The organism is Faecalicatena contorta (assembly GCF_021531895.1).
Classification (GTDB): domain Bacteria; phylum Bacillota; class Clostridia; order Lachnospirales; family Lachnospiraceae; genus JAFBIX01.
In genome coordinates this window covers 1-47,873 of record NZ_JAFBIX010000024.1, presented here as the reverse complement: position 1 = coordinate 47,873, position 47,873 = coordinate 1, and the positions used below count along the sequence as shown (strand labels likewise).

Below are 47,873 nucleotides of genomic sequence, written 5' to 3'. Positions count from 1 at the left end.
GATGAGTTCGTTCAGTAATTGGGAATGTCAGGCGCAAGGGAGTTGGATAGGCTGGTCTGTATCCGTCTAGTCAAGCGTTAGAATCCGTTACAGAAAAAAGAGTTGCAATTCCGTGTGAGAATTTGGCTTCCAGCCAAATTCGAAAGGACTGCTGAATCGAGAAATTATCCAAATTTCTCGGTGAATCAGTCCGGTCACGAAATTGCAACTCTTTTTTCTGTTATGGATTCTTGGCGAAGGATACCGGATACAGACCAGCCTATTCAACTCCCTTGCGCCGTACACCTCCCAATTACCAACTAACTAATCTAAATTCCCATCTACTTCTGATTTCTGAACTGCATTGGTGTCATGTTATAAGCTTTCTTAAACATTCGATTAAAATGCTCAACATTCTGGTAACCAACCGACAAGGCAATATTCTCTACCGTCATATTGCTGCTCTTCAAAAGTGCTTTTGCCTTTTTCATTCGAATCTTCTTAACCAGCTCACCAAATGTCATTCCTGACTTCTCTTTGATATATTTAGAAATATATGGTTTGGACAGATAGAATTTTTCTGCCAGATCATCCAAAGTAATGTCAATATAATTGGCCTGAATATAATTCATGATTTCAATCATTCTGGCATCTTTACATGGATCAGCAGATCCCAGTTCTTCTATCTTATTAACAGCTACAATTAATGCCTCAATGGAAGCACGGATAATATCTGCATCAATGCCAACGCCCCAGAAAGTCTTGCCTTTACAGATGATTCCAACATATGCTACTGCCTTAGAAGAAGATCCTTTAGTGAGTGAATGCTCCTCATAAAATGTAAGTTCATAACTAATGTTAAAATACTGCTTAATCGCGTTGCTGACAGCATCCAGACGTCCATTACCATTGGCAGTAATCACTCTACTCTCACCGGCATGATTAATCGTTACTTCTGCAGTGATTCCGTCAACTTGCTTGAAATGGCACTCATCCACATGGAAGATACTCTTCGTATTAATATAATTGTCTGCAAATATCTGATATACCCACTCTGGTGTAAGTTCTTTGTGTGCCTTGTCAGATACATCTTTTACGAGATATCCAACTTCTTCTCTCATCTTCTGTGGCAGATTAATACCATGACTTTGCTTCAGGATATAATTGACACCGCCCTTGCCAGACTGACTATTGATACGAATAACATCAGAATCATACTTTCTTCCAACATCCTGCGGATCAATCGGCAGATATGGAACTGTCCATGTATCACACTGTTTCTCTTCTCTCCAAGTCATACCTTTAGCAATTGCATCTTGATGAGATCCTGAAAATGCTGTAAATACCAAATCTCCAGCATATGGCTGACGCTCATATACATGCATTCTTGTCAAACGCTCATAAGTCTCTCTAATCTTCTGCATATTTGAAAAATCAAGTCCCGGATCCACACCATGAGAATACATATTCATTCCCATTGTAACAATATCTACATTACCGGTACGCTCTCCATTTCCAAATAAAGTACCTTCAATACGGTCAGCTCCTGCCAGAACTCCAAGTTCTGCCGTTGCCACACCACATCCCCTGTCATTGTGAGGGTGTAAACATAAGATAACGTTATCTCTATATTTCAGGTGCTTATTAACATATTCCAGCTGGCAGGCAAATACATGTGGCATTGCATTTTCTACGGTTGTTGGGATATTAATAATTGCTTTATTATCTGCTGTTGGTTTCCATACATCCAGGACTGCATTACACACCTCAACCGCATAATCCACTTCTGTTCCTGGGAAACTTTCCGGACTATACTGAAATGTAAAATTTCCATCCGTCTCAGACGCCAACTTCAGAAGCAATTCTGCTCCATCAATCGCAATCTTCTTGATCTCCTCTTTACTCTTTCTAAATACCTGCTCTCTCTGTGCAACAGATGTAGAATTATATAAATGGATCACTGCATGTGGTGCGCCTTTCACTGCCTCAAATGTCTTCTTAATAATATGTTCTCTTGCCTGAGTCAGTACCTGTACTGTAACATCATCCGGAATCATATTCTTTTCAATCAAGGTTCTCATGAATTGGTATTCCGTCTCAGATGCTGCCGGAAAACCAACTTCAATTTCTTTAAATCCTATTTCCACCAGCATCTGGAAAAATTCCAGCTTCTCATCCAAACTCATTGGTTCAATTAATGCCTGATTTCCATCTCTCAGATCCACACTACACCAAATCGGCGGTTTCTCAATATATTCTTTTTTCACCCAATCATAAGTAACCTCCGGTGGCATAAAATATGTTCTTTCATATTTCTTACAATTTTTCATACAAATACCTCTCCTTCTATGACAATTCGAATAAAATTCATCAATTTAATTGTTTTATTTTAATCATAACCTATCCTAACATATGTCAACAAAAAAGGAAAGTGATGATTTTAATCACTTTCCTTGATGTATTTTAATATTATGTCATTTCATTTTTCTTCATCTGGAATCAGACGAGAATCACTTCTAATTTACCTCCAAAGAACGCTTTTTTGTAATGGTTACTTTCTCTTCATAACATTCAAATATGTCATCCACTTGCTTTTTGTTCATCTTTGGTGTGATCAGACTAACAATCGGTACAATAACCAAACCAACAATCATTGCAATTGCACCTGCATTGATTGGGGATGCAATATAATGCAAGAACATATTGGAAACTGTGATTCCAACACCTGATGCAAAGCTTGCCCATACCGCAGCTTTTGTAACGCCTTTCCAATATAATCCATACATAAATGGTGCCAGAAATGCTCCGGCAAGTGCTCCCCAGGAGATACCCATAAGCTGAGCAATAAAGGTCGGTGGATCCAATGCGATTACTACAGATAATACAATAAAGAATACAACCAATACCTGCATTGTACGTACTTGTTTCTTTTCGTCCATATCTTTCATCACATTACCTTTCAGAAAATCAAGCGTCAATGTAGAACTAGACGTCAGCACCAATGATGCCAGAGTCGACATGGATGCAGATAACACCAATACTACAACAATACCAATCAAAATATCCGGTAGCGTTGACAGCATATATGGAATAATTCCATCGTAGATCATACTTCCGTCTTCTGCATAAATGGTTGGATTATCGAATAATCTTCCAAATCCGCCGAGGAAATAACATCCACCAGAGATGACAACAGCAAATAAAGTGGAAATAACTGTACCTGTGTTGATAGATTTCTCATCTTTGATTGCGTAGAATTTGCCGACCATCTGTGGAAGTCCCCATGTACCAAGCGATGTCAGAATAACAACTCCCAGAAGATTCAGCGGATCTGGTCCAAAGAAAGAAGTAAATGCACCTGGCTGTCCCATCGTAACCGGCACATCACTTGGGATCTCTGCCATCTGACGGATTGCTGCAATAAATCCGCCCTTTCCGCTTAAAACAGCTGCAATAACAGCAATGATACCGCCAAGCATAATAATTCCCTGGATAAAATCATTGATAGCTGTTGCCATATAACCACCAAGAATAACATAAATTCCAGTAAATACAGCCATTACAAGCACACAATATGTATAAGGAATATTAAACGCCATCCCGAATAATCTAGATAATCCATTATATACAGATGCAGTATATGGAACCAGAAAGATAAATACGATTGCTGATGCTGTGATCTTAAGCGCCTTACTGTCAAATCTCACTCCAAAGAAATCCGGCATTGTCTTGGAATTCAAATGTTGCGTCATAACTTTGGTACGTCTTCCTAAGACAACCCATGCCAAAAGACTTCCAATGATTGCATTTCCCAAACCGATCCAAGTGGAAGCAAGACCATATTTCCATCCAAACTGTCCGGCATATCCAACGAATACAACCGCTGAAAAATAAGAAGTTCCATATGCAAATGCCGTAAGCCACGGCCCTACAGAACGTCCTCCTAATACATAACCATCCACACTCGTTGCATGCTTTCTTGAATAAATTCCTACCGAAACCATAACGGCAAAGAAAACAATAAGCAATAACACTTTAATAACCATATGCTTCTCCTCAACTTTCATTCCCTTTTTGTTGCTTTAAACCGCAACACTTTAACGTATTAAAGTTTAACCTGAAAGTAGTTTATCATATAGTCTATTATATGTCAATGAAAGAATGCTCTGTTTATTTCAATTTCTCCACACGTTCCTGAACAGTCTTATTAAAATTCTCTACTTTTCTGCTGTATACACCATTCATATATTTAGAACTCAACATAAAATCTGCCGTTGCCAGATTATTCGCAACCGGAATATCATATACAACCGCAATACGCAGTAATGCTTTTACATCTGGGTCATGTGGCTGAGCTTCCAGTGGATCCCACAAAAAGATCATAAAATCAATCTGCCCTTCTACAATCTTTGCACCAATCTGCTGATCACCTCCAAGGGGACCACTATTATATCCTTTTACTGGAAGTCCTGTCTTCTCAGATATTAATCTTGCAGTCGTTCCTGTTCCACATAAGAAATGTCCTTTTAAGATCTCCTTATTCTTATCACACCACTCTACCAGTTCTTTTTTCTTACCATCATGTGCGACCAATGCAATATGTTTTGCTTTTCCAGTCTCAAATGTTACATAGTTATCATCTAACATATACTACTCTCCTTTCTATGAGTCCTTCCTATCGTACTACATTTTTTCACCATATACAAGAAATTATCATTCTTCTCCCGCTTCTGCATAGTATTTCATAAGAGCCTGCGTTCCAAGATTGCCGTAGCCGGCAGCCTCTAATTCTTCATAGTTTGCAAGCACGAGACTCAACACTTCCAAACTCAGTTCGCTCATATTAGCCTCTGTAAGCGCAAGTTTCATATCCTTTACAAAATGTTTCAGAAAAAAACCTGGTTCATAATCTCCTGCCAGAATCTTTGGCCCGAATATATCTAACTGCTTACTTCCTGCAGCTCCTGTAGATACCGAATCCAGGAATACTTGTGGATCTAATCCTTTTGCTTTTGCATAAGTCAGAGCCTCACAGACACCAGACAAAGTTCCTGCAATCATAATCTGATTAGCAAGTTTGGCATGCTGTCCACATCCTGCATTTCCTTGATAATTTATATTTGTTCCCATTGCCTGGAATAATGGCATACATTTTTCAAAATCCTCTTTCAGACCGCCAACCAATATAGAAAGAGTTCCTGCCTTTGCCCCGGTATCTCCACCAGTAACAGGTGCATCAAGTACGTGATACCCCTTTTCTGTCCCCTCTTTATATATCTTCTCAGCAAGCATCGGACTTGTTGTCGTCATATCAATCAGATATGCTCCTGACTCTGCACTATCCAGAATATTTCCTTCCTCAAAGTATACTTCCTCAACATCCTTTGGAAAGCCTACAATTGTAATTACTGCTTCACAATCTTTTACACAATCCTGAATCGACTCATGGAAATTTGCCCCTTCACTGATTACATCCTTTACCTTTTCTTTATTTCTGGCATAAATATGAAGTTCAAATCCCGCCTTCATGAGATTACGCACCATAGATTTTCCCATAATGCCAACGCCAATAAAACCTATTTTATTCATAATACATTCTCCTTTCTCTATCTCTTTTCTACTATCTCTCCTTGTCTTTTATAGATACTATTTGCCGGCACATAGCCTCTGACACTTGAAAGCGGATAGATATTGGAATGGCTTCCTACCACACTTCCAGGATTCAAAACAGTTCCACATCCAACCTCCACCTCATCGCCAAGCATTGCACCAAATTTCTTGATTCCTGTCTCAATATTCTCTTCTGGTGTTTTAACCACGACCAGTTTTTTATCTGACTTAACATTAGATGTGATAGATCCTGCTCCCATATGAGCTTTATATCCCAAAATGGAATCACCAACATAATTGTAATGAGGGACCTGTACTTTATTGAATAAAATCACATTTTTTAACTCCGTGGAATTACCAACAACAGCACCTTCCCCTACGATAGCATTCCCACGAATAAATGCACAATGTCTTACCTCAGCATTTTTGCCAATAATCGCAGGTCCATGTATGTAAGCTGATTCAAACACTTTGGCAGACTTAGCAATCCACACATCATCACCTATTTTATCATAGTCCTCCTCCGGCAATGTCTCTCCCAACTTTAGAATAAATGCACTGATTTTTGGAAGAACTTCCCAAGGATAGGTCACTCCCTCAAAAATATCTTTTGCAATAGTCTCATCCAACGTATACAATTCCTCTACTGTCAATTCTTTCATATGATTCTAACTCCTTTATTTATTTTACTTTTTATTTGAATATTTTCGCCCTTGATTAGATTTTTTATAAAATTGTGCTGTTTTATCATAACAGGCACGTAACTGATTCTGATTATAAAGCTCTTTAACTCCTTGCGTCCTACTTACAATAAAATGATCCAGTTTACGCATATATTCATCTGGCGTAATCTCGCCTTCTGCAACATAATTCAATCCCTTTTCCCAGCTCGCAGTCAATTCTGGATTTAAAAGAGATTTGATAGAATGATCCACCACATCATAGATCATTTCTCCAAGCATCGTCGGCGTCACAATCTGCGTCTTCTTATTCAAAGCCAGATATTTATTATGGAACAGCTTCTTAAGTATCTCTCCTCGTGTTGCACTGGTTCCAATACCACTTCCCTTAATCTGAGCCCGCAATTCTTCATCTTCAATCAGTTGTCCTGCATTCTCCATGGCCAGGATCAAAGAACCAGAATTATAACGTTTCGGAGGTGAAGTCTTTCCTTCCTTAATATCCAGCGATTGCACTTCTAAAATCATTCCTTTTCGCAAAGATTGTATTTTTTGAAAAAAGGAAGCATCTGTATCTTTTTCCTCATCCTGCCCGTCATCCGATGTAATAGTTTTCTTCTGTCCCGGAATTCCTGCAACCTTTAAGTAACCTTCTTCTGCAAGCACTTTAAAATTTGAAAAAAAGGATTCCTCTTTCATCTTGGTCACAATTGCCACTTTCTGATAAATCGCCGGAGGATAGAATATACTCAGGAATCTCCTTACAATCAAATCATAGACCTGACATGACAGATGAGACAATGTACCTAACACATTCAATCCCTGTCCCGTCGGAATAATCGCATAATGATCTGTAATCTGCTTATCATTCACATAACGAGTTTTTTCTAACCCCTTATGACTTCCCAATGCAACAATATCTTGAAGATATGGCACCACAGGCTGATACTTCATCAGACCATTCAGATTCTTATGAATTTCCTTTGCCACGGCTGTAGACAGCACTCGCGCATCCGTTCTGGGATAAGTCACGAGTTTCTTTTCATATAATTCCTGTACGATTCGAAGTGTCTCATCCGGACTAATCTTAAAACGCTTAGAGCATTCATTCTGTAGCTCTGCCAGATTAAAAAGCAAAGGCGGATTCTTCTTCTCTTTTTTCTTTTCAATGGATACAATCTGACACTGCATAGGTTTCTCATCACTCAAATATGTAATCAGATCCTCTGCTTTTTCCCGTTCTTTAAATCCATTCTCTTTATACAAGTCGAAAGACTCAAACCAACGAGACCCTTTGACCGCTCTCCATTCACCTTCAAAACTTTGTTCCTGATCACCGATAGTACTGAGCACACGATAGAAAGGCGTTTCTACGAATTCCCGAATCTCTCTCTCCCGTCGTACAACCATTCCCAACACACAAGTCATCACTCTTCCCACAGAAATCACAGAATACTTTGTGTTCAAATAATTAGAAATACTGTTGCCATACTTTAATGTCAAAAGGCGGGAAAAATTAATTCCCATCAAATAATCTTCTTTCGCTCTCAAATAAGCTGATGCAGACAGATTGTCATATTCCTTCAGATCTTTTGCTTCCCGAATACCTCTTAAAATCTCTTCTTCTGTCTGAGAATCAATCCAGACACGGCGCCGTTCCTTTCCATGCACTCCTGCCTGCTGCTCCACCAGACGATAGATATATTCTCCCTCTCGTCCGGAGTCAGTACATACATAGATCACGTCAACATCTTCTCGGTTAAGAAGTCCTGCAACAATCTTATATTGCCTGGACACTGCCGGAATGACTTCATATTTAAACTCCTTTGGTATAAAAGGCAGAGTTTCCAAACTCCACCTTTTCAAATTCGGATCATACTCTTCTGGGTAGCTCATTGTTACCAGATGTCCTACACACCAGGTAACAATTGCCTCGTCTGACTCCAGGTATCCGTCTTGTCTTCTAGTCTTTATCTTCAGTGCCTTGGCAAATTCCTGTGCCACACTCGGTTTCTCTGCAATATACAGTGATTTCCCCATAAATCTTATCAAAACTCCTTATCTTTTCAAGAGCCCTTTCAACCATCTGCCCAGTCCATTTTCCTGCTCTGGCGTCTCCTTCTTGGCATGGATTGCCTCTTCCATAAAGACAGCCTGTGAATCAATCATTGGCTCTGATGCTTTCTTCTTTACAAAAGCTCCGTTGCTCTGTAAGATTCTGGCCTTGATATTATCACCAAGCATCACTTTCAGATAATGGTTGATCTGGCTTTTTATATTATCATCCAATACAGGGCAGGCGACTTCTACTCGCTTCTCCGTATTTCTCGTCATCATATCTGCCGAACCAATATATATCTTTTGATTTGCCCCCGTACCAAAACTAAAAATACGCGGATGTTCCAAAAATCTTCCCACCACGCTCATTACTCTCAGATTATCTGTATAGCCTGGTACTCCTGGAAGTATACAGCATATTCCTCTGACAATCAAGTCGACTTTCACACCAGCCTTTGACGCTTCAGAAACCTTACGGATAAAATCTACATCCGTAAGAGAATTCATCTTCATAATAATTCGTCCATTGTTTCCTTTTTTAATCTGCTCATCTATCAAATATAATATTTTCTGCTTCAGACTTGTAGGTGACACGATCAGATAATCATAGTTTCCATTTAGATTACCTATGGACATATTCTTGAAAAATTCAGCAGCATCTCTTCCTATTGCCTGATTTGCAGTCATCAAAGACAGATCTGTATACATAGTCGCAGTTTTCTCGTTATAATTACCAGTTCCAATCTGTGTAATATACTGTATCTCATTACGGTTCCGGTAAGTAATCAGACAGATCTTAGAATGTACCTTATATCCCTCAAATCCATAGATGACCCGACATCCTGCTTCTTCCAGACGCTCCGACCAATCAATATTATTCTGCTCATCAAATCTCGCCCGCAATTCAATCAATACAGTGACTTCTTTTCCATTTTCTGCCGCTGCACACAGATATTCTACCAGACGAGCTTTCTTGGCCAGACGATAAATTGTAATCTTAATCGTCAAAACATTTGGATCCACGGAAGCTTCTTTAATCAATTTCAAGAAAGGATTCATGCTCTCATAAGGATAAAACAAAAGGATATCCCTTTTCTTTACCTGCTTCATCACACTTCCATCCTGCACATGAGCTGAATTCTGCGGAGAAAATGGCGTGTATGTCAAAGACCGTTTCATAGACTCTGGAAGATTTCCTGCAATCGAAAAAATATAATCCAATTTCATTGGCATCTTGGTACGAAAGATCTGTGCCGGTGTAATGTTAAATTTTTCGCAGAAATACTTCTCCATATCCCCAGTCAGTTTCTCGGCGATTTCTAATCGTACAACCGCCATTTTGCGGCGTTTATGAAGAGTCTCTTTCATCAGCAGCCTGAAATCATCATTAACCTCCAGCGCCTCATCATCCGGTGATACATCTGCATTTCTTGTAACACAAATATAATTGGCATCCGACACCTCATACTGTTCAAAGACAAGATTCAAATATTCCATGATTACCTTTTCCATGCGAATATAACGGATATCATGCCCAGGCAAAACCAAAATATCTGATACGAACTGTGGAACCGGAACGATTCCAAGAGTCGTCTTCCCTTTTTCTGATTCCTTATGCTTTAAATTTGCCGTAACATAGATGGCTTTATTTAACAAATGTGGGAACGGATGATTCGCATCCACAATCTGCGGAGACAAAATCGGCAGAACCTGCTCTTTAAAATACTTTTTCACATATTTCTTCTCAGACTGTTCTAATTCTTTAAAATCCAGACCACAAATTCCATACGGCGACAATTGCTTCTTAATCTCCGCATATGTCTTATCCCGTTCTTTATAAAGAGGTGCAACTGCCCCATAAATCTTTTCCAATTGTTCTTTAGGCGTCATACCAGTACGGCTGTCCTTATTATTCGCATCTGTCTGTGCCATATCAAATAAACTTCCGACACGAATCATAAAAAATTCATCCAAATTACTGGTAAATATTGCAACAAATTTCATTCTTTCCAAAAGCGGAACCGTTGGATCCTGTGCTTCCTCCAGGACTCTCTGATCAAACCGAAGCCAGGATAATTCTCTGTTTTGCGTATAATTGTATATCTCTTTGTCCATATCTGCATACCTCGCATTTTTCACTATAACATCTTTTTTTATTTTAACACTTCACCATCACAAAAGGAAGAATGAAATGGGAATTTAGATGAGTGAGTTGGTAATTGAGAGTGTACGGCGCAAGGAAGCTTGGTAGGCTGGTTGCTATCCGTCTATCCAAGCTTCCTTGCGCCTGACATTCTCAAATACTGAACGAACTCATCTGGAGGAATTCCTGGCGCGAAGCGCAATGGGGAGCGATGTTTTATACTATTTATCATTATTTCAATGGAAGAATCAGTTAGTTATTCTGCCAGTTTTTTGACATATCTTTGCTATGATCTTTCCCTCTGCATAACGCGCAGGAATTCTCCCGGATGAGGAAGTTGCGGATTTGGGGGATGTCAGGCGAGAAGATGGATGGGATGGCTGCCATTCGTTGGACAAGCGATAGAATCCGTTATGGGAAAAGAAGCAGATATTTTGTGCGATGATTTGGCCTCAAGCCAAATCTGAAAAGGCTGCTGAGCCTCGAAATCATCAGGATTTCGGGGTGAATCAGCCTGGTCACAAAATATCTGCTTCTTTTCCTGTTATGGATTCTTAGCGAAGGACTCCGCAATGGCAACCATCCCATCCGTCCTCTCGCCGTACACACCCAATTACCAACTAACTAATCTAAATTCCTACTTCGCCTGAATGTATCCTTTGGCTGTCAGGGATTCTGCGCACAGCACTGCTCCGCCTGCTGCACCACGTACGGTGTTGTGAGACAGTCCAATAAACTTATAATCATAGATGCTGTCTTCTCTCAGACGTCCGATAGACACACCCATACCATTCTCATAATCTACATCCATCTTTACCTGTGGGCGATTGTCCTCTTCCAGATACTGGATGAACTGCTTTGGAGCACTTGGGAGCTCTGCTTCCTGTGGAAATCCTTTGAAACTCTCTAATTTTTCGATTAACTGCTCTTTGGTAGGTTTCTTTTCAAAGTTAATGAATACAGCTGCTGTATGTCCATTTAATACCGGGACACGCAGACACTGACAAGTAATCTTTGGTTCTTTTGCCAATGTAATCTGACCGTCTTCTAATGTTCCAAGTACACGGAGTGGTTCCTGCTCACTCTTTTCTTCCTCTCCACCGATATATGGAATAATATTCTCTACCATTTCCGGCCAATCCTTAAACGTCTTGCCTGCACCAGAAATTGCCTGATAAGTGGTTGCAACAACTTCTTTTGGTCCAAATTCCTTCCATGCTGCCAGACAAGGAGTATAGCTTTGGATAGAACAATTTGGTTTTACTGCAATGAATCCGCGTGTTGTTCCAAGGCGTTTTTTCTGTGTCTCGATCAGACCAAAGTGCTCAATATTGATTTCCGGAATTACCATTGGTACATCCGGTGTCCAGCGATGTGCACTGTTATTTGATACGACAGGGGTCTCAGTCTTTGCATATGCTTCTTCAATTGCACGAATTTCATCTTTTGTCATATCTACTGCACTGAACACAAAGTCTACTGTTTCAGCAACCTTCTCTACTTCATTCACATTTAATACAATCAGATTTTTAACAGCCTCCGGCATCGGAGTATCCATTTTCCAGCGTCCTCCTACAGCCTCTTCATAAGTCTTTCCTGCAGAACGTGGACTGGCTGCCACTGTTACAACTTCAAACCAAGGATGATCTTCAAGCAATGAGATAAAACGCTGTCCAACCATTCCTGTTGCTCCTAAAATACCTACTCTTAGTTTCTTTTCCATCTTCACTCTCTCCTTCTCTTAGTATTCATCCATATATTTCTTATATACATCAACCACTTCATCCATTGCACTCTTACCTGGTGCACCAATGGTAATTCGTTTATTTACACAAGTTTCCAGACTAATTGCATCATAGATATCTTCCTCAAATACAGGAGATATCTTTTTATATTCTTCCAGCGGAAGCTCATCCAACGCAATCTTTTTCTCCAGGCACAATAATACCAGCTGCCCAACGATTCCGTGTGCATCTCTAAACGCAACTCCATGGTTTACCAGATAATCAGCAGCGTCCGTTGCATTGGTAAATCCATGTCTTGCGCTGTCTTTCATCCGTTCCTTATTAAACTGCATCGTCCGAAGCATTCCTGTAAACAAAGTCAGGCAGCCCTTAGCAGTATCAATTGCGTCAAAAGCCCATTCCTTATCCTCTTGCATATCCTTATTGTATGCAAGCGGAATCCCCTTCATCGTTGTAAGCAATGCATTCAATGCTCCGTATACTCTGCCCGTCTTACCACGGACAAGCTCTGCAATATCCGGATTCTTTTTCTGTGGCATGATACTACTTCCAGTGCTGTAAGCATCATCAATCTCAACAAATTTATATTCATTGGAATTCCAGATAATCACTTCTTCCGAGAACCTACTTAAATGCATCATAATAATAGATAATGCGGATAATAGTTCTAACAAATAATCCCTGTCAGAAACACCATCCATACTATTGAGCGTCGGTCCATCAAAGCCTAACAAGCTTGCAGTATATTCCCGATCCAGAGGATATGTCGTTCCAGCCAATGCCCCCGACCCCAACGGACACGTATTCATACGCTTATAGATATCTCTCAGCCGTTCATGGTCTCTTTTGAACATTTCAAAATAAGCACCCATATGATGCGCCAGTGTAATCGGCTGTGCTTTCTGAAGATGTGTAAATCCCGGCATATATGTATCTGTATTTTCTTCCATAATTGCAAGAATTGCATGTAACAATTCTTTCACCAGACTGTCCAGGAGATGAACCTCATCTCTTGTATAAAGTTTCATATCTAAAGCCACCTGATCATTCCGGCTTCTTCCGGTATGCAGCTTCTTACCCGGTTCCCCGATCCGATCGATCAATGTTGCTTCAACAAAACTATGAATATCCTCATATTTCTCCGAGATATCAAGCTTTCCATTCTCTACATCACTTAAGATTCCTTCCAGGCCTGCGATGATCTGCTCTTTCTCATTATCTGTTAGAATCCCCTGCTTTGCAAGCATCATGACGTGCGCAATACTGCCCTTGATATCCTGCGCATAGAATCTCTTATCAAATGAAATCGAAGCATTAAAATTATATACTAACTGATCCGTTTCTTTTGTAAAACGTCCACCCCATAACTGTGCCATATGGATTTCTCTTCCTTTCGTAAAAATATACTGTAAACGATTTTATCATATTTTTGCATAAAATCAAATGATTTCGTACTTTTTTGTATTTTCATAAATGAATTGCCACTATTATACTCAACGGTTTTCTTCCCGAATAGAAAACTCACATCCACAATAATTCTGTCTATAAAGACCATATACTTTTGATAATTCAATTGAACGTTTATATCCATTCCTCTTTTTAAAATCAGACTGCAGATAAGAAACGCCGTATTCTTCTGCAAGTCTCATTCCAATCTCATTTAACCGTTCTGCGTTCTTCATCGGACTAATACTCAAAGTCGTTGTAAAATAATCAAAAGCTCCTTGACTGGCAATCTCAGCTGTCTCTCTCAATCTCAATTCATAGCATTTCATGCAGCGTACTCCGCCTTCTTTCATATGTTCCATTCCCTCAGCCATCTGATAAAAACGCTCTTTATCGTATTGCCCCGCTATGAAAGAAACCGGATATCTGGTCCTCATCTTCTCAATCAGCGTCTGCTGCTCCAGAATCCGTTTTGTATATTCACTCTCTGGGAAAATATTAGGATTGTAATAAAATACTGTAATTTCGAAAAAATCACTCAAATATTCCAACACATAACTGCTGCATGGAGCACAACAGCTATGCAATAACAAGCGCGGTACCTTCTCTTCTCTCTCCAGACGCTGAATTGTTTTTTCCAGTTCTTTCTGATAATTCATAGGAATCCTTTCTCCTTATAGTAGACCGTGGTATTATACTTTTGCATTATAGCTTTTTCCATCGGTTCTGACAAGGTCAATCCGTCACGAATTTCCAATATTTACATAAAATAATATATAGTCATCCAAGGAGGTTCCTATGGAACAAGTATTAGAATTAAAACATATCCACTATGCTTACCACACCCTTGAAGGAGAGACTCCCACTCTTACGGATATATCCTTTTCACTAAACAAAGGAGAATTCGTATCCATAGTAGGACCTTCCGGCTGTGGCAAATCTACACTTCTCTCCCTGATTGCCGGTCTGCTGACACCAGAAAAAGGTCTGATAAAAATTAATGGAAAATATCTGCGGGAAAGTACTACAAATGTTGGCTATATGTTACAGCATGATGAACTTTTTGAATGGAGGACCATCTATAACAATGTAATTCTTGGTCTGGAGGTACAGCATATGCTGACAGCCCGAACAAAAGAAAAGGCTCATGAATTACTCAATATGTATGGTCTGAAACAATTTGAGAATTCCCGTCCTTCGGAGTTATCCGGTGGAATGCGTCAAAGAGCTGCATTAATACGTACCTTGGTGCTAGAACCTGATATCTTACTTCTGGATGAACCTTTTTCTGCTCTGGATTACCAGACACGCCTTAATGTTGGTGATGACATTGGTCAGATTATCCGCCACGAAAGAAAATCTGCACTTCTTGTCACCCATGATTTGTCAGAAGCAATCTCATTGGCAGATCGTGTCATCATCCTATCCGGACGACCAGCAACAATAAAACAGACCATACCGTTAATTTTTACTCTGGATACCGACACTCCGTTAAACAGACGTAATGCCCCAGAATTTAAAACATATTTCAATCTAATCTGGAAGGAGTTGAATACAGATGAGTGATCTATCTCAAGGTCAACAGCAATACCTTTTAAATCACCGAAAACATCAGCGTATTGTACGAATTTCCAGAATCTTGATTCTTCTAAGTTTCCTCTTTATCTGGGAATTCACGGCAAATATAGGAATCATTGATTCATTTATTTTCAGCAGCCCGTCCAAAATTGCTCTGTGTTTCTGGAATATGGTGCTTGATAAAAGTATTTTTCTTCACATAGGAATCACACTGTATGAAACCATCATAAGCTTCCTCTTAGTTACTGCCATCGGAGTCTTGGTGGCAGTTGCTCTATGGTTCAGTTGTAAGCTTTCTGAAATTTTAGATCCTTATCTGGTGGTACTGAACAGTCTCCCAAAATCAGCTCTGGCTCCTTTACTCATTGTATGGCTGGGTGCGACAAAAACGACAATTATTGTTGCCGGTATGTCAGTGGCGATCTTTGGAAGTATCTTAAGTCTATATACCAGTTTTACAACCGTAGATCCAGGAAAGATCAAATTAATCTACACCTTACAAGGCAGCCGCTTTCAGGCATTGACAAAAGTTGTCATTCCAAGTTCAATACCTGCGATCATCAGCAATATGAAAGTAAATATCGGGCTTTGCCTGGTAGGTGTTATTATTGGAGAATTTCTGGCAGCAAGAAATGGTCTTGGATATCTGATTATCTACTCTAGTCAAGTATTTAAAATGGATTGGCTTCTGATGAGCATCGTTCTTCTATGTATTATGGCAATGCTTCTCTATTCGCTGATCAGCATTCTGGAGACATGGTGCACAAAACATTATTAGCAGAGTTCTTCGATAATGCAACACAGGAGATGCAACACATCGCACCTCCTGATACATATTTCTTATATCTTATCTATTTTATTGCGCAGCTTCATCATCTTCTTATCCAATGCAGCGATCTCTTCGGAATACCCTTTTAATTCCTTCGCCACTTCCTCTGCTCCAGACACATTCTTCTTATAAATCAACTGATAATCCAATACAGACCAGAAGTCCATAGCCGACGTACGGATCTGAATCTCCGCTCTTTTTATCTCAGAATGTTCCCCGAGATAAATCGGAATCTCAACAATCATATGAAGACTCATATAGCCATTCTTCTTCGGCTTTTCGATGTAGTCCTTAATCTTAATGACTTCTACATCACTCTGTTTTTGAAGCATTTCTGCAACCTTATACACATCATCAAGAAATAAACACACGATACGAATCCCAATCAGATCATTCAGCTTTTTCTTTGCTGCCGCAAAATTCCTTTCATAATCTTTTCGGAGCAATTTTGCGTGAATACTGTCTGGTTTTTTCAGTCTGCTGCTGACCTCCCGAATAATTTCTCTGCCATACTCACGTGACAATTGTTCATTTATTATATTGATTTTTGCTTTTAATATTCCCACTACATATTGATAGCGCAGTTCATACTTTTCTTTTTCCATATCTGCAGCAATCTGCTCTATCTCTTGTTTTACTTCCTTTTTAATCTTACATTCCTCCAGTCTATATCCTGTTTCCTAATACTATTATAATGCAAATCCTATGTTACAACTATCAAATTTATGTTAAAAAAAGAAAAACTACAACTCTAATCTAAGAGCTGTAGTTTTATTTTAAGCTGGAAATCGGACTTGAACCGACGACCCCTTCATTACGAGTGAAGTGCTCTACCGACTGAGCTATTCCAGCGTTCTGCTGCTACGATCAGCAGTCACAAATATTATTATAGCGAATTTCAAAATATTTGCAAGAACTTTTTTCTATATTGTTATATATTTTACTCATGTAATCTTCGAATCATCTTATACACAATCTCACTTTCAGTGACCAGAGGTTTTTTGTGCGCGAAGAAAATGATACCGTCAGTCGGTGCTAACACTTTACATATTTCTTCCCCTTCATATGGATCTAAGATCTCTCCTAATACATCTCCCATATGAACCTCTTCTCCCGGCGATTTCAGACGACGGTAGATTCCAGATGCATTGGTTTTAACAATCGTTAGTTCCTCTTCTTTAATGATGCTGGCAATATAGCCATTATGACTGTTATATCTTAGAATTCCCATCCTTGTCAAAAAACGCAGAACTGCTGATACAGCCTGACGTGCAGATTCCTCATCTACGACATCAGTCTCACTGGTATAGACTGAAAAAGCACTGGTCTCCCATACTTGCCAGTTATAGTTCAATGTCGTTGTATCAATAGGTTTTGGTTTTCTTACCACTACATACGGAAGCCCAAACAAAGTTGCCAAACTCGTATTCTGATATCCGGTCTCCATCATGCGAACATGAGGTACAAAATCTCCCGGAAGATAAAAACTGGCGAACTGGATTCCATAGCTGTATTCTTTTACGCATTCAAACACACCCGCTGCAATTCGCTGTGTTGTCTCACCCTTATCATATCCTGGGAACATACGGTTAATATCTGTATTATCCACTGCCCAGAATCGTTTCCCAATATTCATGGCATGATGATTCACAGAAGGAATTACCATGATCTCATTATCCGATACAATCGCACCATGCATTTCCAGCTCTTTCAATTTTTTCACCAATTGAGAACACACATATAATTGCTGTACCTCATTTCCTCGAATCGCTCCAACAATACAGACAGATTTTCTTCCGCTGCCAAAACGATATCCCGTAACTTCCAGTTTCTCCCTATATGGAGAGTCCAATGTATAGATGACTTCTGTTTTCATTCTTCCGCACCTCCAAGGATCCGATTCAAAAGAGAACCACTGTATACAATCGGATATTCTCTCCGGGTAAATACTTTTCCTGTAATTGGTGCTTTAACCTCCTCCAGCACACTTCCTGTCAGTGGATCTACAATTTTTCCCAACACATCTCCTCTCATTACTTCATCAAAGATTCTGGCATCAGGAAGATAGATACCTGGATGATCTGCATTTACAAATCCGATTGCCCGGTCTGAAGATATCAGCGGCTCTCTGACAGATTCAACCGAACCACTCCAGATTCCCATTTCTTTCATAAGATTTAAAATTCCATCCACCAATTGATATCCATAATCTTTTGTTATTCGCATGCCAACACCCATCTCAACAACCAGAGTCGGTACGCCGATCATATTCAAACTATATGCCAAAGTAGACTCCAATACCGTTGCTGCCGCATGTATCCACACAAAATCTACATTTAGCAGCCTCGCATATGGTACAAGTTGATCTGCTGTTTCTTCATTAATTCTTACCTGCGGCATTTCTTCCAGATAAATATTGCTGGCATGAATATCGATGCACATATCTGCCCCCTTTAGATCAGACATCAGACGACTTACCATTGTTTCCATCATTGGTCCTTCTTCGCTTCCAGGAAATATCCTGTTCATATCCAGGTCAAACATGGGAATTCCCCGGGTAATCGAATCAATTCCCAAGGGATTAAATGCCGGATATATATCTACAATTCCATGCAGGTATTCTGGGTGTTTCTGAATCCTTTGATTTAACTCATAACACACGAATTGACCTTCCAATTCATCTCCATGCGTTCCTGTTACGATCCCAATTCTTTTCATATTATCGGATGTCTCTTCCGGCATCAGACGATTCTTTTTTATTTCCAGACGTTCATCTACCGGAAGTCCCATAGACACTACTGTCTCGACCATCTATATTTCCTCCACATTTACATAGATTTTCTGTGACTGGCAGGCCTGTCCGCGAAACAATCCCTTATCCAGTACACAATCCCCATAATCTCTTCCATGGGCCAATTTTATATAATAATCATCTACATGCAGATGATTCGTCGGATCCAGTCCATACCATCCTTCTCCTGTATAGATTTCCACCCAGGCATGGGTATAGCCTTCTCCGATCATAAGTCCATTTACATATCTGGCAGGAATCCCCTTCATACGGCACAACGCAATCATAATATGTGCATAGTCCTGACAGACTCCTTTTCGCCCTTTCCATGCTTCACCCGCTGTCGTATGAATATTGGTACTTCCAGTAACATAAGAAAAATCCTGATAGATTGCATCCATAATCTGCACAGCGGCTTTCAGATGATCTTTCGATGTGATTTTCAAAGAATTCCCATATTTTTTTAATTCCTCAGAAGGCTCTGTAAACCTGGAAGGGAATCTATACATTGGATGAAGCGGACAACGTTGCACCTGCATTCCAGACACAATAGCCATCCCCTCCACTTCATATGCAAACCGCATATGGTTATTCGCATAATGACCCACATATTTATGATTGCCAAATCCATCAATGACTTCATCCAGGCTATCTGTTGGGCTTACATATCTACTTGTAATCTGTATCTTCTGTACATCATTTGACGTCGGCACACAACGCAAAGCAAAGTAATGATCACATACAGGCTGATCGAATCTTAACTCCATCCTGTATGTGAACTGTAATGACTTCATGTTATCTCACCTCAATAATATTTCCCAGACAATCGAGAAGTTCCTGATCTCTTCCTGCCATTTTTTCTGGACAAGATAATTTATCATGAATCATACCTGCTATTTTTTCTAATGTTGACGCATCATAATACATCGGTGTTTTATGCAGACGATTCGTAAGTTTACTGAATTCTTTCTCGATATCTTTTGTGTGATACTCCAAACGAATATATAAATCTAACCTTTCTACATATTTTCCGCATTTCATAATATTGCGGCACTCTTCATCTTCCACATAATCGTCTACGCATCCCCAGAATGCCAGAAGATCATCAAGCACTGACTGTAATTCCAGAAGCGGCGCCATCTCACGCTGCTCTTTTTCAAATACGTCCAGTGCCATCTGCATATAACTGAGCACATTACTGCTCAGTTCATCCCGAAGAACAATTGCATTGTCAAAAGCCCTGTTCATATTCGAATACAAAGAATCCGGATTATCTTTTCCATAAAGATAAGATTCAGCAAACTGCTGATTTGATGTATAGATATCAGGAATATTCAATCTTTCACAGTAATATGTATAGCTTCCTTCCGGTGCCTCTATCATATCATCAAAAACCCGAAAAAATTTTCTCAGTGTCGTATATACACGTTCTGTGTACCTTCCTAACCAATACAAATGATCCAGTTTTTCTATTGAGATAATACCCATGTGTCTTTAAATCCTCCTCCCTGTGATGAATTTACTACGAACGAATCCGGATTCCTGGAAAATCTGGTTAGCCCACTCGGCCAAACTTGTGTTTTCTCGCCAGATAATACAAAAGCTCTTAGATCTGCTTTCCTTGGAACCCGTTCGTCTCCCTCTATAATGTGAAGATCCTGAAAATCAATCACTTCTTGTGCTATAAACCTTCGGGCTTCTTTCTGAACTAACGCTTTCATATCTTCCAGCTTTTCTTTTGTCAGTTCATTTCCAAAGATAACTCCGTAGCCTCCAGCTTCGGCTACATCTTTGATAACCAGCTTGTCCAGATTCTCCAGGACATATTTACGGTCCTCTTCATAAAACGGAAGATATGTCGGCGCATTCTTAAGAATCGGTTTTTGATCCAGATAATACCGGATCATCTTCGGTACAAAATAATAGATACCTTTATCATCCGCAATTCCATTACCAGGTGCATTTACAATCGCTACATTTCCCGAGCGATATACATCCATGATATTTGGAACACCAATCAATGATTCCGGATTGAACGTCATTGGATCAAGATATTCATCTGAAATCCGTCGATAAATGACGCCTACTTTCTGTTTTCCACCACGGAAATCCCTGTAATATAATTGATTTTTTTCTACGAACAAATCACTGCACATTGCCAGCACACTTCCTGTTCGTTCTGCAAGATAAGAATGTTCAAAATATGCGGCATTGTATCTTCCGGGTGTCATTATGACCCTGATGCCGCCTGTATTAACATATTCCATCGTATCCGTCAGCATCTTTGCATAATTACGATTGTCAATGATCGGATTCGTCCGGAAAGTCTCCGGTGCTACTCTTCGTTCCAATTCACGCGCAATCAGAGGATATGACGCACCTGAAGGTATTCTGAGATTATCTTCTAATATATACCAGCTTCCATCCTTTCCCTGTACCAGATCAATTCCTGAAATATGGCTGTATATATTCTTCGGAGGGCAGGCACCTTCACATTCCGGAAGGTATCCGGAAGATGAAAACACGAATTCTTCTGGAATCACTCCATCCTTAATTATCTTCTTTTCTCCATACACATCTTTCAAAAACAGATTCAGTGCATCTACTCTCTGAATAAGTCCTTTTTCCAACAATGCGAAATCATTTTTCGTAATAATTCTCGGTATCGCATCGAAAGGAAAAAGCTGTTCATGAAATGTCTGATTTTTGTAAATTCCAAACTTGACCCCATAACGTGCCAGTAATTTGTTAATTCCTTCGACATGATTCACTAGATATTCCATATTTCTCACCTTCCTAAATGAAAAAATGTTCTCCTTACAGAGGATTAACCGTAAGAAGAACATCCTTGTCCGTAATAATAACAAAAGGCACCTGATTTTTCAGGCACCTTTGCTTACTATTATATTACTCGTCCGTTTAAAATTTGTCAATTATTTTTCGCCATATGCACAGACAGCTTTGGATATGGTATCTCGATACCCTGAGCATCCATCGTCAACTTAATATTCTCTAGCACACGCCATCTGGTCTCCCAGTACACTTCACTCTTCACCCATGCTCTGGCACCGAGAACTACCGCACTTTCTGCCAATTCATCCACAAATACAAGTATTTCTTCATCCTTCTCGACACTTTCATCGTTTCGCAGAATTTCTTCAATCAATGATTTTGCCTGCTTCAGATCTGCTTCATAAGAAATGGATACTTTAAGATCAAGTCTTCTTTCGTCCTTTGCCGTTGCATTGGTAAGACTACTATTCGTCAACATACCATTTGGAATGACAATGGTTTTATTATCTATCGTACTAAGCTTTGTATAGAAGATCTGAATCTCTTTCACTGTTCCTTCATTTTTATTGGTGTCTTCAATAATATAATCACCAACTTGGAATGGTTTCAAAATCAGTATAAGAACACCGCCAGCAAAATTAGACAAACTGCCCTGCAATGCAAGACCAATTGCCACACCACCAGAAGCGACCACCGCTGCCACTGAAGTCGTATCAACTCCCAATTCCGATACCAGACTAAATATCAGCAAGAAATAAAGACCAAATTTTAAAACAGAATCTACAAACTGTTCGACACCTTTATCGGCATTGGATCTTTCCAAAGATCTGCGTACAATCTTTCGAATCCATTTGATAATCATTCTGCCAATGAAAAAAGCTACCAACGCCATCAAAACTCTGATTCCGAAGCCAATCATCGAAGGAACACTGTCCTGTATATACTGGACAAACTGATTCATCTCTTCTACCGTATCTTGTGTAACTTCTGCCACCTCATTCGTTGTCTCTGTTGCCATCTTTTCCTCCTGTTATGCTTTCAAAGCCAGCAGTGCACTTAAGTTTCCTCTTTTTTCCCCAGTTGTTCTATGAGAAAAAAAGATATCTGGATTACAATGTGTACAGACATTCGTCACTGCTATATGTTCTTTCTTAATTCCTGCCTCCATCAATACAACCTGGTTTGCTTTCCAAAGATTCAACTGGTATTTTCCATTTTCTTTTTGATAGAATAATTCTGAACACAAACTTTTCTCAAAATTATTCCGAAACTGCTCAATAACTTCTTCGCTCACTTCGTAACAATCCTGACAAATTGATGGACCAATTGCTGCAATTACATCTTCCGGCCTCGTTCCATAAGCATCTCTCATCGTCTCTACCGTAACTTTTCCCATCTTATGAACAGTACCTCTCCATCCGGAATGACTCAATCCAATCGCTTTCTTCACAGGATCCACAAAATACAATGGAACACAATCTGCGTAAAACGTTACCAGACAGATTCCCGGTACGTTCGTCACCAATCCGTCCGTTTCCAAAAAACGTCTGCCTCTGTCTTTTGGTTCCACTACTGCAACATTCGTCGTATGTGTCTGATTCGTATAAGTAAAACTATCTGCATCAACTCCAATTGCCGTTGCAAGTCTCCTCTTATTCTCTTCAATCGCCTTCGGATCATCACCTCTGGTTGTGCTGATATTCATCGTTGAGCAATATCCAGTACTGACACCTCCAAGCCTGGTTGAAAAACCATGCGTTACAACACCAGTATGCTCAAGCAGTGGATAAGTAAGGAATGGCACACCATTGACCTCTTTTTCATCAAAAATGTGTTCATGATTTTTATATTTTAATCCCAGACTCATTTCTTGATTCTCCTATTCTCCAATATAATCAAAAGCATTTTTATACAGTGTAATTACATTACCTTCAATGCTCACCACATCAAAGCGGCAGCTTATATCCTGCAGTCCATGCAGCATAATATAGTACAATGCACATTTAGAAATCACTCGTTGTTTTCTGTAGTCAACAGCTTCCGCCGGGTGCCCACTTCCAGAGTCTGAGCGATATTTCACCTCACAGAACACCAGATATTCTCCATCTCTGGCAATGATATCAATCTCTCCCATGCGGCAGCGATAATTATACTCCAGAACTTCATATCCCTGCCCTTCTAAATATGCTCCTGCTTTTTTCTCATATTCTGTACCGATTTCCCGTCTGTTCTTTTTCATATACCTCCGATTTATTATACGAAGTTCTTAATAAATGTTGTTCTATGAATTGGGGAAGGTCCCAACTCCTTCAGACCAGCAATATGCGCTTTTGTTCCATAACCTTTATTACTGGCAAAATCATACCCTGGTATCACTTTATCATATTCTACCATCATGCGATCTCTTGTTACTTTTGCGATAATACTGGCCGCAGCAATAGATATACTTTTTGCATCCCCTTTGATAATCGGAACTTGCAAAATATCTACCTCTGGTATCGTAACAGCATCATTCAGCAAAATATCCGGATGTACCTTCAGATTGGAAACAGCGATTCGCATAGCCTCATATGTCGCCTGAAGAATATTAATCTCATCAATTCGTGCCGGACTAACAATTCCAATTCCTGTTGCGACCGCTTTTTCCATAATCTCATCATACAAAGCTTCTCTCTTTTTCTCCGACAACTTTTTCGAATCGTTTAAATATAAAATAGTCTCATTTTTCGGCAAAATTACAGCTCCTGCCACAACCGGGCCTGCAAGAGGGCCTCTTCCTACCTCATCAATTCCGCAGATATACTGGCACTGACTATACTCTCTTTCGTATACACTCATACTCTCTATGCGCGCCAGTTCCTTCTCTAATTTTTCCTGCTGCTTGCGGAGTCTATCCTCTTCTCGTTTATTCATGCTTAATAACTCCCATTTCATCAAACGGATAGATCCGAACCCATGCTCTTCCTATCAGATTCTTACGTTTCAACACCCCAACGCTAGGATCTCTGCTGTCAGAGCTGTGATTACGGTTATCTCCCAATACAAAATACTCATCGTCTCCCAGTGTAATTGGTTCTGCTGCAATTCCGGGTGAATTCATCGCCTCTGCGCCATAGATATCACTGTCCAGAAGGTTTCCATCAATATAAACGTATCCATCAATTACCTGGACCGTCTCCCCTGGAAGCCCGATAATACGTTTGATATAATATGTATTTTCCTCATATTGGTATGGAAATACGATAATATCATAGCGTTTTGGTTCTCTAAAACGATACGTCAGTTTATCCACGATCAGATTATCACCGTCACTTAAGGTCGTCTCCATGGACGAGCCACTTACTCTGGTCCTCTGCCCCACAAACGTAATGATCACGTATGTAAGTCCAATAATAATCAATATGTACAGAAGCCATCCTAGCAATTCTCGGATAATGCCTCTTTCTTTCTCTTCATTTCTTTTATCCCTTGCCATATTATAATCCCCTTTCTGGTTCACTAGTAGATTCTATCACACTTCCTGCGGATATTCTAGTGTCAGTCTCCCCAGCCTCCCATTTCGGAAATCATCCAGCAGCAAAACTGCCGCCTTTTCAGTATCTAACTCATTTCCTCTTATCAGACAATGTCTGCTCTCTGCAATCTGTCCAAGCATAATATATACATCTGCAGCCGAATCGACATGATACTTTTCTTCCAGTATCCCCGGATAATATTCATTCAAGAATCCAATCAACTCTGCCGCCAGTTCCTCTGTATTCAAGATTTCATCCTTAATGGATCCGATAAATGCCAGTTTTAAACCAACACTTTGGTCTTCAAACTTTGGCCACAGAATTCCCGGTGTATCTAAAAGTTCTACCTGTTTATTCAGTCGTATCCACTGTTTCCCTTTTGTAACGCCTGGTTTATTTCCAGTCTTAGCACATGCTTTTCCTGCCAGAGAATTGATAAAGGTCGATTTCCCTACATTTGGAATTCCAACCACCATTGCACGAACAGGTCGGTTTAGAATCCCTCTCTTTCGATCTCTTTCAATCTTCTCCTTACACGCTTCCTGAATCACGCCATGGATAGACTTCATTCCACCGCCTTTTTTGGAGTTGACTTTCACTACAGAAAACCCCTTTTTTCGAAAATATTCTGCCCATGCATCATTCCATTTTTCTTCCGCAAGATCAGCTTTATTTAAAAGAATCAATCTCGCTTTATTCTTTCCCAGTTCATCAATATCTGGATTTCGACTACTGACTGGTAATCTCGCATCCACTAGTTCAATGACCAGATCAATTAATTTTATATTCTCCTGCATCATACGTTTTGCTTTCGTCATATGACCAGGATACCACTGAAAATGCATACTTTTTCTCCTCTATCTGATAAATCCAAAATCTTTCTTAGGTGACAGGACAAACCATGCCTTCCCGTATATATACTCCCGTTTTACATTACCGATATCTGCATTCCGGCTGTCTTCACTGCTCTTGCGATTATCTCCCAGCACAAAATACTCATCTCCGTCAAGCTGTATCTTCTCATTGACAATTCCTACATCATCAATATCGGTAGTTTCATAATCTTCTTCCAGTTTTTCACCATCAATATAAATATGGTTCTCCATGATTTCAACTGTTTCGCCCGGAAGACCAATAATTCTTTTAATATAGTAGTGGGCATTTTCATTTCCTTTTGGTTTAAATACAATGATATCTCCTCGTTTTGGAGTTGTAGCATTATATACTATCCGATTGACCAATACAACATCTCCATTACTCAACACTGGATTCATAGAATCTCCAACTGTACTTACCTGCTGTCCAAAATACCACACCGCTACAAAGGCCAGAAGACATACTACTGCAATTTTAAAAATCCATTTCCCAACAATAGACAACTGATGCAGATTCATACGGAACTTCTTTTTTCTTGATTTTCTGACCGGCTTTGTTCTCTTCCTTACCCGTCCAAATCCAAGTTTTTTTCGTCTACGCTTCATAGTTTCCCCTTATAACACAAAAAGGACAATATACAATATGTACTTGTCCTTTTCTCACTGTTTCTTATTTTACTAATTCTCTTACTTTTGCTTTCTTACCAACGCGATCTCTTAAGTAGTAAAGTTTAGCTCTTCTTACTTTACCTCTTCTTACTACTTCAACTTTTTCAACATTTGGTGAATGCAGTGGCCATGTCTTCTCAACACCGATTCCGTTAGAATTCTTTCTAACTGTGAATGTTGCTCTTGCTCCGCCACCCTGTTTCTTCAGGACAGTTCCTTCGAAAACCTGAATTCTTTCACGGTTTCCTTCTTTGATTTTTCCATATACTTTTACAGTATCTCCAACGTGGAATTCAGAAACAGAATCTTTTAACTGCTCTGCTTCAATGTTCTTAATAATATCGTTCATTATGTGTGACCTCCTTATTTACTTGGATGTTCTTAATACTTCATTGTACCAGAGGACCATCTTTTTTCTTCACAACACGCTATATAATATCATATTTATACCTATTTCGCAAGGGTTTTTTGCTTTTATTTACTCTAATCTGATTCTTTCCATTTCAATCATCAGAGAATCCGCCAATCTGCGTTCTGCTTCCGTCAATTCAGCTTTTTCCAACAGATCCGGTCTATTCTTCGCAGTTCGAATAACGGATTGCTCCCTTCTCCATTTTTCAATGTTCGCATGATGTCCGGACATCAAGACTTCCGGTACTCTTTTATCATGCCACACTTCTGGGCGGGAATATTGGGGATATTCTAACAGATTGTCCTGAAAACTTTCAAACTCTGCGGATACATCATTATGAAGCACTCCTGGCACAAGTCTGGAAATTGCATCTACCATGATCATAGCCGGAAGTTCTCCTCCTGTCAGCACATAATCACCAATGGACACGTAATCCGTCACAATTTCCTCTAACACACGCTCGTCGATTCCTTCATAATGTCCACAGAGAAAGACCAGCTCTTCTTCATTTGCAAATTCCTCTGCCATATTCTGGTTAAAGGTCTTCCCTTGTGGTGAGAGATAGATGACTCTTGGCTTTTTCCCAATCTTCTCTTCTACAGCCTGATAACACTGGTATACCGGCTCCGCCTGCATCAACATCCCGGCTCCACCACCATAAGGATAATCATCGACACTATTATGTTTATTGAAAGCATAATCTCGGATATTAACAGCTTCTATCGAAAGCAATCCTTTATTCATTGCCCGACCAATGATGCTGGTATCCAGTCCTTGCATTACCATTTCTGGAAATAATGTCATAATATAAAACTGCATCCATTTTCTCCTTCTAAATCAAACCATTCATCACATGAATCTTCATCTGTCTATTTTCTATGTCCACATCAAGAATGCACTCCTTGATTGCCGGGACCAGGACTTCTCCTTCTGAAGGATGTTCAATCACATACACATCATTAGCTCCTGTTTCCATAACATCCTTAAGGATTCCAAAATTCTCCCCTTCGTCGGTGATTACTTTCATGCCAATCATATCTGCAATAAAGTATTCACCTTCCTCAAGCGGAACAGCATTCTCACGCTCAATCAAAAGCGGACATCTTTTATATCTTTCAATATCATTTATATTATCAAAGCCTTTAAATTTTAAGATCACAAATTGTTTAAAAAACTTTACACTCTCAATTTCCAAAGGCAGTGTTTCTTTCCCTGTATCTAACATCACATGCTTCAGCTTTTTAAACCGTGCAGCATCATCCGTTGTCGGAAATACTTTAACCTCTCCACGGACTCCATGTGTCTGAGTAATTACCCCTACCTGTAATAATTGTTCCATATAATTCTCCTTAAGATATAAACAGGGACAGACAACAATCTCTCGCGCCTGTCCCCGAATGAAAGGGGCTCTCCCCATTCATATTAATCCATAATATCAACGATGACCTTCTTGTCTTCTTTGGCTGCCGCTGCTTTTACGACAGAACGGATTGCTTTGGCAATACGTCCCTGTTTTCCAATGACCTTTCCCATATCAGAATCTGCCACATGTACTTCCAGGATCGTTGTCTTTTTTTCTTCTCTCTCGTTCACAACAACACTGTCTGGATCGTCAACTAATGCTTTCGCAATTACTTCCACTAATTCTTTCATAACGCGCACCTCCAAGGCAAGAATTATTTTTCAATGCCTGCTGCTTTAAAAATCTTGCTTACAGCTTCTGTAGGCTGTGCACCGTTACTTAACCATTTCTTAGCTGCTTCCTCATCAACTGTAATTGCACTTGGATCACAATTTGGATCATAAGTACCAATCTCATCAATGAATCTTCCGTCTCTTGGAGACTTAGAATCAGCTACGATGATTCTATAGAAAGGAGCCTTTTTCTGTCCCATTCTTCTTAATCTGATTTTTACTGCCATTGTATTTCACCTCCACAATTTTTTCATTATTTAATATCTATATAACGCGATATACGCGATATATCATATTTAGAACGGCATACGGAATTTGCCTTTTCTGCCGCCTTTTCCCATCATCTTCATCATCTTTTTCATCTCGCCAAACTGTTTAACCATACGATTAACTTCACTGATGTCAACACCTGCACCTTTGGCAATCCGATGCTTTCTGGATGGGTTCAGAATGTCTGGATTTCTTCTCTCTTCCGGTGTCATAGAATAGATGATTGCTTCCATCCTTGCCATATTTTTTTCTGCCTGTGCTGTCTGCTCATCATCAAGGCCTTTCATCTTGCCAGCCTTTCCTCCAAGAGCGCCAAGTCCAGGCATCATACTCATGACGCTTCCAAGACCTCCCATGCTTTTCATCTGCTTAATACTTTCCAGATAATCTTCAAAATCAAATTGATTTTTCTTCAGCTTCTGGGTCATCTGCTTTGCTTTTTCTTCATCGATCTCTGCTTCCGCTTTCTCGATCAGAGTAAGCACATCTCCCATTCCCAGAATACGTGAAGCCATTCTGTCCGGATAGAACTGTTCCAGATCTGACAGTTTTTCTCCCATACCAACATATAGAATTGGCTTTCCGGTGACTGCTTTTACTGACAACGCTGCACCGCCTCGTGTATCACCATCCAGCTTTGTAACAATCACACCGTCTACACCAATCTTCTCATTGAAGTCTTTCGCCACATTAACTGCATCTTGACCAGTCATGGCATCAATAACCAAAATTGTCTGATGAACGGTAACTGTCTCTTTAATTTCTTGTAATTCAGCCATCATATCTTCATCTATATGAAGTCGTCCGGCCGTATCCAGAATCACGATATTATTCCCGTTTTTCTGAGCATGTTCTATGGCAGCTTTGGCGATATTAGATGGTTTATGATTCTCTCCCATGGCGAATACTTCTACACCTTGCTTTTCACCATTCACCTGTAACTGCTTGATTGCTGCCGGCCTGTAGACATCACAGGCTACAAGCAGTGGCTTTTTGCCTTTTAATTTATATTTTCCTGCCAGTTTTGCAGTAGTCGTGGTCTTACCTGCTCCCTGAAGACCAGCCATCATAATGACGGTAATTGCACTTCCCGGCTGCAGCTGGATCTCAGTAGTCTCTGAACCCATCAGCTTGACCAGTTCTTCATTAACGATCTTGATTACCATCTGCCCAGGATTCAGACCATTCATAACATCCTGGCCAATTGCTCTTTCCTGAACACTTTTAATAAAATCTTTAACTACTTTGAAGTTTACATCTGCTGCAAGCAAAGCACGCTTGATCTCCTTTAAAGCTTCTTTTACATCATCTTCGGTGAGACGTCCCTTACTTCTCAGATTTTTAAAAACGTTTTGAAGTTTTTCTGTCAAACTGTCAAATGCCATACTATAACTCCTCTATAATCTCATCGGATATCCTGCGGATGCTGACAATCAGTTCTTCTGCATTCTCTTCATGATAATCATCCAGCAAATTGTCTATCTTTTTTACCTTTTCTTTGATAGCCAGAAATTTTTCAATCAGATGAAGCTTATCTTCATATCCCTTCAAAGTCTGATTACAACGTCTGATCAGATCATGAACTCCTTGACGGCTGATACCAGCTTCTCTGGCGATCTCTCCAAGTGACAGATCTTCCAGCACGAATTGCTCATAGATTTCTTTCTGATGATCCGTCAGCAATTCTCCATAAAAATCAAATAATAAGGCTTGTTCCAGAATCTCATTCACATTTATCACCTGTGATATCATACACCAAAGCACAATAGGTGTCAAGTGTTTTTTCTTGACACCTTTGTTTTTATCACTTTTTTCTAATTTCCCCCGAGAATCTGGTCAATTCGTATGCATCCCCATCCTTGTACTATGCCATTTGGCTGTCGTTCACAAGTATCATGTAGCTTTAATTTCAATTCTACATTTCCTGCTTCAGGATATTTAGAAAAGTATAATGCCGCAGCTCCAGCTACTACCGGAGTCGCCATTGATGTTCCACTTTTTCTTGTATATGCATTTTTTCTTTTCGGGTATGCATAATTACAAGATACTATTTGATATCCCGGCGCCACAAGATCCGGTTTCACTACACACTGCCTGGTTGGACCGATTCCCGAACAATTTCGTTTCATAAATGGTTCGCTCATCACACCGACTGTAATGACTTTTCTGCTATTTCCCGGAATTGCAATTGTTCCTTCTCCAGGACCATGATTACCTGCTGATACGACCACAGCAATCCCTATATCCCACAATCGTTCCACCGCCCCCATTAATTCCTTTGCTTTTGTCTCGTCAAGATCTATTTTTGCACCGACTGAAAGATTGACAACCTTGATCTGATATCGCTCTTTGTTCTTCCTGATCCATTGTAGCCCTTCTAAAATCTGGATGATACTTCCTTCTCCCTTTTCATCTAATACTTTTACAATTATGAGCTCTGCCTCTGGCGCTATCCCGCTATAATATCCTTTTGACATTCTCCCATCACCAGCAAGAATTCCTGCCACATGCGTTCCATGACCACTGTCATCATAGATCTCTAATCTATGATTCACACAATCTTCAAATGCCAGAACTCTTCCTTTAAAATCAGGATGAATAGCCATTCCTGTATCTAATACAGCCACTCTTACCCCCTGGCCAGCAACATGTTCTTTTATTATCTCAGGACACCAATAATGAATCCGTTGTTTTACTTTATACATATATAAATATCCTTTTTTATCAGAATATTCATTATATTCTCAATCCGATACTTTCTCATGGCCTGCCAGACTTTTTCAATATTCAAATTGATTTCTCTCATAATTTGTCGTAAGATAAATATATTCTATATTCACGTATATGATTAGGGGATTTTAAGGGGAGAATATAATGAACGACAAGAACTATTATGATATATTGGGAGTTTCTATGAAAGCTTCCTTAGATGAGATTACTGCCGCCAAGACTGCTCTGGCTAAGCAATATCATCCAGATGTAAATATAAAAAAAGGGATTGACACCACAGAACAGATGCAAGAGATCTTAGAAGCATATCATGTTCTGTCCAATCCCGAAAAACGTGCAGAATATGACCGAGAAATTTCCGGCAGCAAAAAAGTTATGCAAACTTTTGATCTACACAATATGGAAGAGACAGACGAGGAATCTTCTCCAACTTTTGTCACTTATTGGAAAGCTGCCAATTCTCTGTATGACATTGTTGTAGAAAGTGACGCACTTTTCAAATCAAAGGACAACTCCAGCCGACTGGCTCAATTGTCCATGCAGGCACTAAAATATATTGTTCTGCTTCGCAATGCTTCTATTCCGGAAAGATATTGGCATCCTGATATCATGAACTGGCTGCTTTTTCGCTGGTTCCAAAACCGCAATTATACCATTGCTTATCTATTAACACTATATGACGATTATGCCAAAGAAAGTATCTCTGCAATCGACAAATTAAAATTACAAAAGAAAAATTATCAGTTTCAGCATTCTGTAAAACGCTTGGTAAAATATTGATTTTACATTTTCACACATTGGAATCTACCGCATATTATGTACTGTAAACATCATAAATGGAGGATTCAATATGAGTGATTTAAGTGCTACAAATTGTGGATGTGGCTGCGATTCAGGTTCTGGAAGAAACAGAGGAGACTGCGGATGTGGATTTGGCTTTGGCAACAATAGCTGTATCTGGATTATTATTCTTCTTGTATGCTGTGGCGGCTTTGGCAATGGACGCAGTGGATGCGGATGTGGCTGTAACGACAGCTGTATCTGGATTATCCTGCTTCTGATCTTCTGTGGCGGCTTTGGATGCGGATGCAACGACGATTTTGACTGTGGATGCTAATCTTCTTAGATCAGCTGAGGGCGGAGATTACTCCGTCCTCTTTCTTTTTTTCTCACATTCTTTCATTTTACGATTCTCTTTTTTGATTTCATCCTCCGGAATATCCAGACGCTTTTTCAACATACATTTTTCATCAATCTCATAAACAGCATTCCCATCAATAATCAATTTTCTACTCATTGTTTTCCCTTCTATATCAGATATATGTCTTCAATATAATATATGAATCTTTTCATATTTAGTTTTCTCACATTTCATAAATTCCATTCTCTGAACATATATATTTACAACGTTATTTCCAGGAGAGGAATGTATGGAACGCAAGCCCCCAAAACTCATGACACCCTTTGACAGTCTGATTACACCACCTTATTTATACACATTAAAACTAATAATTCCATACACGCCACCTTCCACCCAAAGGTTTCTTGCATGCTACATCAAATTCCTGGAATTACGTTATACATTGGAACATTTTCATGGTTTTCCTTCTCGCTCCTCTTTGAAAATACTGGAAGAGCTCAAAGATTATATGAGTCCCAGTGAAAAAGAGATGATGGAACAGATGGAAAGCATGATGAATATGCTGGAAATGATACAAAGTATACAGACAATGGGCGATTCAGCCTCTGGATCTGAAGAATTCAATCCTATGGAAATGATGAAAGGAATCCTGACCCCAGAACAACAACAAATGTTCCAAATGTACAATACAATGTTTGAAAACGAAACAGAATCACCTGATTCAGGCAATCAGAAAGGAGAAACGAACTATGAATGAATGGATAAACAATCCAGCAATGAACACAATTGATCCAATTAAATTAGAGCTTATTAAAACGGCAGCACGACAAACACAAGGAAAAAGCGGAAAAGCTCTGGCTCCAGTTATGCTGGCCCTCATTACAAATGCAAACAAAAAAGGAATTCATTTTACCGCCGATGAAGTCTCACTAATCATATCCGTTCTAAAAGAAGGAAAGCCAAAAGAAGAACAAGAACAAATTGAAAATATGCTAAAAATGGTGACTTCTTATATGAAAAAAGGGATCTAGGTAATTGGTTAAAACCAATTACCTAAAATCCCTCTTCCTTTCTCATCAATCTTATCTCTCGCCGTTTTTTAGCTTTTTCCCAATCCTCGCGATCAGCTTCCGTCTCTAATTCCAATTTCGGAACCGGTGCCGGTCTATCATTCTCATCCAGTGCAACCATAGTAAAAAATGCATGATTAATCGGAGTTCTCCCACCATCAATATCTTCCACATAAGTATCTACCTTCACTTCCATGGAAGTATTTCCTACATAAGTTACTTTCCCTTTGATTACAATGACATCTTTCTGGTAAGCACCTTTTAAAAACCTCAGATTATCCACGGATGCAGTAATCACATTCATGTGTGCATGACGCTTTGCCACCAATCCCGCAATCTCATCAATCCACTGCATTAATATTCCTCCAAAAAGGCGGCCTGCTGCATTTAAATGATTCGGTCTAACCATATGGACTGTCTGAACCATGGATTCAGATACCTTTCGACTCTCTATACTCATACGCAATTCTCCCTTTACATTTTCTGCCATCTTTCACTTCTTTTCTTGACAAGCTCTTTTATTATAGCATAAGATTTGATATACTAAAAATAGTTTATGACAATTTAAGGGAGAATAACAATATGAGGAATATAAAATTAACGATAGAATACGACGGAAGCCGTTATCAGGGATGGACACGCCTCGGAAAAGATGAATCCAACAATACTATTTCTAATAAAATTATAGAAGTTTTAAAACGAATGACAGATGAATATACTATTGAATTAAACTGCGGTTGCCGTACAGAAGTCGGAGTACACGCCTATGCCCAGATTGCGAACTTCAAAATAGATTCCGAAATGGATGTTCAGGATATCAAACATTATCTGAACCGTTACCTTCCAATGGATATTGCCATCATCGATGTTGAGGAAATGCCCGAGCGATTCCATGCACAACTTAATGCTACTTCCAAAACTTATGTATATCGTATGACTATTGATGATGTTCCAAGCGTGTTCGATCGCAAATATATCTATCACTGTTATAAGATTCCAGACAAAAAATTGATGCAGCAGGCAGCAATGCTTTTAATCGGTAAACATGATTTCAAAAATTTCTCTTCCGCAAAAAAATCAAAATCCACAGTGCGAGAGATCTACGAAATCGAAGTTTATGGAGACACCGAAGAGATGCAGATCCTGATTCATGCAGACGATTTCCTCCATAATATGGCACGTCTGCTTATCGGGACATTGCTGGATATCGGCCTTGGCAATCGTATAAAAGAAGACATAGAAGATATCTTTGCTGGAATCCAGAATCCAAGTGCACCTTGCGATCCAAAAGGTCTGTATCTTCAGGAAATTACCTATTAAATTGATAAAGGAGAGGATACTTTTGAGTATCTTCTCCTTCATTAATTATATTCATTCCACTTCAACAATAATTGCTCCCAAATCATCCAGCCTTTTTCTTTCTCTTAAGTCAAACTTTTTATCCGTAACAACTCCCGTATAATCCCCTAAATCATTAATCTTTGCCATCGCCTGACGGTCAAATTTTGACTGATCTACCACGAGATAGGATTTTTCACATTGTTTTGGAGTTTCCCTCTTCAACCACATTTTCTCCATTGTAGGGGTTGTTACTTCAAATGATGCATTGATAGACGCCGCTCCAAAGAATCCGACATCAAATTTAAAATCTGCCAACATATCCGTAGCATATCTGCCAAACATACTGCCTGTTGACTTCTGAATATTTCCACCACAAATAAATAGTTCTGCATCGCTACTTTTTAACAATTGCGCAATCTCCAAATCATTGGTAACGATCATAATTCCCGGGATATCCTTAATTAACCTAGCAATTTCATAAGTAGTCGTGCCCGCATCCAGAAACACCGTATCACCTTCTTTCACAAATGAAAGGCAGGTTCTTGCAATCTTCTTTTTCTCTTCTTTGTGGCTGGTCTGTTTATCTGCATAAGTCACTTCCTGTTTTGCAACTGCTCCGCCGTGACACCTTTCCACCTTATTATCTTCCTGAAGCTTCATAAGATCCCGTCGAATCGTCATAGGACTCACGTTTAACTGCAGTGCCAGTTCTTCCACCTGGACACTTCCATTCTCATGTATAAGTTCTACAATTATGGATTGTCTCTCTGCTGCCAGCATCTGACTTCTCCTCCCTGACTTTTATGTTAATATAGACTAAAAATGCAGTGGAAACATTCGTCCCACTGCATTTATTTTAGCTCATTACATAAAAATACTCAATACCAATACTTCCACAACACCGACTGCCCATGCAACCGTAGATGTTACAGACCAAATCGTCAACTGGTCTTTCGCTTCACTTACTCCAAGAGTTCTGTTAACAACCCAGAAATAACTATCATTAAAGTATCCAAAGAACAGTGAACCTACACAACATGCAACTGCTCCGAGTATAGGATTTACACCAGATGCAATGATAATTGGTGCGGAGATACTTGCTGCCGTTGTCATAGCAACTGTACCGGATCCCTGGATGAATCTCATCGCTGTAGAAATCAATAATGGAAGAATAATAATTGGAATTGCTGTCTGAGCAAGTCCTTCTGCCATAAAGTTACCAAGACCAGAATCCTTGATAATCTGTCCCAGTGCACCGCCACCGCCAGTTACCAACATAATAATACCAGCGGACATCATACCTTTTTCCATCTCTGAAACACATGTATGTCTGTCTAATTTTCTTCCCAATGTAAAGATTGCAAGTAACAGACCGATTCCAACCGCCACGATAGGCTGTCCTAAGAAAATCAGGATTTCCATAATACCAGTAGTCTTACCTAATGCAGATGCCACTGTATTGATAAGAATTAAGATAATTGGTGCAATCAAAGGAAGGAAGGATTCAAATGTTCCAGGAACACCAGACATATCCATTGCAAATGCAGCTTCATAATCAGGTTCACGATATTCTGCTTCAACGATCTCACCTTCATCATTGACAACGCGATAATATTTCTTAGACAAGAATAATCTTGCATAAGCTATACATGCAATTGCCATTGGCAAAGCAAGAACAATCGTCAGCAGAATGAATTTTCCAACATCTACGCCAAAGATACCGCAGACTCCAAGTGGACCTGGTGTAGGCGGAACTAAAGAGTGTGTAATAACCAGACCTGCTGCAAGTGCAACACCAAGGCCGATTACAGACTTCTTTGTTGCTTTTGAAATAGCTTTTGCGATAGGTGCAAGTACTACGAAACCAGAATCACAGAAAATCGGAATAGATACAAGGAAACCTGTTAAAGCCAGCGCCTCTTCTTCTCTCTTCTTACCAAACAACTTTAAGAATGTATGCGCCATTCTCTTTGCTGCTCCTGTCACTTCAAAAATCTGCCCCATCATAACACCGAAACCGATGATGATACCAATACTTCCAAGTGTTCCTCCAAAACCAGATGTAATTGAGTTGATGATGCCGAATGTCTTCTGGACACCATCTACCTCAATCGTTGTGTTTGCAAGTGGCATGCCACCTACTACACCAACAATAATCGTACAGATGATCAATGCAAGAAATGCCTGTACTTTTGTCTTCAATACCAAGAATATCAGGACAGCAATACCAATTGCCAGACCAATTAACATTCTTTCCCCACTAAGTCCGTTTACCATAATAGAACTCCTCTTCCTTTCTCAATATTATTTTGTAAAGTTAGGTGCGTATTTTGCTGCCAACAAAATAGCTTCGATCATGCTGACGGCGCTTACGATTCCTTTTCCTGCAATATCAAATGCAGTGCCGTGATCAACAGATGTACGAAGAATAGGCATTCCATTGGTAATTGCAATCGTCTTTTCGAAATCAAGTGTCTTTGTTGCAATATGTCCCTGATCATGATACAGAGATAATACACTGTTGTAACGTCCCTGAGCAGCCTGATGGAATACAGAATCTGCTCCAATCGGGCCCACCACGTTATATCCTTCTGCCTGTAACTCCTCGATCGCCGGTGTAATCTCATTCACCTCTTCCCAGCCAAACAACCCGTGCTCTCCACTGTGCGGATTCAGCCCGGCAATCGCCATCGTTCCATCTGTTACACCGAGCTTCTTCAGAGCTTCCATACATCGTTTCACATAATCCTTAATTCGGTCTTTGGTGATCATATCCAACATCTCTCTTAAGGATACATGTCTTGTCAGGAAGAACACTCTCATTCCATTCGTCTCGAACATTGTCAGAGGATCTTCTGTATTGGTAAGGGCACCAAAAATCTCTGTATGTCCAATATAATTGATTCCTCCTGCACGTAAAGACTCTTTATTGATCGGTGTCGTCGCAACAGCATCAACCTTGCCATTATTCGCAAGCTCAATACTTTTTGCAATATATTCATATGCAGCTTTACCGCACATTCCATTGACCTTGCCAAACTCAAATTTGGCCATGTCAACATTGCCTAGGTTAATCAGATTCAAGATTCCTTCACGAAAATCCCCTTCTTCCGGCTCATTGATCTCATGAATTGTAAGATCAGCTCCAACAATTTGAATGGCATTTTCCATGATTGTCTTATCTCCGACAATGATACAATTTGCTGCGTCAAATACCTCTTTAGAAGCAATAGACTTTGCAACAATCTCCGGTCCAACTCCAGCCGGATCTCCAATTGGTACTGCGATTAGTGATTTTCCCATAATTTCTCATCCTTTCATTGATAAATTTTAGATTTTAAATATATAGTTTTTCTTTCAGATATGTAATACACTGATTAATTGCATTCCGCCCACCCTGACTTCCACCTTTGGTGATAATGTGGACACCTTCAAACTCGCCTTTCAAAAACTGTCCGTAAGCAGCAAGCGGCAGGACTTCGTCTAACAGGCACAGCCCGGCAGTCTTAAATCTCTGGCATACAGCGACTGTCACATCTCCTCCACTGGTATATAGACCTTTAAATGTAGGTTCTTCCTTAAAAATACGATATGTGATTTCTGCAAATGCATGATTGATCATTCCCGTCACTGTATCCAGAGAACATTGATACAGTTCCATATATAGTTTAAAATCAATTCGATTTTCCGGATATATCCCATCACCAGTTACTGTACAGACCACATTGCGCTCACATGCCTCCAGAATCTCTTTTACTACACGTGAGATCTCTTCTTCCTTCTGCGTCTCCGTACCAATCAGTGCTTTTGTATTCACAAAGACATTATATGTTCTCTGTGACAGCCACAATTCTTCCATCTGTGCTGTCGTATTCGGATTCACACTTCCTACCACAGCCAGAATCTTATTCTTCTCTTTCTTCTCTGTCGGTACGATCAACTTCCTGGAAAGTGTAGCTGTAAATACTCCTGGATCCACTGCCACAACTTTTAATTTACTAGTAATAACTGCGTCCGCGATCAGATCCAGATCTTCCTGCGTCACACAATCCAATACCAAAATCCGGCTTCCATCAGCAACATACTGATTCATCAGATCTGCCAGATAATGCTTACCATGCATCAGATCTTTTAACAGGATAGAAGAAACCTTATACTTACTCTGCTGCTCAAAAAGAACCGCCGCTTCCGATATCTTTACCGGAGTTTTCGGATCAATGGCAATGTCCGTCTTATGCAGTGGCAAGCCATTCACCAGCATATATCCTCCAATTACGATTCTGCCTGAAGACGGAAAACAAGGAGCAACAATTGCAACATAATCATCTCCAAGACAATCCAGCATAGCATCCGTCTCACTTCCGAGATTTCCTCTTAATGTACTGTCAATCCTCTTCGAATACACCTTCACATCATCATCTTTTAACAAATCACACACATTATGTACCCTGTTGTATGCAATCTGTGCATCTACGCCCCTGCTGTCTGTCGGATATAACACACAATCACAATCTGATAAAGTTGACAACTCAATGCGTTCAGTATTCATGACTGTATACGCTTTATAATTCATCTTTTTCAGAAGTACACCGGTGGCATTGGCTCCTGTAAGATCATCTGCTATTACAACACACTGCGGCATAATCAGCCTCCTTTCCAAAAGCACACCACTTTTGTTCATTTATGTTCTAATTGTACTTCAAATGTTCATTTATGTCAATTTAATCTATTATTTATCAATACACTTTGTCTAATCGCACAAATTATTTGTTCATTTTTGTTAGTTTTCAACAACTACTTATCCATTAAGACTTCAACCGCTTCTTTTAAGGTTGAAATCTCCCCAACATTCCCTGGAAAGATCACATATGGTGTCAATGGGAATTTACTTTCTTCCCCTGTCTGCCATACTGGAATTCCAGGTTTAATCTGTCCCAGAACACTGGCTTTCTTAACAGCAAGTGCTTTTGTTCCTACATCGCTGGATGTGATTCCACCTTTTGCGATTACGAAACTTGGCGTAATACTCAAACGGCCCACCAATGACTGCACTGCATCAGAGATTTTTACAGAAAGTCTTAATTCATCTTCTTTATCTCCTGTATCTGCGGTAATCAACGCACGTGTCGTATAACAACATACAGTCTTTCCCGCTTTCATGCATTCTTCTTCTTTATCCAGACATCTCTGTACTTCAGCTTCAAATGCAGCATCGTCTTTCACCAGTGTCGCATCTAATTCAATAAATTCAATATCGGATAATTCTTTCAACGCCTCTACCTGCTTCGTTGTTTTATCCGTATGGGAACCAACCACAACGATTCCACCATTAGTCGTTTCTTTTACTACCATCTGCTCTCTGGTAAGAAGTGGCTGATCTGTAACAGCACCCATAACTTTTACGATTGCCGCTGCTGTACGGAACATAAACACTTTTCCTCTTGCCATTGCTCGATATAATGCTACGCAGAAGACCTTCACATCCACATAATCAACCGCATTTACGATGATTTTATTAAAACCTTTAACTTCCATTAACTGTGACTCAATTTTGTCGATATTCATATCGTGAATATCTTCCAGAGAAATACAAGTTACATCAGAAGCTTTATATGCTCCTTTTGTCTTTTCTTCAACATACTCCGGCATAGTTGCAGCTGAATATCCGAATGTCTTATCCTTCGCAAATTCTGTCTCATTCGCCGGGACAAGCTCCACGCCATATTTTACATAATGAACATTCTCAATCGTAAATCTTCCGCCTTCTTTAAAAAACGGACAAAGGATCTCACCATCAATCGTCTTTCCTGTATTTTTCTCATAATTACTTTTCAGAAGCTCTGTCTCTAATGGGTAGTGTCCTCGTAAAGTACTATCACTTCGACTGATGAAGATATATTCTTTTCCAGTTTCTTTTGCCACTTCGTCTACAACAGCAGCAATCTCATTGTGAGCTTTTGTTGTCTGCTCTACTGTAAATCCTCTGGAATTGGTCAGAACATAGAACAGATTGTTCTCTTCTTCAAAGCCCTGACGAATACTATCCTTATCCCAGTTTGTATATACAGAGATATCATGTACCGTCTGAACACCTGTCGGATCATCATCCAAAACTACGATTTTTTTATTGTTTTCGTCAATTTCTTTTTTCAATAATCCGTCGATATATGTTTCATCAATTTTTTTGTAAGAAGTTAAGACCTCTGTACTGATAGACATGTTTATACACCTCCTTAATCAACTTTTTTCACTTCAACACCAGCAAGTTTCTCAAAATACTGTACAATTCCGCCGTGATCATCATTCATATGTCCGTGAATCTTCAGTGTCTGAAGGATTTCATATAACTGTGCTGTATATGGAATAGGCACATCTATAGAATGTGCTGTATTCACAACATTTTTGATGTCTTTATGATTGATACGGATTGGTCCGCCTGGTTTAAAATTACGTTCAATGATCATAGGAATCTTTGCATCCAGAACTGCACTTCCTGCAAGACCTCCGCGAATTGCTTCATATACTTTCTGAGGGTCTGCGCCAGCCTTCGTTGCAAGAACAAATGCTTCTGATACAACTGCAATCGTATTGTTTACAATAACCTGATTTGCAAGCTTTGTAACACTGCCGCTTCCTGATTCTCCGATTAATAATGCAGAGGAACCCAAGATATCAAAATATTCTTTAAATGCATCAAAATCTTTCTGATCTCCGCCAGCCATAATTGCTAAAGTTCCAGCAACTGCTCCAGGTTCTCCTCCAGACACAGGCGCATCCACAAAGCCAACTCCTTTTTCCTTTAATCCTTCATAACATTCTTTAGATTCCACCGGTGTAACAGAACTCATATCACACACTACACTGCCAGCTTTGATTGTAGATGCAACTCCACCTTCACCAAATAAAATCGATTTTGAAATAGCTCCGCTTGGAACCATAATGATGATTCTCTCACACTGTTCACCTATCTCAGCATAGTCAGCCTCAACAGCTCCTGCTGCTACGACATCTGCAACAGCCTCTTTGTTCAGATCAGAAACCATCAATTCAACACCTGCTTTTAACAAGTTTTTTGCCATTGGTCTTCCCATAATACCAAGTCCGATAAATCCTACTTTCATTGTCTTTCTTCCTTTCTCTTTCATTGTTAATTTGTGTTTGATTTTGAAATAATCCGTTCATTATTTCTGTTTCTATCTTCACTCTACTACATACCGGTATACCGGTCAAGATGTTATTTCCTTTTCTCCTTTTTTGCCAGTTTAAGCTAATCAATTTTGTGCATTTTGCTCATTTTGTTAATATTTTGTCGTTATCTATTTAACACTTTTATACAATAATATTTTTCCCTATTTTCCCACTACTATTGACCACTTTTTTTGATTATTGTATGATATTTACATAGTTTTAGACGATTACATTCGCTATTTTTGTTAAAAAAATATTTATCAATAAATAAAGGAGTTACTATGATCCCATTAAATGAACAAGCATACCAGCATTTACGTAATATGATTACAACCAATCAGCTTTCCTACCAGGAAATCTATTCTGAAACAAAACTTTCGAAGGAATTAGGTATATCACGCACTCCATTTCGAGATGCAATTCATCGCCTTGCTCAGGAAGGATACATTGATATCATTCCAAGTAAAGGATTTACACTTCATCAGTTAAGCCGCAAGGATGTATATGAAACTTTCCAGGTTCGCTCTGCATTGGAATGTTACTGCACTTTTCAGATTGCCCGGGATGCAGATAATAAAAAGGCAAAAAAATTATTCAAAGAATTACATTTTATTATGGAAAATATGAAAGAAATTTTAGATACGACACAGTCGATTGAAGATTTTTCTGAATATGATTTCCAATTCCATACGAAAATCATATCCTATGTTGAAAATGAACAGTTTTCTTCTATTTTTGATACTTTTATGTACCGTATGCAAAAACTTGCAGCCCTTTCTCTTGCTCACAAAGGGCGTATGAAAACTACCTATGATGAACATCTTGCCATCTTACGCACGATGGAAGACGGAGACGAAAAACACATTTACGAAGTGACATTACAGCACATGGAGACACCACGCGAGATCAATCTGGAGGATCTATAGAGAAGGACTAGCGCTCCTTCTCCATAACCTGATCCTGTCCGAATCCTTTTATCATAAACCCATACCGGGTATAGAATTCCTGTGCATCTTCTGTATGCAAGATTCCCCACAGATCTCCTACATCTGCCATAATTGCATCCATAAGTATGGTCCCTAACCCCTGATGCCTGTACTTTTCATCTATAATAACATCCATCAGATAAAATGTAGTGACATGATCCGTGATGATTCTGGCATATCCTACCATAAAATCATACTTATCAAAAACCCCATAAGATACAGAATTCTCCATTGCTTTAAATATCATAGACTCAGGACGTTCTTTTGCCCATTCTGATTGATGGAGCAATTCGACCACTCTTTGTTTATCTATTTTCTCAGGATCTTTAGTGATATAAAATCCATCAGAATTTCTGCTTTCTATTTGCTTTGTATTTTTTTCTGCCTTAGATATCTTATCGACAGAATCCTGTTCTATCATTTTTCTTAAAGCCTGAAGATAAGGGGAAAACTTTACCTGATACTGACCATATGTCATCTGAAGATCATACTCCAGCAAAAGCCAAGTATCTATAGAAGCTTCATTATGCTGAATCAAAGTCTCCATCTTATCCAGCGCATGAACAATCTTAGCCTCTTGCGTGTTGTTATCCTCTAATTCAGAGAATAATTCTTTCAATTCTTCTCGTTCTTTTTTCGGAAGTATTGACGCAATCTGCTCAATAGCATCTGCTTCTTTTTCATTGTCCTGTGCATTTTTCAAAAAACAAGGCACATCTCCATGCACCGCTTCACCAAGATCATGGAACAGGCACATCTCCATTACTCTATCCATATCACATTCTGGGAATTCTCTTCTTATAAGCCATGCAAATACACACAGACGATAGGTATGCTCTGCCACACTTTCTCTTCTTCCCGTAGAAGTCCAGGAATGTCTGACCTGACACTTTAATTTTTCAGCGACAGCCATAAACTCCAGTAAGGTTCTGTTATCCATGACTCTATCCCTCTATGATCTTTACATAAAATCTACGATTACGAGGGCCATCAAATTCACAAAAATAAACATCCTGCCATATCCCCAAAATCAGCTCACCTTGATTCAAAATCAATGTCTGAGAAGGACCGACACACGTAGTTTTAATATGCGCATGGGAATTTCCCTCCATATGTTGATAATATCCTGTCTTTGTCGGAAATGCTTCCTCAAATCCACACAACATATCATGCACTACATCCGGATCTGCATTCTCATTGATGGTAAATCCAGCTGTAGTGTGAGGTGAATAGACAACTACGATTCCATCGGAAACACCACTTTTTTCAATATCTTCCCGAATCATATTTGTTATCTTTGACATTTGCTGCGCTTTTTTCGTTGAAATGTGATGTTCGTATAAATGCATATTTTATCCTCCTTTTACCCTTCCAAATATTCTTTTAACGCCTGAAATTCCTTCTTCATTAAACGATATCCATGCTCATAGAAATGCATCAAAGTATCATAATCTTTTTCTAATCTTGATACCGTCGGAATCAGAGGTCTCAGCACAAATATCTTTCCTTCTCTCTCCAGCTGTTCTACCAGCTTCATCTGCTTATTGTATTCACTATTACGCCGGATCGTTGTCCGTACAAGATTTGGATAAGATTTGTAAGCTCTCCGATAAAGATCAGCCATACCTTTTGAGACAGGTTTCTTCCGATATCCAGGATTCCTGGTCAGAATCAGAATGATTTTTTCATTTTTCAGTTCCATTGCTCTTTTTACCGGGACAGAATCTGCCAGCCCACCATCCAGATAAGGGCTTCCATCCACATTCACAATTGGAGAAACCAGTGGCATACTGCTGGATGCCCGGCAGATCTTCATCAGACGATCGCCGTCTTTTTCTTCTGTCATATATTCCGCCTGCCCAGTATCACAGTTCGTCGTCACAATTTCACATCTTATATCTGAAGCAAAATAAGTCTCAAAATCGAATGGAAATATTTCATTCGGATATTTGTCAAAGATCATATCCATATTCATAAGACTTTTTTCCTTTATGAACTTTCGAAAGCCATAATAATAACTATACTCTTTCTCTTTGTGTATCATACAGTCTCTGGTTCTTCCAATCTGTCTGGAGACATAATCCACCGCATTGCATGATCCGGCAGATACTCCGATCACATGAGATACATACAGTTCCTGTTCCATCAGATAATCCAGAACACCAGACGTAAATACCCCTCTGGTCGCTCCTCCTTCAAGTACCATTGTTGCTTTTACCATAATCTATACCCCACTTTCTTATCTGCTATTATATACCTATTTTTCAAGCAGGAAAACTGAAATTTTTCTGAACTTGCTATTTCCTGTTATATTTGTTAATATAGGCAATGTATGTAATTATTAACGATATTGAAATCATAAGGAGCAGATACTATGATCAGTACAAGCAATGTAACATTACGTGTTGGTAAAAAAGCCTTATTTGAAGATGTAAATATTAAGTTCACGGAAGGAAACTGTTATGGATTGATTGGTGCCAACGGTGCAGGAAAATCTACTTTTCTCAAAATTCTTTCCGGACAGCTGGAACCAACTAAGGGAGAAGTTATCATCACTCCAGGAGAACGTCTCTCTTTCCTTCAGCAAGATCATTTTAAATACGATGAATATCCTGTCCTAGACACTGTCATGATGGGAAATGCAAGACTTTATGAAATCATGAAAGAAAAAGAAGTCATTTACGCAAAAGAAGATTTTACCGATGAAGATGGAATCAAAGCCAGTGAATTAGAAGCTGAATTTGCCGCTATGAATGGCTGGGAAGCAGAATCTGATGCTGCAACTTTATTAAACGGACTTGGAATTCCAACTGAGATGCATTACGAATTGATGAAAAACTTAAATGGTCCGGAAAAAGTTAAAGTGCTTCTTGCGCAGGCATTGTTCGGCAACCCAGATATTCTTCTTCTGGACGAGCCAACCAACCATTTGGATCTGGATGCCATCGCATGGCTGGAAGAATTTCTGATCAACTTTGATAATACAGTTATCGTTGTATCTCATGACCGATATTTTCTGAATAAAGTCTGTACCCAGATTGCGGATATAGACTATGGCAAGATCAAGCTCTATGCTGGTAATTACGACTTCTGGTATGAATCCAGCCAGCTGCTGATCCGTCAGATGAAGGAAGCCAACAAGAAAAAAGAAGAAAAGATCAAAGAACTTCAGGAATTCATCTCCAGGTTCAGTGCCAATGCTTCCAAATCCAAGCAGGCAACCTCCAGAAAGCGTGCCCTTGAGAAAATACAGCTGGACGATATTCAGCCATCCAGCCGCAAATATCCTTATATTGACTTCCGTCCGAACCGTGAGATTGGAAACGAAGTCCTTACCGTTGAAGGATTAAGCAAGACAATCGATGGAGAAAAAGTATTGGATAACATCTCTTTTACCCTGAATCACGATGACAAAGTTGCTTTTGTAGGAAGCAACGAGCTCGCCAAGACAACACTGTTCCAGATTCTCGCCGGAGAAATGGAACCGGATGAGGGAACTTACAAATGGGGAATTACAACCTCGCAGGCATATTTTCCACTGGACAGCGGAAGTGAATTTGATAATGATTACTCCATCGTAGAATGGCTGACCCAGTACTCCGAGGAAAAGGACGTAACCTATGTACGCGGCTTCCTTGGACGCATGTTGTTCTCTGGTGATGACGGAGTGAAAAAAGTCAATGTACTCTCTGGTGGTGAAAAGGTAAGATGCCTCTTATCTAAAATGATGATCTCTGGAGCCAATGTACTGATTCTGGACGAGCCAACCAACCACCTTGACATGGAGTCTATCACCGCACTGAACAACGGTATGACCAAGTTTCCTGGTGTCATCCTCTTCTCTTCCAGAGACCACCAGATCGTACAGACGACCGCCAATCGTATTATGGAAATCGTTCCCGGCGGTAAACTGATCGACAAGATTACCACCTATGACGAATATCTGGAAAATGATGAAATGGCAAGAAAGAGACAGACCTACAGTGTACAGCAAGAAGAAGATGATTAAGTGGGAATTTAGATTAGTTAGTTGGTAATTGGGAGGTGTACGGCGCAAGGGAGTTGAATAGGCTGGTCTGTATCCGGTATCCTTCGCCAAGAATCCATAACAGAAAAAAGAGTTACAATTTCGTGACCGGACTGATTCACCGAGAAATTTGGATAATTTCTCGATTCAGCAGTCCTTTCGAATTTGGCTGGAAGCCAAATTCTCACACGGAATTGCAACTCTTTTTTCTGTAACGGATTCTAACGCTTGACTAGACGGATACAGACCAGCCTATCCAACTCCCTTGCGCCTGACATTCCCAATTACTGAACGAACTCATC

Annotated in this window: 51 protein-coding genes and 1 tRNA gene; 9 read left to right on the top strand and 43 right to left on the bottom strand. The window is 39.6% G+C overall.

Going from position 1 to position 47,873, the window contains the following annotated elements; all coding sequences use genetic code 11:
• Positions 1-320: 320 nt before the first annotated feature.
• The 10 genes from JQM81_RS10415 to JQM81_RS10370 all read right to left on the bottom strand — a co-directional run bounded on the left by JQM81_RS10415 (position 321) and on the right by JQM81_RS10370 (position 14,320).
• Entirely contained in the window at positions 321-2,309 is a 1,989-nt protein-coding gene (locus JQM81_RS10415; RefSeq protein ID WP_235233527.1) for a 2-isopropylmalate synthase, read from the bottom strand.
• A 186-nt stretch (positions 2,310-2,495) separates the two neighbouring features.
• The gene (locus tag JQM81_RS10410) at positions 2,496-4,025 is read right to left on the bottom strand and encodes a sodium:solute symporter family protein (protein WP_235233526.1); all 1,530 of its coding nucleotides are present in this window, start codon (positions 4,023-4,025) and stop codon (positions 2,496-2,498) included.
• A gap of 124 nt (positions 4,026-4,149) precedes the next feature.
• Positions 4,150-4,626 (bottom strand): methylglyoxal synthase, encoded by a 477-nt coding sequence (locus JQM81_RS10405; protein ID WP_235233525.1) that lies wholly within the window; start codon positions 4,624-4,626, stop codon positions 4,150-4,152.
• Between the two features lie 66 nt (positions 4,627-4,692).
• Positions 4,693-5,568, bottom strand: a complete 876-nt coding sequence (locus JQM81_RS10400) for an NAD(P)-dependent oxidoreductase (protein ID WP_235233524.1) — start codon at positions 5,566-5,568, stop codon at positions 4,693-4,695.
• A gap of 17 nt (positions 5,569-5,585) precedes the next feature.
• Positions 5,586-6,251 (bottom strand): UDP-N-acetylglucosamine pyrophosphorylase, encoded by a 666-nt coding sequence (locus JQM81_RS10395; protein WP_235233523.1) that lies wholly within the window; start codon positions 6,249-6,251, stop codon positions 5,586-5,588.
• Positions 6,252-6,275: 24 nt separating this feature from the next.
• Positions 6,276-8,309 (bottom strand): DNA topoisomerase, encoded by a 2,034-nt coding sequence (locus tag JQM81_RS10390; protein WP_235233522.1) that lies wholly within the window; start codon positions 8,307-8,309, stop codon positions 6,276-6,278.
• Between the two features lie 18 nt (positions 8,310-8,327).
• Positions 8,328-10,442 (bottom strand): polyphosphate kinase 1, encoded by a 2,115-nt coding sequence (gene ppk1, locus JQM81_RS10385; protein WP_235233521.1) that lies wholly within the window; start codon positions 10,440-10,442, stop codon positions 8,328-8,330.
• A 665-nt stretch (positions 10,443-11,107) separates the two neighbouring features.
• Positions 11,108-12,193, bottom strand: coding sequence for an aspartate-semialdehyde dehydrogenase (gene asd / locus JQM81_RS10380; RefSeq protein ID WP_235233519.1), 1,086 nt, complete (start codon positions 12,191-12,193; stop codon positions 11,108-11,110).
• A gap of 18 nt (positions 12,194-12,211) precedes the next feature.
• A complete protein-coding gene (argH, locus tag JQM81_RS10375) occupies positions 12,212-13,591 on the bottom strand; it encodes an argininosuccinate lyase (protein WP_235233517.1) in 1,380 nt (459 codons plus the stop codon).
• Positions 13,592-13,708: 117 nt separating this feature from the next.
• Positions 13,709-14,320, bottom strand: a complete 612-nt coding sequence (locus tag JQM81_RS10370; protein WP_235233516.1) for an epoxyqueuosine reductase QueH — start codon at positions 14,318-14,320, stop codon at positions 13,709-13,711.
• A gap of 139 nt (positions 14,321-14,459) precedes the next feature.
• Here JQM81_RS10370 and JQM81_RS10365 point away from each other — a divergent pair, with 139 nt between their 5' ends.
• Together JQM81_RS10365 and JQM81_RS10360 are read left to right on the top strand one after the other, a co-directional pair.
• Positions 14,460-15,227 (top strand): ABC transporter ATP-binding protein, encoded by a 768-nt coding sequence (locus JQM81_RS10365; RefSeq protein ID WP_235233514.1) that lies wholly within the window; start codon positions 14,460-14,462, stop codon positions 15,225-15,227.
• Positions 15,220-16,017, top strand: coding sequence for an ABC transporter permease (locus JQM81_RS10360; RefSeq protein ID WP_235233512.1), 798 nt, complete (start codon positions 15,220-15,222; stop codon positions 16,015-16,017). The genes JQM81_RS10365 and JQM81_RS10360 overlap by 8 nt, the downstream gene beginning before the upstream one ends.
• A 62-nt stretch (positions 16,018-16,079) precedes the next feature.
• On the opposite strand, the gene JQM81_RS10355 is transcribed toward JQM81_RS10360, so the two are convergent.
• The 22 genes from JQM81_RS10355 to JQM81_RS10250 all read right to left on the bottom strand — a co-directional run bounded on the left by JQM81_RS10355 (position 16,080) and on the right by JQM81_RS10250 (position 31,793).
• Entirely contained in the window at positions 16,080-16,673 is a 594-nt protein-coding gene (locus JQM81_RS10355) for a GTP pyrophosphokinase (protein ID WP_235233511.1), read from the bottom strand.
• A gap of 174 nt (positions 16,674-16,847) precedes the next feature.
• A tRNA-Thr gene (locus JQM81_RS10350) sits at positions 16,848-16,920 on the bottom strand.
• A gap of 88 nt (positions 16,921-17,008) precedes the next feature.
• The gene (locus tag JQM81_RS10345) at positions 17,009-17,944 is read right to left on the bottom strand and encodes a M14 family metallopeptidase (RefSeq protein WP_235233510.1); all 936 of its coding nucleotides are present in this window, start codon (positions 17,942-17,944) and stop codon (positions 17,009-17,011) included.
• Positions 17,941-18,879 (bottom strand): M14 family metallopeptidase, encoded by a 939-nt coding sequence (locus JQM81_RS10340; protein ID WP_235233508.1) that lies wholly within the window; start codon positions 18,877-18,879, stop codon positions 17,941-17,943. The genes JQM81_RS10345 and JQM81_RS10340 overlap by 4 nt, the downstream gene beginning before the upstream one ends.
• Positions 18,880-19,653, bottom strand: coding sequence for a transglutaminase-like domain-containing protein (locus JQM81_RS10335; protein WP_235233507.1), 774 nt, complete (start codon positions 19,651-19,653; stop codon positions 18,880-18,882).
• Between the two features lies 1 nt (position 19,654).
• Positions 19,655-20,347, bottom strand: coding sequence for an alpha-E domain-containing protein (locus JQM81_RS10330; RefSeq protein ID WP_235233506.1), 693 nt, complete (start codon positions 20,345-20,347; stop codon positions 19,655-19,657).
• Positions 20,329-21,642 (bottom strand): circularly permuted type 2 ATP-grasp protein, encoded by a 1,314-nt coding sequence (locus JQM81_RS10325; protein WP_235233505.1) that lies wholly within the window; start codon positions 21,640-21,642, stop codon positions 20,329-20,331. The genes JQM81_RS10330 and JQM81_RS10325 overlap by 19 nt, the downstream gene beginning before the upstream one ends.
• Before the next feature lie 146 nt (positions 21,643-21,788).
• Positions 21,789-22,670: a mechanosensitive ion channel family protein gene (locus JQM81_RS10320; RefSeq protein ID WP_235233504.1), complete on the bottom strand. Its 882-nt coding sequence runs from the start codon at positions 22,668-22,670 to the stop codon at positions 21,789-21,791.
• A 12-nt stretch (positions 22,671-22,682) separates the two neighbouring features.
• Positions 22,683-23,519 carry a peptidoglycan editing factor PgeF gene (pgeF, locus tag JQM81_RS10315; RefSeq protein WP_235233503.1) on the bottom strand — a complete coding sequence of 279 codons (837 nt, stop codon included), beginning with the start codon at positions 23,517-23,519 and terminating at the stop codon, positions 22,683-22,685.
• Between the two features lie 12 nt (positions 23,520-23,531).
• On the bottom strand, positions 23,532-23,891 hold the full coding sequence (locus JQM81_RS10310; RefSeq protein WP_235233501.1) for a YraN family protein: 360 nt from the start codon (positions 23,889-23,891) through the stop codon (positions 23,532-23,534).
• Between the two features lie 14 nt (positions 23,892-23,905).
• Positions 23,906-24,565: a ribonuclease HII gene (locus tag JQM81_RS10305; RefSeq protein ID WP_235233499.1), complete on the bottom strand. Its 660-nt coding sequence runs from the start codon at positions 24,563-24,565 to the stop codon at positions 23,906-23,908.
• The gene (lepB, locus tag JQM81_RS10300) at positions 24,558-25,127 is read right to left on the bottom strand and encodes a signal peptidase I (RefSeq protein ID WP_235233497.1); all 570 of its coding nucleotides are present in this window, start codon (positions 25,125-25,127) and stop codon (positions 24,558-24,560) included. Before lepB (JQM81_RS10300) ends, JQM81_RS10305 begins: the two co-directional genes overlap by 8 nt.
• Positions 25,128-25,163: 36 nt before the next feature.
• The gene (gene ylqF, locus JQM81_RS10295; RefSeq protein WP_235233496.1) at positions 25,164-26,012 is read right to left on the bottom strand and encodes a ribosome biogenesis GTPase YlqF; all 849 of its coding nucleotides are present in this window, start codon (positions 26,010-26,012) and stop codon (positions 25,164-25,166) included.
• A gap of 12 nt (positions 26,013-26,024) precedes the next feature.
• On the bottom strand, positions 26,025-26,648 hold the full coding sequence (lepB, locus tag JQM81_RS10290; protein WP_235233495.1) for a signal peptidase I: 624 nt from the start codon (positions 26,646-26,648) through the stop codon (positions 26,025-26,027).
• 64 nt (positions 26,649-26,712) lie between these two features.
• Positions 26,713-27,060: a 50S ribosomal protein L19 gene (gene rplS / locus JQM81_RS10285; protein WP_235233494.1), complete on the bottom strand. Its 348-nt coding sequence runs from the start codon at positions 27,058-27,060 to the stop codon at positions 26,713-26,715.
• 129 nt (positions 27,061-27,189) lie between these two features.
• The gene (trmD, locus tag JQM81_RS10280) at positions 27,190-27,942 is read right to left on the bottom strand and encodes a tRNA (guanosine(37)-N1)-methyltransferase TrmD (protein ID WP_235233492.1); all 753 of its coding nucleotides are present in this window, start codon (positions 27,940-27,942) and stop codon (positions 27,190-27,192) included.
• A 13-nt stretch (positions 27,943-27,955) separates the two neighbouring features.
• The gene (rimM, locus tag JQM81_RS10275) at positions 27,956-28,462 is read right to left on the bottom strand and encodes a ribosome maturation factor RimM (protein ID WP_235233490.1); all 507 of its coding nucleotides are present in this window, start codon (positions 28,460-28,462) and stop codon (positions 27,956-27,958) included.
• A gap of 83 nt (positions 28,463-28,545) precedes the next feature.
• Positions 28,546-28,776: a KH domain-containing protein gene (locus JQM81_RS10270; RefSeq protein ID WP_235233488.1), complete on the bottom strand. Its 231-nt coding sequence runs from the start codon at positions 28,774-28,776 to the stop codon at positions 28,546-28,548.
• Between the two features lie 23 nt (positions 28,777-28,799).
• A complete protein-coding gene (gene rpsP / locus JQM81_RS10265; RefSeq protein WP_235233486.1) occupies positions 28,800-29,045 on the bottom strand; it encodes a 30S ribosomal protein S16 in 246 nt (81 codons plus the stop codon).
• A gap of 69 nt (positions 29,046-29,114) precedes the next feature.
• Positions 29,115-30,473, bottom strand: a complete 1,359-nt coding sequence (ffh, locus tag JQM81_RS10260; RefSeq protein WP_235233484.1) for a signal recognition particle protein — start codon at positions 30,471-30,473, stop codon at positions 29,115-29,117.
• 1 nt (position 30,474) lies between these two features.
• The gene (gene ylxM, locus JQM81_RS10255) at positions 30,475-30,840 is read right to left on the bottom strand and encodes a YlxM family DNA-binding protein (RefSeq protein ID WP_235233529.1); all 366 of its coding nucleotides are present in this window, start codon (positions 30,838-30,840) and stop codon (positions 30,475-30,477) included.
• 62 nt (positions 30,841-30,902) lie between these two features.
• Positions 30,903-31,793 (bottom strand): S8 family peptidase, encoded by an 891-nt coding sequence (locus JQM81_RS10250; RefSeq protein ID WP_235233482.1) that lies wholly within the window; start codon positions 31,791-31,793, stop codon positions 30,903-30,905.
• A gap of 169 nt (positions 31,794-31,962) precedes the next feature.
• Here JQM81_RS10250 and JQM81_RS10245 point away from each other — a divergent pair, with 169 nt between their 5' ends.
• Together JQM81_RS10245 and JQM81_RS10240 are read left to right on the top strand one after the other, a co-directional pair.
• Entirely contained in the window at positions 31,963-32,598 is a 636-nt protein-coding gene (locus tag JQM81_RS10245) for a DnaJ domain-containing protein (RefSeq protein WP_235233481.1), read from the top strand.
• A 70-nt stretch (positions 32,599-32,668) separates the two neighbouring features.
• Positions 32,669-32,935, top strand: a complete 267-nt coding sequence (locus JQM81_RS10240; protein WP_235233478.1) for a chorion class high-cysteine HCB protein 13 — start codon at positions 32,669-32,671, stop codon at positions 32,933-32,935.
• Positions 32,936-32,962: 27 nt separating this feature from the next.
• On the opposite strand, the gene JQM81_RS10235 is transcribed toward JQM81_RS10240, so the two are convergent.
• Positions 32,963-33,115 carry a hypothetical protein gene (locus tag JQM81_RS10235; RefSeq protein WP_235233477.1) on the bottom strand — a complete coding sequence of 51 codons (153 nt, stop codon included), beginning with the start codon at positions 33,113-33,115 and terminating at the stop codon, positions 32,963-32,965.
• Positions 33,116-33,248: 133 nt separating this feature from the next.
• On the opposite strand from JQM81_RS10235, the gene JQM81_RS10230 reads away from it, so the two are divergent.
• The gene (locus JQM81_RS10230; protein WP_235233475.1) at positions 33,249-33,716 is read left to right on the top strand and encodes a hypothetical protein; all 468 of its coding nucleotides are present in this window, start codon (positions 33,249-33,251) and stop codon (positions 33,714-33,716) included.
• A complete protein-coding gene (locus JQM81_RS10225) occupies positions 33,709-33,990 on the top strand; it encodes a hypothetical protein (protein WP_235233473.1) in 282 nt (93 codons plus the stop codon). The genes JQM81_RS10230 and JQM81_RS10225 overlap by 8 nt, the downstream gene beginning before the upstream one ends.
• A gap of 22 nt (positions 33,991-34,012) precedes the next feature.
• Here the strand turns inward: JQM81_RS10225 and JQM81_RS10220 are convergent, their stop codons facing one another.
• Positions 34,013-34,489, bottom strand: coding sequence for an acyl-CoA thioesterase (locus tag JQM81_RS10220; RefSeq protein WP_235233471.1), 477 nt, complete (start codon positions 34,487-34,489; stop codon positions 34,013-34,015).
• 122 nt (positions 34,490-34,611) lie between these two features.
• Between JQM81_RS10220 and truA the strand changes: the two genes are divergently transcribed.
• Positions 34,612-35,349 carry a tRNA pseudouridine(38-40) synthase TruA gene (gene truA, locus JQM81_RS10215; protein ID WP_235233470.1) on the top strand — a complete coding sequence of 246 codons (738 nt, stop codon included), beginning with the start codon at positions 34,612-34,614 and terminating at the stop codon, positions 35,347-35,349.
• 51 nt (positions 35,350-35,400) lie between these two features.
• Here truA and JQM81_RS10210 read toward each other — a convergent pair whose 3' ends face one another.
• The 6 genes from JQM81_RS10210 to garR form a co-directional block, all read right to left on the bottom strand.
• Positions 35,401-36,150, bottom strand: a complete 750-nt coding sequence (locus JQM81_RS10210; RefSeq protein ID WP_235233469.1) for a DeoR/GlpR family DNA-binding transcription regulator — start codon at positions 36,148-36,150, stop codon at positions 35,401-35,403.
• Between the two features lie 84 nt (positions 36,151-36,234).
• The gene (locus JQM81_RS10205) at positions 36,235-37,647 is read right to left on the bottom strand and encodes a GntP family permease (RefSeq protein WP_235233468.1); all 1,413 of its coding nucleotides are present in this window, start codon (positions 37,645-37,647) and stop codon (positions 36,235-36,237) included.
• A 27-nt stretch (positions 37,648-37,674) separates the two neighbouring features.
• Complete coding sequence (gene pdxA / locus JQM81_RS10200) at positions 37,675-38,673, bottom strand: 4-hydroxythreonine-4-phosphate dehydrogenase PdxA (protein ID WP_235233467.1); 999 nt, start codon at positions 38,671-38,673, stop codon at positions 37,675-37,677.
• 34 nt (positions 38,674-38,707) lie between these two features.
• Positions 38,708-40,012 carry a four-carbon acid sugar kinase family protein gene (locus tag JQM81_RS10195; RefSeq protein ID WP_235233465.1) on the bottom strand — a complete coding sequence of 435 codons (1,305 nt, stop codon included), beginning with the start codon at positions 40,010-40,012 and terminating at the stop codon, positions 38,708-38,710.
• A 152-nt stretch (positions 40,013-40,164) separates the two neighbouring features.
• A complete protein-coding gene (locus JQM81_RS10190) occupies positions 40,165-41,589 on the bottom strand; it encodes a four-carbon acid sugar kinase family protein (protein WP_235233463.1) in 1,425 nt (474 codons plus the stop codon).
• Between the two features lie 14 nt (positions 41,590-41,603).
• Entirely contained in the window at positions 41,604-42,491 is an 888-nt protein-coding gene (gene garR, locus JQM81_RS10185) for a 2-hydroxy-3-oxopropionate reductase (RefSeq protein WP_235233462.1), read from the bottom strand.
• A 348-nt stretch (positions 42,492-42,839) separates the two neighbouring features.
• Here garR and JQM81_RS10180 point away from each other — a divergent pair, with 348 nt between their 5' ends.
• A complete protein-coding gene (locus JQM81_RS10180) occupies positions 42,840-43,484 on the top strand; it encodes a GntR family transcriptional regulator (RefSeq protein ID WP_235233461.1) in 645 nt (214 codons plus the stop codon).
• Between the two features lie 7 nt (positions 43,485-43,491).
• Here JQM81_RS10180 and JQM81_RS10175 read toward each other — a convergent pair whose 3' ends face one another.
• The 3 genes from JQM81_RS10175 to JQM81_RS10165 are packed head-to-tail and all read right to left on the bottom strand — an operon-like array spanning position 43,492 to position 45,765.
• The gene (locus JQM81_RS10175) at positions 43,492-44,484 is read right to left on the bottom strand and encodes a GNAT family N-acetyltransferase (protein WP_235233460.1); all 993 of its coding nucleotides are present in this window, start codon (positions 44,482-44,484) and stop codon (positions 43,492-43,494) included.
• 4 nt (positions 44,485-44,488) lie between these two features.
• The gene (locus tag JQM81_RS10170) at positions 44,489-44,893 is read right to left on the bottom strand and encodes a secondary thiamine-phosphate synthase enzyme YjbQ (RefSeq protein WP_235233457.1); all 405 of its coding nucleotides are present in this window, start codon (positions 44,891-44,893) and stop codon (positions 44,489-44,491) included.
• A 14-nt stretch (positions 44,894-44,907) separates the two neighbouring features.
• Complete coding sequence (locus JQM81_RS10165) at positions 44,908-45,765, bottom strand: patatin-like phospholipase family protein (protein WP_235233456.1); 858 nt, start codon at positions 45,763-45,765, stop codon at positions 44,908-44,910.
• A gap of 153 nt (positions 45,766-45,918) precedes the next feature.
• Between JQM81_RS10165 and JQM81_RS10160 the strand changes: the two genes are divergently transcribed.
• Positions 45,919-47,553, top strand: coding sequence for an ABC-F family ATP-binding cassette domain-containing protein (locus JQM81_RS10160; protein ID WP_235233455.1), 1,635 nt, complete (start codon positions 45,919-45,921; stop codon positions 47,551-47,553).
• Positions 47,554-47,873 lie beyond the last annotated feature (320 nt).

Coding starts and splice junctions, on each gene's coding strand:
- JQM81_RS10415 (WP_235233527.1), bottom strand. CDS start 2,309: ATGAAAAATTGTAAGAAATATGAAAGAACATATTTTATGCCACCGGAG.
- JQM81_RS10410 (WP_235233526.1), bottom strand. CDS start 4,025: ATGGTTATTAAAGTGTTATTGCTTATTGTTTTCTTTGCCGTTATGGTT.
- JQM81_RS10405 (WP_235233525.1), bottom strand. CDS start 4,626: ATGTTAGATGATAACTATGTAACATTTGAGACTGGAAAAGCAAAACAT.
- JQM81_RS10400 (WP_235233524.1), bottom strand. CDS start 5,568: ATGAATAAAATAGGTTTTATTGGCGTTGGCATTATGGGAAAATCTATG.
- JQM81_RS10395 (WP_235233523.1), bottom strand. CDS start 6,251: ATGAAAGAATTGACAGTAGAGGAATTGTATACGTTGGATGAGACTATT.
- JQM81_RS10390 (WP_235233522.1), bottom strand. CDS start 8,309: ATGGGGAAATCACTGTATATTGCAGAGAAACCGAGTGTGGCACAGGAA.
- ppk1 (WP_235233521.1), bottom strand. CDS start 10,442: ATGGACAAAGAGATATACAATTATACGCAAAACAGAGAATTATCCTGG.
- asd (WP_235233519.1), bottom strand. CDS start 12,193: ATGGAAAAGAAACTAAGAGTAGGTATTTTAGGAGCAACAGGAATGGTT.
- argH (WP_235233517.1), bottom strand. CDS start 13,591: ATGGCACAGTTATGGGGTGGACGTTTTACAAAAGAAACGGATCAGTTA.
- JQM81_RS10370 (WP_235233516.1), bottom strand. CDS start 14,320: ATGAATTATCAGAAAGAACTGGAAAAAACAATTCAGCGTCTGGAGAGA.
- JQM81_RS10365 (WP_235233514.1), top strand. CDS start 14,460: ATGGAACAAGTATTAGAATTAAAACATATCCACTATGCTTACCACACC.
- JQM81_RS10360 (WP_235233512.1), top strand. CDS start 15,220: ATGAGTGATCTATCTCAAGGTCAACAGCAATACCTTTTAAATCACCGA.
- JQM81_RS10355 (WP_235233511.1), bottom strand. CDS start 16,673: ATGGAAAAAGAAAAGTATGAACTGCGCTATCAATATGTAGTGGGAATA.
- JQM81_RS10345 (WP_235233510.1), bottom strand. CDS start 17,944: ATGAAAACAGAAGTCATCTATACATTGGACTCTCCATATAGGGAGAAA.
- JQM81_RS10340 (WP_235233508.1), bottom strand. CDS start 18,879: ATGGTCGAGACAGTAGTGTCTATGGGACTTCCGGTAGATGAACGTCTG.
- JQM81_RS10335 (WP_235233507.1), bottom strand. CDS start 19,653: ATGAAGTCATTACAGTTCACATACAGGATGGAGTTAAGATTCGATCAG.
- JQM81_RS10330 (WP_235233506.1), bottom strand. CDS start 20,347: ATGGGTATTATCTCAATAGAAAAACTGGATCATTTGTATTGGTTAGGA.
- JQM81_RS10325 (WP_235233505.1), bottom strand. CDS start 21,642: ATGGAATATCTAGTGAATCATGTCGAAGGAATTAACAAATTACTGGCA.
- JQM81_RS10320 (WP_235233504.1), bottom strand. CDS start 22,670: ATGGCAACAGAGACAACGAATGAGGTGGCAGAAGTTACACAAGATACG.
- pgeF (WP_235233503.1), bottom strand. CDS start 23,519: ATGAGTCTGGGATTAAAATATAAAAATCATGAACACATTTTTGATGAA.
- JQM81_RS10310 (WP_235233501.1), bottom strand. CDS start 23,891: ATGAAAAAGAACAGACGGGAAATCGGTACAGAATATGAGAAAAAAGCA.
- JQM81_RS10305 (WP_235233499.1), bottom strand. CDS start 24,565: ATGAATAAACGAGAAGAGGATAGACTCCGCAAGCAGCAGGAAAAATTA.
- lepB (WP_235233497.1), bottom strand. CDS start 25,127: ATGGCAAGGGATAAAAGAAATGAAGAGAAAGAAAGAGGCATTATCCGA.
- ylqF (WP_235233496.1), bottom strand. CDS start 26,012: ATGCATTTTCAGTGGTATCCTGGTCATATGACGAAAGCAAAACGTATG.
- lepB (WP_235233495.1), bottom strand. CDS start 26,648: ATGAAGCGTAGACGAAAAAAACTTGGATTTGGACGGGTAAGGAAGAGA.
- rplS (WP_235233494.1), bottom strand. CDS start 27,060: ATGAACGATATTATTAAGAACATTGAAGCAGAGCAGTTAAAAGATTCT.
- trmD (WP_235233492.1), bottom strand. CDS start 27,942: ATGCAGTTTTATATTATGACATTATTTCCAGAAATGGTAATGCAAGGA.
- rimM (WP_235233490.1), bottom strand. CDS start 28,462: ATGGAACAATTATTACAGGTAGGGGTAATTACTCAGACACATGGAGTC.
- JQM81_RS10270 (WP_235233488.1), bottom strand. CDS start 28,776: ATGAAAGAATTAGTGGAAGTAATTGCGAAAGCATTAGTTGACGATCCA.
- rpsP (WP_235233486.1), bottom strand. CDS start 29,045: ATGGCAGTAAAAATCAGATTAAGAAGAATGGGACAGAAAAAGGCTCCT.
- ffh (WP_235233484.1), bottom strand. CDS start 30,473: ATGGCATTTGACAGTTTGACAGAAAAACTTCAAAACGTTTTTAAAAAT.
- ylxM (WP_235233529.1), bottom strand. CDS start 30,840: ATGATATCACAGGTGATAAATGTGAATGAGATTCTGGAACAAGCCTTA.
- JQM81_RS10250 (WP_235233482.1), bottom strand. CDS start 31,793: ATGTATAAAGTAAAACAACGGATTCATTATTGGTGTCCTGAGATAATA.
- JQM81_RS10245 (WP_235233481.1), top strand. CDS start 31,963: ATGAACGACAAGAACTATTATGATATATTGGGAGTTTCTATGAAAGCT.
- JQM81_RS10240 (WP_235233478.1), top strand. CDS start 32,669: ATGAGTGATTTAAGTGCTACAAATTGTGGATGTGGCTGCGATTCAGGT.
- JQM81_RS10235 (WP_235233477.1), bottom strand. CDS start 33,115: ATGAGTAGAAAATTGATTATTGATGGGAATGCTGTTTATGAGATTGAT.
- JQM81_RS10230 (WP_235233475.1), top strand. CDS start 33,249: ATGGAACGCAAGCCCCCAAAACTCATGACACCCTTTGACAGTCTGATT.
- JQM81_RS10225 (WP_235233473.1), top strand. CDS start 33,709: ATGAATGAATGGATAAACAATCCAGCAATGAACACAATTGATCCAATT.
- JQM81_RS10220 (WP_235233471.1), bottom strand. CDS start 34,489: ATGAGTATAGAGAGTCGAAAGGTATCTGAATCCATGGTTCAGACAGTC.
- truA (WP_235233470.1), top strand. CDS start 34,612: ATGAGGAATATAAAATTAACGATAGAATACGACGGAAGCCGTTATCAG.
- JQM81_RS10210 (WP_235233469.1), bottom strand. CDS start 36,150: ATGCTGGCAGCAGAGAGACAATCCATAATTGTAGAACTTATACATGAG.
- JQM81_RS10205 (WP_235233468.1), bottom strand. CDS start 37,647: ATGGTAAACGGACTTAGTGGGGAAAGAATGTTAATTGGTCTGGCAATT.
- pdxA (WP_235233467.1), bottom strand. CDS start 38,673: ATGGGAAAATCACTAATCGCAGTACCAATTGGAGATCCGGCTGGAGTT.
- JQM81_RS10195 (WP_235233465.1), bottom strand. CDS start 40,012: ATGCCGCAGTGTGTTGTAATAGCAGATGATCTTACAGGAGCCAATGCC.
- JQM81_RS10190 (WP_235233463.1), bottom strand. CDS start 41,589: ATGTCTATCAGTACAGAGGTCTTAACTTCTTACAAAAAAATTGATGAA.
- garR (WP_235233462.1), bottom strand. CDS start 42,491: ATGAAAGTAGGATTTATCGGACTTGGTATTATGGGAAGACCAATGGCA.
- JQM81_RS10180 (WP_235233461.1), top strand. CDS start 42,840: ATGATCCCATTAAATGAACAAGCATACCAGCATTTACGTAATATGATT.
- JQM81_RS10175 (WP_235233460.1), bottom strand. CDS start 44,484: ATGGATAACAGAACCTTACTGGAGTTTATGGCTGTCGCTGAAAAATTA.
- JQM81_RS10170 (WP_235233457.1), bottom strand. CDS start 44,893: ATGCATTTATACGAACATCACATTTCAACGAAAAAAGCGCAGCAAATG.
- JQM81_RS10165 (WP_235233456.1), bottom strand. CDS start 45,765: ATGGTAAAAGCAACAATGGTACTTGAAGGAGGAGCGACCAGAGGGGTA.
- JQM81_RS10160 (WP_235233455.1), top strand. CDS start 45,919: ATGATCAGTACAAGCAATGTAACATTACGTGTTGGTAAAAAAGCCTTA.